Raw genomic sequence first — 57,102 nt, forward strand, 5'->3', positions numbered from 1 at the left:
GACAGGTCGTAGCGGGCGATCTCCGCGCCACCGGCCTGGTTGAGGATGCGGATGTAGGCGTTGCGGACCTGGCCGAAGTTCTGCGAGCGGTTCTCGGCGTCGTAGATCGAGACCGGGAAGACGATCTTCTCGACATCGGCCGGGAGCGCCGCCAGGTTGACGTTGATCTGCTCGTCGTCGCCCTCGCCCTCGCCCGTGAGGTTGTCGCCCGTGTGGACGATCGTGCTGTCCGGGGTCTGCTTGTTGTTGAAGAAGACGAAGTGGGCGTCCGAGTAGACCTTGCCCTGCGGGTTGACCGCGATGGCGGAGGCGTCCAGGTCGAAGTCGGTGCCGGTGGTGGTGCGGACGTCCCAGCCCAGGCCCACGGTGACAGCGGTCAGGCCCGGAGCCTCCTTGGTCAGCGAGACGTTGCCACCCTTGGACAGGCTTACAGCCATGGTCGGGAGTTCCTTCCCTCGATACGTGCGCTATGCCTCTGAGGCTTCGTACGGAACGAAGCTACAGCTACCCCTATGAACGCGGAGAGGGGTGTCACAGGTTCCCCCGCCACCCGGGTGGCTTTACTTTCTTTACCTTCGGCCCCCGCCGACCCCCGCCGACCCCGACTTCGATATTCGGGTGACGCGGACACTCCCGGCCCGCGACCATGGCTGTCATGTCCGGTCCCCACCTCATCCGTGGCTCCGTCTCGCTCCCCGAGGCCGAGCTGCTGTGGCGTTTCTCCAGGTCCTCCGGGCCGGGCGGCCAGCATGTCAACACCACCGACTCGCAGGTCGAACTCCGGTTCGACCTCGCCGCCACCGAGGCCCTCCCCGAGGTCTGGAAGCGCCGCGCCCTGGAACGCCTCGCGCCCCGCCTGGTCGACGGAGTGATCTCCGTACGGGCCTCCGAGCACCGCTCGCAGTGGCGCAACCGCGAGGCCGCCGCCGTCCGGCTCGCCGCGCTGCTCGCCGAGGCCACCGGGCCCCCGCCCAAGCCGCGCCGCCCCACCCGCATCCCGCGCGGGATCAACGAACGCCGCCTCCAGCAGAAGAAGCAGCGCTCCCAGACCAAGCGCGGACGCAGCGGCCGGGACTGGGGCTAGGGAGCCCGCCGCCCGCGGTACGGATGATCAACCGGGCGCCTCGCCCCACACCGACACCGACACCGACACCGGCGCCGACGCCCCACCCACTCCCCCCGCCCTGTCACACTCCACCGCTCCCGTCCGTCAACGCTGTGACAGCCGGGACCGACCCGGGACCGACCCAGGACGGGGGCAGCGGCAGCCGATGAGTGACGTGGGCGATGACATGGACCTGGACCCTCTCGCCGAGCGCGCCGAGCGCGCCGAGCGCGCCGAGCGCGCCGAGCGCTTCGAGGCGCACCGCCCCCAGTTGCGGGCCGTGGCCCACCGCATGCTGGGCTCGGCCGCCGAGGCCGATGACGCGGTGCAGGAGGCATGGCTGCGCTACAGCCGCGCCGACACGACCGGTGTCGTCAATCTCGGCGGCTGGCTGACCACCGTCGTCGGACGGGTCTGCCTGGATCTGCTGCGCTCGCGCCGCTCCCGCGCCGAGGACTCCCTCGACGCCTCCCTGGCCGACGGCCTGCCCGTGCCCGCCACCCCCGCCGCCCCCGCCGACCCGGAGCAGGACGTGCTGCTCGCCGACTCGGTCGGCGCCGCCCTGCTCGTCGTCCTGGAGACCCTGACCCCCGCCGAGCGGCTGGCGTTCGTGCTGCACGACATGTTCGCCGTGCCCTATGACGAGGTCGCCACGATCGTGGACCGTACGCCGGTCGCGGTGCGGCAGCTCGCCAGCCGGGCCCGGCGCCGGGTGCGGGGGGCGCCCGAGCCGGACGCGGACCGGGTGCGGCAGCGGGCGGTGGTGGACGCGTTCCTGGCCGCCGCGCGCGGGGGCGACTTCGAGGGGCTGCTCGCCGTACTGGACCCGGATGTGGTGGCCCGTGCCGAGGACCGGGTGACGGCCGGTGCCCGGCAGGTCGCCCGGGGCGCGTCCCTCGCGGCCCCGGGCGCCGGGACGGTCCGCCACGCGCTGGTGGACGGCGCCCCCGCGATCGTCGTGCTGTCCGGCGCGGGCCGACCGGTCCGCGCCCTCACCTTCACCTTCGTACGGGACCGGATCGCCGTCATCGAGATCGTCACGTCCCGCACGCGTCTGGACCGGCTGACGGTGGAGCCGGTGGATGAGGCTCCCTGAACCGGCCCCCACCCCGCCCCCGCCCCGCCCTGCCCCGCTCGCGTTCGCGGAAGCGACCGCTCCACTCGAACCCCGAGGGCTCAGCCCAGCTGCCGGTACCGGCCCCGGAAGTACGCCAGCGGGCTGCCCTCGGCGCTCGGCACGTGGGCGGTGAGCACCCGGCCGATGACCAGGGTGTGGTCCCCGGCCGGGACGCGCTGCTGCGTGCGGCACTCCAGCGTGGCCAGGGCGCCGCCGACCAGCGGGGCGTCGGTGCGCGGGCCGCGGGTGTAGGGGATGTCCTCGAAGAGCAGCCGGTCGCTGATCCGGCCCTTCATGGCGAACCGGCCGGCGATGTGGCGCTGGCTCTCGGTGAGCACCGACACCGCCCACAGGGGCTGTTCGGCGAGCAGATCGTCCATGCGGGAGCCCTCGCGCAGGCTCACCAGGACCAGCGGCGGGTCCAGGGAGACGGACATGAAGGCGGTCGCGGTCATGCCCACGTCCTCGCCGTTCGGTGCCGTCGGGTCGTCCGGGTCCAGCGAGGGCTCCTGCGCGGTCACCAGGACCACACCGGCGGCGAGTCGGGACAGGGCGGCGCGGAACTCGTCGTTGCTCACCCCCTCAGCATGCCCGGCGGCACCCGCGGCGGGGGGCGGGGTCGGGGCGATCCGGCTGGCGGGGACCGGGACGGCGGTGGGAGGGGCGGAGTTCTGCACGCCCCAGACGCTAGTCTCCGCCCTGGGGCCCGCGCATCGGACCTCCGTCCGAGACCGGACCGGGAGGAGGTCCTAGGACCGGTTCCGGATCCGCGCCCGCGCACTCCGGCAGGGGCGCACAAGTTACAAAGTTTGCGTTCAGTAAAAGCACAGGGAAACGAGGGAAACCTCACGCAATTGATCAGGTTTCGCTGTGACTTGAGTCACAAGACCGACTAATTGTTGACCCTGTGTACCGAGTGGGCAGCGCGCTGTGATTCAGTGGCGGGGAGGCTGAAGGAGTACACCGGAGGCTGACGGGACACACCGGATACGCCGAGTGCGCCGGGTGGTACAGCGGAGCGGGAGTACGCAGGAGCACGGCAGGAGTACACGGAGAGCGCGGGGTGGCCCGGGGACAACCCTTGATTCGCTGGTTACGTCTGACGCGCTGCGGGATCTCGGGGGGAGGCGAGCATGGAGACCGAGTCGGAGCCCTACGTCCGTCTTGCATCCCTGCGGCAACTGCACCAGGTCATGGCCGACATGAATACGGCCCGGAGCCTGGCGGACACCCTTCAGACCGTCTCGGACGGGGTCGTCAGCGCCCTCGGGTACGAGCTGGCGTGTGTGAACCTGGTCCGGCCGGACGGCGATCTGGTCGTCGCCGCCCTCTCCGGGAACCCCGCCGCCGAGGCCCTGATCACCGGCCGGGTCGGCTCCCGCGCCTCCTGGGAACGCCGCCTGGGCATGGGCGAGACCTGGGGCGACCTGATCTTCATATCGCACACCGAGGGCTGGGTCCTCGACGACGACGACGTCCCCCAGTGGCACACCGAGGGCCCCGCCCCCCGCTTCCAGGACGAGTGGCACCCCTCCGACCGGCTCTTCGCCCCGATGTACGCCCCCACCGCCCAGCAGGGCGCCGCCTCCGGCGAACTGATCGGCGTCCTGTCCGTGGACCGGCCGCGCAACGGCCGCCACCCCGGCGCCTGGGGCCGCGAGGCGCTCCAGATGTACACCTTCCAGGCGGCCATCGCCATCAGCAACGCCCGTCTACGCGCGAATATGCAGCGGGCACTGGTCAGACTGGAGCGCGACCAGCAGGCGCTGCGCGCCAGCGAGGAGAGCTTCCGTCAGGCGTTCGAATACGCCCCGTCCGGGATGGCCATCGCCGAAATGGGCGGTGACCAGCACGGACGCATACTGCGCAGCAATGACGCGCTCTGTCGGCTGCTCGGCCGCCCGGCCTCCTCGATGCGCCGCTACTCCTTCTCCGATCTGGTCCACCCCGAGGACATCGGCACCCTGCTGCGCACCTCCGCCGAGGGCGGCCGGGCCGAACTGCGCCTGATCCGCCGCGACGGCACCTATGTCTGGGTCTCGCTGCGCAACTCGGTGGTGGCCGACGCCGCCGACGGCCCCCGGTTCCTGCTGACCCATGTCGAGGACATAGAGGAACGCAAGCGGCGCGAACTCCAGCTCGCCCACCGCGCCTCCCACGACTCCCTCACCGGTCTGCCGAACTCCGCCGAGCTGCGCTCCCGGCTCGCCTCCCGGCTCTGCGCCCGCCCCCAGGCCGCCCACCCCGGCGCCGTCGACGCCATGGACGCCGCCTACGGCCACCCCGCCTTCGACGCCAACGGCCACGGCTTCGACTACCGCCCGGACACCCCCGGCGAGGTCCCCGAGAGCTTCGACGGCTACGACCACCATGTGCACACCGCCGCCCCCGAGGGCGAGCACGACGACGGCACCAAGGGCCTCGCGGTCCTCTTCTGCGACCTCGACGGCTTCAAGTCCATCAACGACCGCTTCGGGCACAACGCGGGTGACGCGGTGCTCATCGAGGTCGCCCGCCGTCTGTCCCGCCAGGTCCGCGACGGCGACACCGTCGCCCGGCTCGGCGGCGACGAGTTCGTGATCCTCGCCGACGGGCTCGGCAGGGCCGACGCACAGGATCTGGCCGTACGGTTGCGCAATGAGATCATCCAGCCCATCCGGGCCGAGGGCCGGGCCGTACGGGTCGGCGCCAGCTTCGGTATCGGCTGGGCCCACTGCGGGATGACGGCCGACGAAGTCCTGAAGTCCGCCGACGAGCGGATGTACGTCGAGAAACGATCTCGTCCCAAACAGCATCGGCGCGCGGGATGATCCCCAGCTCAGTGGTGTGATGCGGTACGAGTCACCCGTTTGGGCCACCTGATCGGGGTAGGCTCGCCATTCTTACCTTGTACACCACTGTCTTTCGTTCCTTCCGCATCTGTTGAGGAGTACCAAGGGATGACGCCCGGCAACAACGGCGCGAGCACGCCCGAGGACGACGACCCGTTCGGCTACCTCTACGCCGACGGGCAGGCCAACGGCGCCCAGCCCCCGTCCGGCGGCTACGGCTACCCGAATTCGGTCAACAGAGTGCGCACGGTCGGCGAACGCCAGTACGGCCAGCAGGCCCCCGCCGGACCGCCGTCGTACGGCGCCGGGGTGCCGCAGCAGCAGGCGGCGTACGGACAGCCCAGCGCCCACTACGCGGCGCCCGAGACCTTTCCCGGCGCCGGTGCGCCGACCGCGCCGCAGCAGGCCGCGCGCGGCGGGGGCGGCGGCGGCCGGGGCCGCGGGCCCAACACCAGGGGCCTGCTGATCGGTGCCCTCGCGGTGGTCGCCGCGGTCGTCATCGGCATCGGCGTGGCCATGATGGGCGGGGACGACGAGGAGCCGGGCGGCGACACCGCCGCCGACTCCACGCCCACCCAGCAGCAGGAGTCCGACGGGCCGACCCCCTCCGCCGAGGACAGCGCGGCCACCGAGGAGGAACTCCCGCTGGCCGACGCCCAGACCCTCCAGTTCGCCGGGACGGCCGCGACCGCCACCGGCGTCGGCGGCGCCCAGGCGAAGGGCGGGGTGTACGTCGGCGGGCTCAACCAGGTCGGCTCCTCCGTCACCTGGACCGTCAACGGCATCCCGGAGAACGGCACCTACACGGTCTTCGCCCGCTACAGCGCGGTCGGTGACGACCAGTCGATGACCCTCACCGTCAACGGCAAGCCCTTCGGCAGCAAGCTGAACCTCTCCAACTTCACCGGCTCCGACGACCCCGCCAAGGCCTGGACCCAGACCTACGCCTGGCCCACCCTCAACAAGGGCACCAACACCCTCTCCGTGTCCTGCAACGACGGCGACAAGTGCGATGTCCTGCTGGACCAGCTCTGGCTGAAGAAGGGCCAGGTCAAGAACTGACGGCCCGGCCGGGCCCGTTGCTCAGGCCGCGCTGACCTCCCCGGTCACCGCCACCCGGCCCCGCAGCTCGTCATACGTCCGCCGGTCGAACTCGCCCGCCACCGGGGACCGTACGGTCGCCGCGGCCAGGGCCGCCGCCCGGACCAGGCGGTCGTGCCAGGGCAGCCGCTCCACCAGCCCCGACAGCAGTCCCGCCACCACCGAGTCGCCCGCGCCGGTCGGATTGCCCGGCAGCCGGACCGGTGTGACGGCCCGCCAGCGGCCCTCCGGGGTCACCGCCAGCAGCCCGTCCGGCCCGAGCGAGGCGACGACGGCACGGGCGCCCCGGCGCCGGGCGTCCTGGGTGGCGCGCAACGGCTCATGGGAACCGGTCAGCTCGGCCAGCTCATCCGCGTTCGGCTTGACGACGTCCGGGCGGGCGGCGACACCCCGGCGCAGCGGCTCCCCTCCGGTGTCCAGCAGCACGGGCACGCCCGCGGCCCGCGCGGTGCGGACCAGCGCGGCGTACGCGCCCACCGGGACGCCCGGGGGCAGGCTGCCGCACAGGGCCACCGCCGACGCCGTCGCGACCAGATCCTCGTACACCTCCTGGAAGGCGGTCCACTCCCGGGCGGTGACGGTCGGGCCGGGTTCGTTGAGCTGGGTGGTGTCGCCGGTGGTCCCGTCGACGACGGCAACGGTCCGGCGGGTGGCGCCGGACACCGGGACCAGGGCGTCGATGACCCCGGGGGTGGCGGTGAGCGCGTCCTGGAGCTGGCGGCCGGTCGCGCCGCCCACGAACCCGGTGACCGTCGCCTCATGCCCGAGGGCGGCCAGCACGCGGGCCACGTTCACCCCCTTGCCGCCCGGCCGTTCGATCACCTCCGACACCCGGTGCGAGGCGTGCGGGCGCAGTGCGCGGACCCGGTAGGTGAGATCGAGCGCGGTGTTGAGGGTGACCGTCAGAATCACCAGGTCCGACCTCCCCCGGGGGCATGTGCGAGCCGTATGGGCAGCTGACTCGATCATGCCAAAAACACGGCGAGCGGCCCAGCCCCGCGACGGCCGCCTCCGGCGGGAATTCCGGCCGAAATCCCGACGGAGTTCGACTTGGAACGGGGGTGGTGGGGTGGGTGGAGGTGCGTGGGGCTGGGTGGAGGTGGGTTGAGGTGGAGGTGGGTGGAGGTGGGTTGAGGTGGAGGTGGGTGGGGGTGGGTGGGGGTGGGTGGGGGTGGGGTGGCGGATCTGGGCGGCCGGGGGTGCCGGGGGTGCCGGGGCGGTTGGGTCGGTGGGTGTGGGTCGGGGGCGCGTGGGGTGGGTGGGTGTGGGTCGGGGGCGCGTGGGGTCGGTGGGCGTGGGTCGGGGTTGCGTGGGGCGACTGGGGCGACCGGGGCTGTCTGGGCCGCCGGGGCTGCCAGGTTGGCTGAAGCTGCCGGGAAGTGTCGGGGTGGTGGGGTTGCTCAAGCGGTCGGGTCGGGTTGGGCGACCATGGCTGCTGGGGCGACCGGGGCTGTCTGGGCCGCCGGGGCTGCCGGGTTGCCTGAGGCCGCCAGGATCTTTCGGCGTGGTCGGGTCGCCCAAGCTGTCGGTTCGACCCGGCCGCTGAAGGCGCCGGGAACGGTCGGGGGCCGGGTCGTTCAGGCGGCCGGGGCGGCCGGGGCTGCCGGGTTGGCTGAAGCCGCCGGGACGTTTCGGGGTGGTCGGGTCGCCCGTGTCGCCGGATCGACCGGGCGTCGAAGTCGTCGAGTCGGCTGAAGGCGCCGGGAACGGTGGGGGCGGTCCGGGTCGTTCAGGCTGCCGGGGCTGCCGGGTCGGCTGAAGCCGCCAGGACGTTTCGGGGTGGTCGGGCCGCCCATGTCGCCGGATCGACCGGGCGCCGAAGTCGTCGAGTCGGCTGAAGCCGCCGGGAACGGTCGGGGCGGTCCGGGCCGCTCAAGCCGCCGGGGCGACCGGGCTGCTGGGGCGACCGGGCTGCCGGATCGACCGGAGTCGCGAGGACCGCCGGAGTGCCCAGGGCAGCTGGGGCGGCTGGGGCGGCAGGCACCGCCGGAGCGTCCGGGGTTGCCGGGACCACCGGAGTACCCGGGACCGCCGGAGTCCCCGGAGCTGCCGGAGCCACCGAAGCGCCCGGGACCACCGGGGTACCCGGAGCTGCCGGAGCCACCGAAGCGCCCGGGACCACCGGGGTACCCGGAGCTGCCGCAGCCGCCGAAGCGCCCGGGACCGCCGAGACCGCCGAGGCCGCCCGAGCCGCCAGGGCCGCCACGACGGACCGGGGCCCGAAGCAACGGGGGCTCCCGCAGGGGCTGGAGCCCCCGAAGCGGTTGGCGCCCCTGCCGCGGCTCGCAGCACAGCGCGGCGCCTAGGGGCGCGGCGCGGCGCCGAGGAGCGCGGGCGCGGAGCCCAGCGGCGCGGGCGCGGCGCCGAGCAGCGTGGCGCGCCACCCAGCGGCGGCGCGGGCGCGGAGCCGAGCGGCGCGGGCGCGAAGCCCAGCGGCGTGGGCGCGGCGCCGAGCGGCGTGGCGCGGCACCCAGCGGCGGCGTGGGCGCGGAGCCCAGCGGCTAAGGCAACCGCGGCAGGGACGGGTCCACGACCCACTCGCCGTGTCGCATCACGCCCCGGACCTCGAACTCCTCGTCCAGCAGCACCAGGTCGGCGTACTTGCCCGGTTCCAGGGAGCCGATGCTGTCCGCCATGCCCAGGAGCCGGGCCGGGTTGGCGGAGAGGGCCTGGACGGCAGCGCCGACCGGGAGCCGGTCCACGGTGACCGACCGTTTGAAGGCCCGGTCCAGGGTGAGGGTGGACCCGGCGATCGAGCCGCCCTCCACCAGCCGGGCCACGCCCTCGCTGACCTCGACCTCCAGCGGGCCCAGCATGTAGCGGCCGTCGCCGAAACCGGCCGCGTCCATCGCGTCGGTGATGAAGGCGACCCGGTCGGCGCCCGCGTGACGGAACGCCAGTTCCAGTGCGGCCGGATGCAGATGGGTGCCGTCGTTGATCAGCTCGACCGTGACCCGGGGGTCTTCGAGCAGCGCCGCGATGGGGCCGGGGGAGCGGTGGCCGAGCACCGGCATGGCATTGAAGAGATGGGTGGCGACGGTCGCGCCCGCGTCGATCGCCTCGACGGTCTGCTCATAGGTCGCGTCGGTGTGCCCGACGGCCGCGATCACCCCGTGCTCGGCCAGCAGCCGTACGGAGTCCAGACCGCCCGGCAGTTCGGTGGCCAGGGTGACCATCTTCGCGTGGCCGCGGCCCGCGTCGATCAGCTTGCGCACATCCGCCGGGTCGGGGTCGCGCAGCAGGTCCTCCGCGTGGGCGCCCTTGCGGCACGGGGAGATGAACGGGCCCTCGAAGTGGATCCCGGCGATGTCGCCCTGTTCGGCCAGCTCCGACAGCAGCCCGGCCCGGTGGGCGAGGAAGTCCAGCTCGCCGGTGACGGTGGAGGCGACCAGGGTGGTGGTGCCGTGCAGCCGGTGGGTGTGGATGCCCTTCAGGACGTCCTCGACCGTGCCGGAGGTGAAGGAGGCGCCGCCGCCGCCGTGGTTGTGGAGATCGACGAAGCCGGGCACCAGCCAGTGGCCCCCGGCGTCGGAGCGGGGGGCTCCGGCGGGGGCGTGGGCGGCGATGCGGTCGCCCTCGACGGCCACCTCACCGCCGTCCACCACGCCGGACGGCAGGACCACCCGTGCGCCGGTGAGGACCTGGACGGGGTGCGGCGGCTGCGGGCCGGTGGGGGTGGTGCGCGCACTTCCCCGCGCCCCCGGGGCGATTGCCATCAGGCCGATTCCTCCTTGAGGTCAGATGCGGTGAGGAGATCCCAGGCCAGCAGCCCGGCGCCCAGGCAGCCGGCCGTGTCGCCCAGGGCCGCCGGAACGATCGACGGCAGTTTCTGGAAGGTGACCCGCTGCCGGACGGCGTCCCGCAGGGGCGTGAACAGCGTTTCCCCCGCCTCGGCCAGCCCGCCGCCGATGATCAGGGTGCGCGGGTCCAGCAGGGTGAGGGCGGTGACCAGGCCGTCGGCCAGCGCGTCCACCGCCTCCCGCCAGACGCCGAGGGCGCGCGGGTCGCCCGCCTCGACGGCCTTGGCGCAGTCGGCGGCGTCGGCCTCCGGGTCACCGGCCGCGCCGGCCCATGCCTCGCTGACGGCGGACGCGGACGCGTACCGCTCCAGACAGCCGCGCTGCCCGCAGGGACAGGGGGTCCCGCCGGGCCGTACGACGACATGGCCGATCTCGCCGGCGAAGCCGTGGGCGCCCGCCTCCACCCGGCCGTCGATGCCTATGGCGCCCGCTATGCCGGTGCCCAGCGGTATGAACAGAAAGCGGTCGGCGCCCCGCCCGGCACCGATCCGGCCCTCGGCGAGCCCGCCGGCGCGCACATCGTGCCCGAGGGCGACGGGCACCCCGAGCCGCTCGGTGAGCAGCCCCCGCAGCGGTACGTCACGCCAGCCGAGGTTGGCCGCGTAGGCGGCGACGCCCTCGGCCTCGTCGATGATCCCGGGCACGGCGACACCGGCGGCCACGGCGGGCTCGCCGAACCGTTCCTCCCCGTGCGCGCGCAACGCGGCGGCGAAATCGAGAATGGTCTCGACGACCGCGTCCGGTCCGCGCTCGCGGCCGGTCGCCCGGCGCGTGGTGTGCAGGAGCGTGCCGTCCGCCCCGACCAGGGCGGCTTTCATCCCGGTGCCGCCCACATCGAGGGCGATGACGTGTCTCACGTGGGACAGTGTGACCCGTTGACCCATAAGAGGTCTAGTCCATTCACGTGGTGTAGACCTTGATTTCGTCAACGGGACGACCAAAATCGTGACGACCACAATCCGTACGACCGGCGAACGGCACGAGCGGCGCACGGTACGGGCCACAGAACGTACGAGCCACAGACGTACGCGGCCACCGAACGTACGCGCCGCAGCACCTACCGGCCGGGAACGTATGGGCCACTAGACGACAGGGTGGAACCACGACAGTGCGGCAGCGCAGAACGGCAATGATCGCGATGGTGTCCGTGGCGGGCCTGACGGCGGTCCTGGGCGGGTGCGGGGTCGGGGGGCCCGACGATGTCACCCTGACCCTGGTCGCCGCCGACTACGGGGACAGCTCCGGCAACGGCTCCGAGGAGTACTGGGCCGGCCTGGTCGAGCGCTACGAGGCCGATCATCCGGGGGTCACCGTCGATGTCCGCGTCCGCCCCTGGACCGACGTCGACCGCGAGGTCAAGGAGATGGTCGACGCCGGGGACCCGCCGGACCTGGCGCAGATAGGCGCGTACGCCGACTACGCCGACCAGGATCTGCTCTACCAGGCCGGTGACCTGCTCTCCATACCCGTCCAGGCGGACTTCGCCGACCAGCTCGCCCTCGCCGGGCAGGTGCACGGGGTGCAGTACGGGATGCCGTTCGCCGCCTCCACGCGGCTGCTCTTCTACAACGAGTCCCTCTTCGAGGACGCCGGTCTCACCCCGCCCACCACCTGGGAGGAACTGGCCACCGCCGCCGGGGAACTGAAGGCGCGGGACGTGAAGTACCCGTTCGCGCTGCCGCTCGGCGCGGAGGAGGCCCAGGCCGAGACCATGCAGTGGCTGCTCAGCGGGGGCGCCGGCTATGTCGACACCAACGGCTCCTACGCCATCGACGCCCCCGAGAACGTCGAGACGCTCACCTGGCTGCGCGACGAACTCGTCGGCGAGGGCCTGACCGGTCCCGTCGCACCGGGGAAGCTGAACCGCGCGGACGCCTTCGAGGCGTTCGCCAATGGCGAGGTCGGCATGCTCAACGGCCATCCGTCCCTGATGAAGATGGCCGCCGCCAAGGACGTGGACTTCGGCATGGTCCCGATGCCCGGCGTCGAGGGCGCGAGCGAGGCCACCATGGGGGTCGCCGACTGGATGATGGCCTTCAAGGAACGCGGCCACCGGGACCAGGTCGGCGAGTTCCTCAACTTCGTCTACAGCGAGCGCAACGTCCTCGACTTCTCCCGCCGCTACGACCTGCTGCCGGTGACCGACTCCGCGTCCGAGATCATGACCGGCGCCAAGGAGGACGCCGACCTCAAGCCCTTCCTCGACGAACTCCCCCTCTCCGAGCTGTATCCGGTCAGCCGCACGTCCTGGGCGACGGTCAGCGCCGAGGTCAAGACGGAGATCGGCACGGCGGTGGCCCCCGGCGGCAACCCGGGGGCGGTCCTTGAGGAACTCCAGTCGACGGCCCTGAGGGCGGAGAGCCGGTAGCGAGCGGGTGCTGTCAGTGCCCGGGGCTACGGTGGGTTCATGGAGAGGGAAAGCGAAAGGGAGAGGGAAGGGGACGCGCCGGACGCGCCGCGGGCTTCGCAGGAGCCGCGGGAGCCGCGGGAGTCACTCGGTGGCCGCCGGGAACGGGCTCCGCTCGGGGACCGGGAACGGCGGGTGCTCGCGCTGGAGCGGCGCGGCTTTCCCGGTCCGGGGGCGAAGGAGCGGGCGATCCGCGAGGAGCTCGGCCTCGCCCCCGTCCGCTACTACCAGCTCCTCAACGCCCTCCTTGACGACCCCCGGGCCCTGGAGCACGACCCGGTGACGGTCAACCGGCTCAGACGGGTCCGGCAGTCGCGCCGCGCGGAGCGCTGACGGGCACCGGCCGGGTGCGCACGCTCTAGGCTCGGGTGCCATGGGCAGCCACGGAAGTGACGCGAACGGTTTTCCGACGCCGGTGACCGAGGCCGGGCGGCAGGGGGTGCGGGCGCTGCTGGCGGCGCCGGAGCGGGCGGTGATCGGCCTCGACTTCGACGGCACGCTCGCGCCGATCGTCCCGGACCCGGCGCGGGCGCGGGCCCACCCGGACGCCCTGGCCGCGCTGGTGGCGCTGGGTCCCAAGGTCGCCTCCATCGCCGTGATCACCGGCCGCCCGGCGGAGGTGGCGGTGCGGTACGGGGGCTTCGCGGGGGTGGCGGGCCTGGACCATCTGGTCGTCCTCGGCGCGTACGGGGCGGAGCGGTGGGACGCGGCGACCGGGAAGGTGACGGCGCCGGAGCCGCCGCCGGGGGTCGCGGCGGTACGGGAGGAACTGCCGGGGGTGGTGGGGCGGACGGGGGCGTGGATCGAGGACAAGGGCAGGGCGCTGGCGGTCCACACCCGCCGGGCGCCGGATCCGCAGGCGGCGTTCGACGCCCTGCGCGAGCCCCTGTTCGCGCTGGCCGCGCGGCACGGCCTGATGGTCGAACCGGGCCGCTTCGTCCTGGAACTGCGTCCCCCGGGCATGGACAAGGGCGTCGCGCTGACCGAGCACGCCCACGAGACGGGCGCGGGCTCGGTCCTCTACGCCGGCGACGACCTGGGGGACCTTCCCGCGTACGCGGCGGTGGACGCGCTGCGGGGGGAGGGGGTACCGGGGGTGCTGGTGTGCAGCGGCAGCGACGAGGTTCCGCGACTGCGGGAACGGGCGGACGTGGTGGTGCCGGGGCCGGAGGGGGTCGTACGCCTACTGACGTCTTTGGCGAGGACGCTGCGGTGACGATCCCGACGAGTCCGGCCCGGTGGTCGCTTTTCGCGCAGTTCCCCGCGCCCCTGAAGGGTCCGGTGGTCGGGTGCGGGCCCGTGGTCGCTCTTCGCGCAGTTCCCCGCGCCCCTGGAAAACAGCGCCGTTGTCGGGTGCGGGCCCGTGGTCGCTCTTCGCGCAGTTCCCCGCGCCCCTAGGGAGTGGCCCTCCCGCCGGTCGACAGGAGCGCCCCAAAGGGGCGCGGGGAACTGCGCGAACAACCCCCACACACCCGCACATGGCCACCATGCGTTTCAGGGGCGCGGGGAACTGCGCGAAAAGCGACCACCGACCCGCACCCGACAGCGAACCGCCTCACCCCCGCAACGCCCCCAGCTGGTCCAAGAACCACCGCGCCGGCGGCAACGCCGTCCCCGCGGCAGCCAACCTCTTCGTCCGCTCCCCCCGCTCCCCGCCCGGCATCGAAAGCGCGGAGTGCAACGCCCCCGCCGTCCCCACCACGTCGTACGGATTCACCCCCACCGCGTCCTCCCCCAGCTCCTCCCACGCCCCCGCCTCCCGCGACAGCACCAGCACACACCCCTCGTCGGAGACGACCGGCACCTCCTTGGCGACCAGGTTCATCCCGTCCCGGATGGGGTTGACCAGCGCCACATCCGCCAGCCGGTACGCCGCCAGCGAGCGCGCGAAGTCGTCCTCCAGATGCAGCAGCACCGGCGTCCACCCCGCCGTCCCGTACCCCGCGTTGATCTCCTCGGCCAGCCGCCGCACCTCGGCCATGTACTCCCGGTACACCGCCAGGTCCTGCCGCGAGGGATACGCGAAGGCGACATGCACCACCCGCTCCTGCCACTGCGGGTGGTCGTCCAGCAACTGCCGGTACGCCAGCAGCCCCCGCACGATGTTCTTGGACAGCTCCGTACGGTCCACCCGCACGATCGTGCGCCGGTCCGTCCCGCCGATCTGCTCGCGCAGGACCGCCATCCGCTCGGCGACATCCGGTTCGTGCGAGCGCCGCCGCAGGAAGTCCCCGTCGGCACCGAGCCCGTGCACCCCGATCGCCGTACCGCCCGTGCCGCCGACGAACGCCTCGCAGCACGCGGTGAACGCGTCCGCCCAGCGCCGGGTGAGAAAGCCCAGCCGGTCCGCGCCGAGCATCCCCCGCAGCAGCTGCCCGGCGATGTCGTCCGGCAGCATCCGGAAGTACTCGGGCGGCGCCCAGGGGGTGTGCGAGAAGTGGCCGATCCGCAGATCGGGCCGCAGGGCCCGCAGCATCCCCGGGACCAGGCTCAGGTGGTAGTCCTGGACGAGGACCGCCGCCCCGTCCGCCGCCTCCTGGGACAGGGCCTCGGCGAACGCCCGGTTGTACGTCTCGTACGACGCCCACTGGCGCCGGAACTCCGCGTCGAAGACCGGCTCCAGCGGGGTCTGGTACAGCATGTGGTGGACGAACCAGAGGACCGAGTTGGCGATGCCGTTGTACGCGTCGGCGTGGATGTCCGCCGGGATGTCCAGCATCCGCACGCCCGGCTCGCCCACCCCGCGCCGGACCGCCTCGCGGTCGCCGTCGCCGAGCGCGGAGCACACCCACAGGGCGTCCGCCTCGGGCCCGATCGCGGAGAGCCCGGAGACCAGCCCCCCGCCTCCGCGCCGGGCGGCGAGGGTCCCGTCGTCGCCCACGGCGTATGTCACGGGACCCCGGTTGGAAGCGACCAGTACGCGCGCGGCGCCGGAAGAGGTTGCGGCCATACGCCTCAACCTAGCCCGCGCTGTAAACGCTCAAACGTACGGTTCCGGCACATGCCCATCCGCCGTATACGGCCACCCCGTCACATCGTCGCTGCTCACGCCACCTTTCGGGCCGCGTACTCGGCGATCTCCGCCATCGGCGGGCGCTCCTCGGTGTCCACCGAGTACGTCCGCGCCTCGAAGCCGTCCTCACCCCGCTCGAACTGGGTGATCGCCGGCCGGACCAGATGGCCGCGGGCCAGTCTGAGCTGCGCGGTGCGGTAGATCGCGGCGGCCATCCGGCCGAGCGCCTGCCCGTCCTGGTGCCGGTGCTTGCGCACCCCCACATCGACCTGCGCGAGCGCGTCCAGGCCGACCAGGTGCAGCGAGTCCACCAGCATGCCCAGCTCGACCCCGTACCCGACCGGGAAGGGCAGCTGCTCCAGCAGCGAGCGGCGGGCCGCGTACTCGCCGCCCAGCGGCTGGACGAACCCGGCCAGCTGCGGCCAGTGCAGATTCAGCAGCGGGCGGGCCATCAGCTCGGTCACCCGGCCGCCCTGCCCGGCCGCCCCGGCCAGCGGACGGTCGTACATCCCCTTGACCAGATCGACGCCCGGCTCGGTGAGCAGCGGGCCGACGATGCCGGAGACGAAGTCGGACGAGAAGTCCCGCAGGTCGGCGTCGATGAAGCAGACGATGTCGCCGCCGGTGACCAGCAGCGACCGCCACAACACCTCGCCCTTGCCGGGGACGGCCGGGATACGGGGCAGGATCGAGTCACGGTGCACCACCCGGGCGCCGGCGGCGGCGGCCACCTCGGCGGTGCGGTCGGTGGAGCCGGAGTCCACGACGACGATCTCGTCGACGAGCGGGACCCGCTCCATCAGGTCGTGGCGGATGACCGTGACGATGTCGCCGACGGTCGCCTCCTCGTTCAGCGCGGGCAGCACCACGCTGACCGACTGGCCGGTGGCGCGCTTGGCGGCCATGATGCGATGGAGCGGGCGGTCGGACAGGGACCAGGTGCGGGTCATCAGCCAGCGCTCGACTTCTTCCACCACGGTCTGCGGCTCCTCACTGTTCGGACCACTAGGGGGCGTCTCGCGCCCGTATGTGATCCATCTCGCGGTTCGGACGACTATCTCAACTGTGCTGGCCTTCGGTTACAGTCTTGAACAACGCTGATGACCATCGCATGTCGGGGGTCCGCAGCATCCACAACCGCTCAGACAACCGCATGAACAACCACATATTGCTCATCCAGAGGGGCAGAGGGAAACGGCCCGATGAAGCCCCGGCAACCCTCCAGCCGGTCTCGTAGCGATCAGTCCACCGACGGTTTCGGTGTGACGTCACGATCGTCTCCGCGAGGCTCCCGGCTAGGGAAGGTGCCAAATCCGTCTCACGGCGAGATGCGTCGTGGGAAAGATGAGGAGAAAGGGCCTCGCCTCACATGGCTGTGCAGACTGTCGCCAATACCGCGCATTCCATCGTCGATCTCGGACCCGCCGCAGCGCTCTCCTGTCGTGAATGCGGCCATCGCGTCCCGCTCGGCCCGCTCTTCGCCTGCGAGGAGTGTTTCGGCCCGCTGGAGATCGCTTATGACTTCTCGGGCTACGACACCGAGGAACTCCGCGAGCGGATCACCGCGGGCCCCGCGAACATCTGGCGCTACGCCCCCCTGCTGCCGGTCCCGGCGGATGTGGCGGACAAGCCCAATCTGAACCCCGGCTGGACCAATCTCGTCCAGGCCGACAACCTCGCCCGCGAGCTGGGCATCACCGGCCCCCTCTACGTCAAGGACGACTCCGGGAACCCCACCCACTCCTTCAAGGACCGGGTCGTCGCCCAGGCCCTGGAGGCGGCCCGCGCCTTCGGCTTCACCACCCTGTCCTGCTCCTCCACCGGCAATCTGGCCGGCGCGGTGGGCGCCGCCGCCGCCCGCGCCGGATTCCGCTCCTGCGTCTTCATCCCGCACGACCTGGAGCAGGGCAAGATCGTCATGGCCGCGGTCTACGGCGGCCAGCTCGTCGGCATCGACGGCAACTACGACGACGTGAACCGTTTCTGCTCCGAGCTGATCGGCGACCCGGTCGGCGAGGGCTGGGGCTTCGTCAACGTCAATCTGCGGCCCTACTACGCCGAGGGCTCCAAGACCCTGGCGTACGAGATCTGTGAGCAGCTCGGGTGGCGGCTGCCCGACCAGCTCGTGGTGCCGATCGCCTCCGGCTCCCAGCTCACCAAGATCGACAAGGGGCTGAAGGAGCTGATCGCGCTCGGGCTGGTCGAGGACCGCCCCTACAAGATCTTCGGCGCCCAGGCCGAGGGCTGCTCGCCGGTGTCGGCCGCGTTCAAGGCCGGGCACGACGTGGTGCGCCCGCAGAAGCCGAACACCATCGCCAAGTCGCTGGCCATCGGGAACCCGGCGGACGGCCCGTATGTGCTGGACATCGCGCGGCGGACCGGGGGAGCGGTGGAGGACGTCAACGACGCGCAGGTGGTCGACGCGATCCGGCTGCTGGCCCGCACGGAGGGGATCTTCGCGGAGACGGCGGGCGGGGTGACCGTCGGGGTGACGAAGAAGCTGGTCGAGAACGGGGTGCTGGATCCCTCGCTGACGACGGTCGTGCTCAATACCGGGGATGGGCTGAAGACGTTGGACGCGGTGGCGGACACGGGGCTGACGGCGACGATTCGGCCCAGTCTGGAGTCGTTCCGCGACGCCGGGCTCGCATAGATCGTTGTTGTTCGTCTGCGGGCCGGTGGGGCTCGGTCGCGCAGTTCTCCCGCGCCCCCAGTAGGTATCCCATTCCGGAGGTTTCAACATGAGCGTCAGTGTCCGCATCCCCACCATTCTCCGCACGTACACCGGTGGAGCCGCCGAGGTGAGCGCCGAGGGAGCGACCCTCGGAGAGGTCATCGCCGATCTGGAGGCCAAGCACACCGGGATCGCCGCCCGGGTGCTGGATGATCAGGGCAAGTTGCGGCGGTTCGTCAATGTGTACGTCAATGATGATGATGTGCGCTTCGAGCAGGGGCTGGAGACGGCCACGCCCGACGGTGCCGGGGTCTCGATCATTCCCGCCGTGGCCGGCGGCTGCTGAGTTACGCACTGTTCTTTCAATTGCCCCCTCCGTGAGAGAAACGGAGGGGGCAATTCTGCATGGTTAGACGCGGTAGAGTTGGGGAACCGCTGCTGTTCGCGTTCTGAAGCAGCGATGAGAAGTAGCCAAAGTGTGAGGCTTCTTTGCGTCTTTAGTTCTCTTTGTCTGGCCCGACTTGCCCCGAACTCTGGGGAATTCTCCAGAAATTCCCGACCGGTCCTGCCCGGATTTCTCGTCCGATTGACCTGTTGCAGACGGCAGTTGGGCAGATACATTCAGCCGCGGTCGACGCGTTCCGGCGCACGCCCCCAACCCATCGGGGTGCGAGGTATGACCCGGATCCGCGAAGTGTGGATCTGTGCAAGGGCCAGTAATAGGGGAGTTAGGCATGGCTCAGGGCACCGTCAAGTGGTTCAACGCGGAGAAGGGGTACGGCTTCATCGCGGTCGACGGTGGTGCGGACGTCTTCGTCCATTACAGCGCCATTCAGATGGACGGATACCGCACCCTGGAAGAGGGCCAGCGGGTCGAGTTCGAGATCTCGCAGGGCCAGAAGGGCCCGCAGGCCGATATGGTTCGCGTCACCGCCTGAAACGTTTCTGGTACGGAAGGGCCCGCATCCACCTGGGTGCGGGCCCTTCCGGCTGTCCTGGAGGGCCCCGGGAGGACTGCGGAGGGGCTGCGGGGAGACTCCGAAGGGGCCCCGGGAGGGCTCCGGGAGGGCTCGGGGAGGGTTCCGGGAGGGCTGCGGGAGGTGCCCGTCCCCGCTCGGCGGATCATGGCAGGCGCTTGCACTCTCCTAGGGCGAGTGCTAATCATTGGCGTTAGCACTCTGAAGGTGAGAGTGACAACGAAGGACCGGGTCGGTGAGGCCGCAAGCCGGGTGGGGCAAGGAACCACGAGGCAGGCGCGCCGTCCGTCGCGGGCGCGGGCGCGGTCCGAAGAATCACCCCCAGTCCTGGAGGGACCACTTCACATGGCCAAGATCATCGCGTTCGACGAGGAGGCGCGGCGCGGCCTTGAGCGCGGGATGAACCAGCTCGCCGACGCCGTCAAGGTCACCCTCGGCCCCAAGGGCCGCAACGTCGTCCTTGAGAAGAAGTGGGGCGCCCCCACGATCACCAACGATGGTGTCTCCATCGCCAAGGAGATCGAGCTCGAAGACCCGTACGAGAAGATCGGCGCCGAGCTGGTCAAGGAAGTAGCCAAGAAGACGGACGACGTCGCCGGTGACGGCACGACGACGGCTACGGTCCTGGCCCAGGCGCTGGTCAAGGAGGGTCTGCGCAACGTCGCCGCGGGCGCCAACCCGATGGCCCTCAAGCGCGGTATCGAGAAGGCCGTCGAGGCCGTCTCCGGTGCGCTGCTCGACCAGGCCAAGGAGGTCGAGACCAAGGAGCAGATCGCCTCCACGGCCTCCATCTCCGCCGCCGACACCCAGATCGGCGAGCTGATCGCCGAGGCCATGGACAAGGTCGGCAAGGAAGGCGTCATCACCGTCGAGGAGTCCCAGACCTTCGGTCTGGAGCTCGAACTGACGGAGGGCATGCGCTTCGACAAGGGCTACATCTCCGCCTACTTCGCCACCGACATGGAGCGCATGGAGGCGTCGCTGGAGGACCCGTACATCCTCATCGCGAACTCCAAGATCTCCAACGTCAAGGACCTGCTCCCGCTCCTGGAGAAGGTCATGCAGTCGGGCAAGCCGCTGCTGATCATCGCCGAGGACGTCGAGGGCGAGGCCCTGTCGACCCTGGTCGTCAACAAGATCCGCGGCACCTTCAAGTCCGTCGCGGTCAAGGCGCCGGGCTTCGGTGACCGCCGCAAGGCGATGCTGAACGACATCGCGATCCTCACCGGCGGCGAGGTGATCTCCGAGGAGGTCGGTCTCAAGCTGGAGAACACGACCCTGGACCTGCTCGGGCGGGCCCGCAAGGTCGTCATCACCAAGGACGAGACCACGATCGTCGACGGCGCCGGGTCCTCGGACCAGGTCGCCGGCCGGGTCAACCAGATCCGCGCCGAGATCGAGAACTCCGACTCCGACTACGACCGCGAGAAGCTCCAGGAGCGCCTGGCGAAGCTCGCGGGCGGCGTGGCCGTCATCAAGGCCGGTGCCGCGACCGAGGTGGAGCTCAAGGAGCGCAAGCACCGTATCGAGGACGCCGTGCGCAACGCCAAGGCGGCCGTCGAGGAGGGCATCGTCGCCGGTGGTGGCGTGGCCCTGCTCCAGGCTTCCTCGGTCTTCGAGAAGCTGGAGCTGGAGGGTGACGAGGCGACCGGCGCGGCTGCGGTCAAGCTCGCGCTGGAGGCTCCGCTGAAGCAGATCTCCGTCAACGCCGGTCTTGAGGGCGGCGTCGTGGTGGAGAAGGTCCGCAACCTCACCCCGGGTCACGGTCTCAACGCCGCGACCGGTGAGTACGTGGACATGATCGCCGAGGGCATCATCGACCCGGCGAAGGTGACGCGCTCGGCGCTTCAGAACGCCGCGTCGATCGCCGCGCTGTTCCTCACCACGGAGGCGGTCATCGCCGACAAGCCGGAGAAGGCCGCGGCGCCTGCGGGTGGCGGTATGCCGGGTGGTGACATGGACTTCTGATCGGCTGCTGTCGATCACGTCCTTCGGTTCGAGGGCGGCACGTTCCGGGAGACCGGGGTGCCGCCCTTGGGCGTTTTCGGGGGGTGGGTGCGGGCCGGTGGGGCTTGTTCGCGCAGTTCCCCGCGCCCCTGAAAGCAGGGCGTGAGCGCCAGGGCCTTTAGGGGCGCGGGGAACTGCGCGATCAGCCCCCACCGGCCCGCACTCGAAAAACCCGCCCGGCAGACCCCGTCAATCCCCCCGCTCCCCACAACGGGGTACTTCTGTTCATACGCCCCACGCGGACGCGTCCACGTCGCTAGCGTGCCGCCATGCGGATCCTCCATCTGTCCGACACTCATATCGAGCGGATCGCCGGACCCAACCGGCACGGCGTCGACGCCACCGAATCGTTGCGGCTGATGCTCGGCGAGCTGCGACATCAGCGCGGGGTCGACGCGATGATCGTCACCGGGGACATCGCTGACGACGGCGCGGTGGAGTCGTACACCCTGGCGAGGGAGCTGATCGGGGGGTTCGCGGCGCGGCTCGGGGTGCCGTTGTTCTTCACCACCGGCAATCACGACGACCGCGCCGCCTTCGGGAAGGTCCTCGGCAGCGGGCATCTCGCGGTCGACGGCTCGGACGCGGCAAAAACGGTCCTCTCCTCCGCCGAGGGCGAGAAGGCCGCGGTCAGCGTGGTGCGCGGCTACCGGTTCATCACCCTGGACTCCCTGATCCCCGGCCAGGTCTACGGCGGTCTCAGCGACGCCCAGCTCGACTGGCTGAACGATCTGCTGCGCACCACCGCCGAGCGGGGCACGATCGTCGCCTTCCACCATCCGCCGATCGCCATGGACGTCGACACCCAGCGCGCCTTCGGGCTGCGCAATCCGCGTTCGCTGGCGGAGGTGCTGCGGGGCAGCGATGTCCGGGTGGTGCTGACCGGGCACTTCCATCTCCAGCTCCTCGGGCTGCTCGCCGCGATCCCGGTCTGGGTCGGCCCGGCGGTGGTGAACCGCATCGACCTCACCGCCCGCCCCGGCGCCGAGCGGGCCGTGCGGGGGGCGTCCGCGTCGGTGGTCGATGTCGGCGGGGCCGCGGGGCCGCTCTTCCACACCCTGCACGCCCGTGACCCGCGCGCCCACGAGACCGTCTACGAGCTGGACGAGGACCAGGTGCTGGATGTCATCGAGGCGCGGGGTTGGGTGCGGTAGCCCCTCCGGGGGGGGGAGAGAGAGAGGCTGCGAGCGGGGGCTTATGGGCCGGGGGCCTGCGGCGCGCTTTCCCTCGCCCCCGCCCTCGCTCTTGCCCCCGTCTCCGCCCCGATTCTGACCAGTGTTTCTTGAGTAACTCAAGCAAGTAAATTATCGTTGCCTCGGTCAATGATCTGGTGATGTTCCGACGGAGGCTCCGACATGTCCGACTCGCTCTCCCCCACCGCCGCGACCGGGGGCGCGGCACCGCCGCGGAGCATGGCCGTCGTCGTGGTCCTCGCCTTCAGCGGGATCGTCGTCGCGCTGATGCAGACGCTGGTCATCCCGATCGTCCCGGAGCTGCCGCGGCTGCTGGACGCGAACGCGTCCGACGCCGCCTGGGCCGTCACCGCCACCCTGCTCGCGGCGGCCGTGGCCACCCCGGTGATGGGGCGGCTCGGGGACATGTACGGCAAGCGGCGGATGCTGCTGGTGTCCGTGGCCCTGCTGGTCGCCGGGTCCGTCGTCGCCGCGCTCAGCGACTCGCTCGCCCCGATGCTCGTGGGCCGGGTGCTCCAGGGCCTGGCCTCCGGGGTGATCCCGCTCGGCATCAGCATCATGCGCGACGAACTGCCCGCCGAGCGGCTCGCCTCCGCCACCGCCATGATGAGCGCCTCGCTCGGCGTCGGCGGCGCCCTCGGACTGCCCGCCGCCGCCCTGATCGCCGACAACTTCGACTGGCACATCCTGTTCTGGGCCTCGGCGGTGCTCGGTGTGGTGGCCGGGGCGCTGGTGATCGCCCTCGTCCCGGAGTCGCCGGTGCGCACGGGCGGCCGGTTCGATGTGCCCGGTGCCGTCGGGGTGGCCGTGGGGCTGGTCTGTCTGCTGCTCGCGGTCTCCAAGGGCGCCGACTGGGGCTGGACGAGTGCCACCACGCTGGGGCTGTTCGCCGCCGCCGTGCTGGTGCTGCTGATGTGGGGGCGCTATGAGCTGCGCACCCGGGAGCCGCTGGTCGATCTGCGGTCCACCGTCCGCCGCCAGGTGCTGGTCACCAATCTCGCCTCGATCGCCGTCGGCCTCGCCATGTTCGCCATGTCCCTGGTGATGCCGCAGATCCTCCAGATGCCGGCCGCGACCGGCTACGGCCTCGGGCAGTCCATGCTGGCCGCCGGGCTGGTGATGGCCCCCTCCGGGCTGGTGATGATGGCCACCGCGCCCGTCTCCGCCCTGGTCACCAAGGCCAAGGGGCCCAAGGTGACCCTGATGGTCGGCGCGCTGATCGTGGCCGCCGGGTACGGGCTGAGCATCGCCCTGATGTCCGAGGTCTGGCACTTCGTGCTGGTGTCCTGTGTCATCGGCGCCGGGATCGGCTTCACCTACGGCTCGATGCCCGCGCTGATCATGGAGGCCGTGGAGCCGTCCGAGACCGCCGCCGCGAACAGCTTCAACACGCTCATGCGGTCCATCGGCACGTCCTTCGCCAGCGCGCTCGCCGGGGTGATCCTGGCCCAGATGACCACGTCGTTCGGGCCGGTCGCGCTGCCCTCGCGGGACGGCTTCCGTACGGTGCTCGCGGTCGGCGCGGGCGCGGCGCTGGTGGCCTTCGCGGTCGCCGCGTTCCTGCCCGCCCGGCGGGTGGTTCCCGTGGGGGCCACGACGCTGAAGGCGTCCTCGGCGGAGGAGGGCGGGGCCGAGGTGGAGGCCGTCCGAGAGGTGTGAGCCGCGGCGCCACCGGTTGCCGGGTGGCTCGGCCGGGAGGGGGACCGGCGGCTACCGGTTTTCGGAGGCTCGGTCGCGGGGGTGACCGGTGGCTACGGATTGCCCAGTGGCTCGGTCGGGAGGGGTGACCGGCGGCTACCGGTATCCCGGAGGCTCCGGTCGCGGGGGGTGACCGGCGCCACCGGTTGCCGGGTGGCTCGGTCGGGAGGGGTGACCGGCGGCTGCCGGTTTCCCGGTGGCTCGGTCGCGGGGGATGGCCGGTGGCTACGGATTCCCCGGTGGCTCGGTCGTGAGGGGGACCGGCGGCTGCCGGTTTCCCGGCGGCTCCGTCGTGGGGGATGACCGGCGGCTACCGGTTCTCCAGTGGCTCGGTCGGGAGGGGTGACCGGCGGCTACTGGTTGCCCGGTGGCTCGGTCGCGGGGGATGACCTGCGGCTACAGCTTGCCCGGCGGCTCGGTCGCGGGGGATGACCGGCGGTCACAGGTTGCCCAGTGGCTCGATGTCCGTGCGGATCGGGGTGCCCCAGACCCGTAGGACCTCGTAGTCGGTGAACTCGTGGACCAGGCGGTAGGCCGTCGCCGGGCGGGAGCCGCGGCGCTGGGCGGCGAGATACAGCTCCGCCTCGTGCCGGTCGCGGCGCGGGGTGCCGCACAGCTGCCACTCCTGCCCGTTCCACAGCTCCGGCAGCCAGCGCTGCTGGGGCTGCGGACGGTCGCCGCGCACCCCGTAGCGGGAGGGCGCGCCGGGGGCCGGGCCCGCCGGTCCCGCCGGGCCGTTGAACTCCGCGCGGCGGGCCGCCCGCCGTCGGGTCTCGCACAGCAGGCACAGATCCGGCGCGCTCTCGTCGACCGGGCCGCCCGGGTGCTCGGCGCACCGGGTCGTCGGCGCCGCCGCGGTGACGCCCTCCTCCAGCAGGTCCAGGGCGCGGCGCAGATCCCCGCGGATCTCGTGCAGCTTGGCGTCCGGGGTCGTCCCGGTCAGGGCGTCGCCGTGCTCACCGACGAGTCGGAGGGCACGGCCCAGGGAGGTGAGTTGGGCGTGGTTCATGGGTCCAGTGTCGTATGCCTCAGGCCGAAGGCGTACGTGGCGAGGAAACCGGCCGCGTAACCGGTGGCCAGGCCGCCCCCGTACACCGCCGCCGACGCCCCGAGGCCGTGGTTGCCGGCCAGCAGCGGGAAGAGGGCCCAGCCGGACGGGCCGATCGCGGTCGCGCCGACCTTCACCCCGAGCATCGCGAACACCCCGATGAACGCCCCGCCCGCCGCGCCGCCCACGCACGCCGTCAGGAAGGGGCGGCCGAGGGGGAGGGAGACGCCGTAGATCAGCGGCTCGCCGACGCCGAGCAGGCCCGCCGGGAGCGCGGATCTGATCGTCGTCCGCAAGGAGGTGTCGGCGCGCAGGCGGGCGTAGACGGCCGCCGCCGCGCCGACCTGGCCCGCGCCCGCCATGGCGAGGAGGGGGAGCAGGACGGTGTAGCCCTGCTGCTCGATCAGGGTGGCGTGGACGGGGATCAGGGCCTGGTGCAGGCCCAGCATCACCAGGGGCAGGAAGAGCCCGCCGAGGACCAGGCCCGCGAGGGCGCCGGTGGTGCTCAGCAGCCAGTCGGTAGCGGTGCCGAGGGCGGCGGCGACGGCCCCGGCCGCGTACATCAGGCCGTAGAGGGTGGCCAGGCCCGCGATCAGCACGGTGAGGGTGGGGGTGAGCAGGACATCGAGGGCGGCCGGGATCCGCCCCCGGCACGCCTTCTCCACGACGGTGCCGAGCAGCGCGGCGGCGAGGGCGCCGAGGACGCCGCCCTGGCCGGGGGCGAGGGTCACGCCGAAGGCGGTCACCTGGGCGACCCCGGGGTACACCACCACCGCGGCGACGGCGCCGCCGAGGATCGGGGTGCCGCCGAACTCCTTCGCGGTGAAGTAGCCGACGAAAACCGCGATCAGCGCCATGAAGGCGGCGGCGACGGCGGTCAGCGCCGGGGTCACCCCGGGCAGCCAGCCGGCGTTGCGCAGCAGCCCGGCCAGCCCGGCGAGGATGCCGCAGCCGATGAGGGCGGGGATCAGCGGCACGAAGATGTTCGCGATCCGGCGCAGGGCGGTTCTGGCGGGGGTGGCGTTGCGCTCCCGGCGGCCGACGCGGAGCCGCTCGCCACGGGCGGCGAGTTCCGCGGCGGTGGTGGCGGAGGCCGTTTGCAGGTGTGTCTCGAACTCGGCGGTTGTGCCGGGGGCGGTCTGGAGCCGGGTCTCGAAGTCGGCGGCCGTGCCGGACGCCGCCGCCCGTAGCCGCGTCTTGAATTCCGCCGTCACCCGGGTGACCACCCCCGGCCCCAGCACGATCTGGTACGTGTCGTCGGCGGTGACCGTGCCGAGGACGCCGGGCAGCGCCCGCAGCGCGCTCTCGTCGGCCAGTGCCGGATCGGCGAGGCCGAGGCGCAGCCGGGTCATGCAGTGGGCGACGGAGGTGATGTTCGCCGGGCCGCCGAGGAGGGGGAGGAGGGCCGCGGCGAGCGCGGAGGGTTCGGTCGCGGAGGGGTCGGTACGCACCTCCCGAGGGTGCGGGTCAGGGGGTGGCCGCGGCGAGCGCGGCGCGCAGATGGCCGCCGGACTCCTCCAGAAGGCGGGCGGCGGTGGGGCCGTCCACCCCGGCCAGGATGGTCAGGACGGCGTCCTTGACCTCGCCGTCGGTGGCGGCGAGCGCCCGCTCGATCTCGTCGTCCCGGGCGCCGGTGGCCAGCGCGACGATCCGGTGGGAGCGGGCGCGCAGCTTCTCGTTGGAGGCACGCACGTCCACCATCAGATTTCCGTAGGTCTTGCCCAGCCGGATCATCGTGATCGTCGAGATCATGTTGAGGACCAGCTTCTGGGCGGTGCCCGCCTTCAGCCGGGTGGAGCCGGTGAGGAGTTCGGGGCCGACGACCACCTCGATGCCGTGCTCGGCGGCGGCGGCCAGCGCGCTGCCCGGGTTGCAGGACAGGCCGACGGTCAGCGCGCCCAGGTCGCGGGCGTGCCCGACGGCCCCGAGGGCGTACGGGGTGCGGCCGGAGGCGGAGACGCCGACGACGGTGTCGGCGGGGGTCGGCTTCAGGGCGTCCAGGTCGGCGCGGGCCAGGCCGGGGGAGTCCTCGGCGCCCTCGACCGAGGTCACCATGGCGGACGGGCCGCCCGCGATCAGCCCGACGACCTGGCCGGGGTCGGTGTTGAAGGTGGGCGGGCACTCGGAGGCGTCCAGCACCCCGAGCCGCCCGGCGGTCCCGGCACCGGCGTAGATCAGCCGCCCGCCGTGGCCCATCCGGGCGGCGACGGCGTCGATGGCGGCGGCGATCCGGGGCAGCTGACGGGCGACGGCGGCGGCGACGGTGGCGTCCTCGCCGTTCATCAGGGTGGCGAGGGCGAGGGTGTCGAGGCGGTCGATCTCGGCGAGGTCCGGCCGGAACGCCTCGGTGGCCAGGGACTCCAACTCGGCACGGAGATCGCGGGGTTCGGAGGTGGAGGTCATGATGTCAGGGGGCTCTTTCGACGAGTGCCGGGTTGCTGTGCGGGTGTTCCGGGTCAGCGGCGGTGGCGGTGGGCCAGGGCCTCGTAGGACGCGGCCAGCGCGGGCCCCGCCGTCTCGTACGTCCGCTGGGCCACCCCGACGAACAGACAGTCCACGACCAGCAGCTGTCCGGTCCGGGAGGACATCGCGGCGGGCCGCAGCTCGCTCTCCCGGGCCGTGGAGGTGGTCAGGACGTGATCGGCGTACTGGGTGACCGCCCCGTCCGGCCGCCCGGTGATGGCCACGGTGGTGGCCCCCCGTTCGAAGGCGACCCGCAGCGGCTCGATGACGTCCCCGGTCGACCCGGAGTGGGTGATGGCGACGGCGACATCGCCCGCGCGCAGCTGGACGGCGTTGGTGACGGCGAGATGGGGGTCGGAGTGGGCGTGGGCTATGAGCCCTATCCGCAGCAGCTTCTGGGTGAGGTCCTGGGCGACCAGTCCGGACGCCCCGATGCCGTAGACATCGATCCGGCGGGCCGTCGCGGCGGCGGCGACGGCGGCGCCGAGCTGGGCGGTGTCCAGTCCGGCGGCGGTGTCGGCGAGGGTCTGCCGCTCGTCGTGGGCGAGTTTGGCGACGACCTCGGCGATGGGGTCGTCCACGGCGATGTCGGTGGTGATCGCGGGGGCGCGGCCGGACTGCTGCTGGGCGGCCAGCCCGGCGAGGGCGAGCCGCAGATCGCGGTAGCCGGGGTAGCCGAGCAGCCGGGCCGTGCGGACCACGGTGGCCTCGCTGGTGCCGGTGAGTTCGGCGAGACCGGTGACCGTGAGGGCGGCGCACCCGGCGGGGTCCCCGGCGACGGCCTCGGCGACGCGCTGCATGGAGCGGGTCATCGAGGGGCCGAGGGTGCGCACCTTGGCGGCGAGGGCGGCGGGCGCCGGGGAGGGGGAGGGGGTGGTGGGTGCCGGGGAGGGGGAGGGGGTGGTGGGTGCCGGGGTGGGGGAGGTGTTGAAAGTTTCCTTCACGTCCTGGGTCACTCCTGAAAGATATTTTCGGGCCGGGGGCGGGTCAAGGGCGCGCGAGGTACGCACAATGGGGGTTATGGCTCCGCACTCAGCATCCCCGCCCCCCTCCCGGCCCGTCAGCCCCCTGGAACAGGCCCTCCATACGGCCCGTGCACTGGTGCTGGCGGATCTGGCCGCCGGTGAGGTGGCGGAGGCGGATGTGGTGTCGCTGGTCGAGGACTCGGTGCGGGAGCGGCGCTGGTGGGTGGAGCAGTGGCCGGACGGGGCCGGTTTCGTCGCCGGGCTGGTCGCGCAGGACGTCCAGGACGCGCTGCTGGACCGCTACGGCCGCTGGCCGCTGTGCCCGGTGTGCGGCTCCGGCGACCCGCACGCCCTGGAGATCGAGCCCGAGCTGGGCCCCGACCCGCACTGGGTGTGCCACCAGGCGGGGGTGAGGGTCGCGGCGCTGGGCGGGCTGGGATCCGGTGAATCCGGTGGATCCGGTGAATCCGGTGGAGGCGCTGGATCCGCCGGAGGCGCTGGGGCGGAGCCCTCCTCGTGACGATCTACATCGACCCGCCCACCTGGCCGGGCCACGGCCGCCTCTGGTCGCATCTGATCAGCGACGCCTCCTACGCCGAACTCCATCTCTTCGCCGCCGCGCTGGGCGTCCCGCCCCGGGCCTTCGAGCGCGACCACTACGACCTGCCGTCCGAGCGCTACCGGGACGCGGTCCGGGCGGGCGCGACGGAGGTGAGCAGCCGGGAGGTGGTACGGCTGCTGACGGGCGCGGGGCTGCGCAGGCCGAAGGGGCGGCGGGTGTGAGCCGCCCCGGTCACCGTCCGCCGCGCAGCTCGTAGGCGAGCAAGGGGGCCTCGGTGTCGGCGGGGTCGTCGGCGCGGGTGAAGCCGGCGCGGGTGAGGACGGCCTGGGAGGGGAGGTTGTCCGGTTCCACCGTGGCGAACAGGGAGCGGACGCCGGGGCGGGCGAGGGCGTCGGCGGCCAGTGCGCGCAGCGCCTCGGTGGCGTACCCCTGGCCGCGGGCCGCCTCGACCAGGTCGTAGCCGATCTCCACCCGGCCGTCGTCGTCGGGGGCGCCGTGGAAGCCCATGGCGCCCAGCGCCCGGCCGTCGTCGTGGCGGACGAGGACGTACAGCCCGAACTCCGGCCGGTACACCCCCGCTTCGTCCGCCCTGACGAGCATTCCGGCGGCGACCCGGGTGCCCTCGAAGGGCGTGCCCCCGGCCCAGGTGAAGCCGCCGTCGCCGCCGGTGGCGAGGGCGCGGGCGGTGTCGGGGGAGACGGGGTGGAGGGTGAGGCGGGCGGCCGTCGCCGGCTCGGTCATGGGCGGGTTCCTTGCGAGGCGGCGGCGGCGAGGAGGTCGATCTCGGCGTTGATGTTGTAGCGGGCGGTGCGCTCCCAGTGCTCCGTGCCGTACGGGGTGCGGAAGAGGGCCGGGAGGGCGAGGAGCCCGCGCAGCACTTCCGCGCGTCCGTTGCGAAAGTCCTCCTGGGGTACGAAGGCGTACTCCTCGCGGACAGCGGCCGTATAGGCGGCGTACGCCGACGGGGGCGCGGCCAGGATCGCCAGATCGGCGTCGCACAGGGCCTGTCCGTCGGGGTCGTCGGCAGCCGGGTCGTGACCGGTGGTCAGCCGGACCAGCCGGGCCACCTCGGCGGCCCGCTCCGCCGGAACCCCGGCCTCGGCGAGCGCCCGCCCGGCGAGCCGCGCCGACCGCTCCTCGTTCCCGTCCCGCTCCGGCCGGTACACCGCGTCATGGAACCAGGCCGCGAGCAGTACGGCGTCCGGATCGGCGGCGTGCCCCGCCAGCGCCCCGTCGAGGTGGTCGAGGACCGCGGTGAGATGGGCGAGGGTGTGGTACCGGCGCCAGGGTTCGCCCCAGCGGGCGAGCAGATCATCGGCGTACGGCAGCGGATCGGGTCCGTCCGCCCCGCCGCGGGCCCCGGTGAGGGCGGCGGCGAAACGGGTGCGCAGGGCGTCGGGATCGGCCATGCGGTCATTCTCCCCCTGCCCGGGTGTCCCCTTCGGTGGCACCCTGTGCCTAGTTTGGGGGCATGACTGACAAAGGTGTGCAGGGTGTGCACGGTGGTGCGGGTGCGGCGGGCGTCGAGCGGGACCCGGAGGTGCCGGGGCGGCTGCTGGCGGTGGAGCGGGACGCGCTGGTGCCGCTGCTGCGGGGCCGGGCGGATTCGGACTTCGAGATCCTGACGGAGGCGTGTCCGGAGTGGACGGTCCGGGACGTACTGGCACATTGCGCTTCCGTGCTGTCCCGGGTGGTGGAGAGCCGGTACGAGAAGGGCGTGTTCTCGCCCTCCGCCAACCAGCGGGACATCGAGGCGCTGTCCCAGCTGTCCCCGCAGGGAATCGTGGACGAGCTGGAGCGCGGGATGTCCGAGGCCGGGCCGATCATCGCGAAGGCGGGCGGGATCCTCGACGGCATCGGCCTCGGGGAGTGGGTGCACGCGGGCGATGTGCGCGAGGCGCTCGGCGAGCCGGGGGCGTACGGGGGCGCCGGGCTGCCGGACGCGTTGACGCTGCTCGCGCAGATCAGCCGGGAGAAGGGCAAGGTCGCGCTGCACGCCGACCTCGACGACCGGGACGAGCCGGTACTGCTGGGCGAGCCGGACGGACAGCGCCCCCCGGCCCGTTTCCTCGGCGACGCGCCCACCCTCGTACGGCTGTACTCGGGGCGGTCGGTGCGGGGGGCGGAGTTCGAACTGGTGGGGGTGACGGCGGGGGAGCTGAACATCTACGCGTGAGGCGTGCCCGGCGGATGCCCGTGACGGCCGATGGCCGAATGGTGTGCCTCGCCGGGCCGGGTCGCGCCCCGGTGCCCCGCCGAGGGTGCGGCCGATCGTCCGTTACGCGGCAGAAATCCTTTCGCAGGGCAAAGATTTACGCGTGACAACTGCGACGGAACCGTTCTTGGCCGGGGCCCCTCCTCGCGGCCTGCGGGTTCCCGGCGTACCCTGATATTGGACTAGACCTGTAGTCGCCAGGGGAAACGGGAAGGGGTCCTGATGGTTTCGCGTGCAGTCCTGGAGGTGATCGCGCTCGATCCCGAGGACGCGGTCGCCGCCCAGGAGGGGGGAGCGGACCGGCTGGAGCTGGTCACCGACATGGCCGCCGACGGGCTCACGCCGTCCGCCGACACCTTCGCGGCGATCCGCGCCGCCGTCGACATTCCGCTGCGGGTGATGCTGCGGCTCGCGGGAGGGTTCACCGCGGGGGACACCGGACGGCTGGTGGACGCGGCGCGGCGGATGCGGGGGGCGGGGGCGGAGGAGTTCGTGCTCGGGTTCCTCGATCCGCACGGGGGGCTGGATCTGGGGACGGTCGAACAGCTCGTGGGGGAGCTGGACGGCTGCGCCTGGACCTTCCACCGCGCGATCGACCGCGCCGCCGACCGGGACGCCCTGCGCAAGCAGCTCGACGGCCTGCCCGGACTCGACACCTACCTCACCGCGGGCGCGGCGGCCGGTGTCGACGAGGGCCGCACCACGCTCCTCACGGAGGCGGGCCGACAGGGCGAGCCGGGGTACGAGCAGCGGCTGCTGGTCGGGGGCGGGCTGCGCCTGGACCACGTCCCCGCACTGCGGGCGGCGGGCATCGACGCCTTCCACATCGGCGGCGCGGCGCGCCCCGAGGGCTGGGCGGGGCCGGTGTCGTCGGCAGCGGTGGGGGAGTGGAGGGCGGTGTTGGACGGGGGTGTGTAGGGGGTAGGGGTCCGGTCACGGGCGAGGGGTGGGTGCGGGTGCGGGGGTGTTGTGCAGTGCGGTACGCCCTGGAGCCCCGCTCACTTGCCCGCTTCGGGGCCGTACCACTGGATGGCCTGCCCGGTGACGGCGGCGATGCAGTCGAAGTCCCGGTCGCGGTGCAGGAGCGTCAGCCCCTGCAACTCGGCGGTGGCGGCCACGACGAGGTCCACCGGCCCGGCACTGCGGTGCTGCCCGCGTCGCGTGAGAAGCTCCTGGACCTGCCAGGCGCGGTCGTAGGCGCGGTCGTCGACCGGTACCCAGCCGAAGAGCAACCGCAGGTACTCGATGCCCTGGGTGCGGTCGGCGGCCGAGCGGGCGCTGTAGAAGAACTCCAGCTCGGTGATGGGGCAGGTGGCGATGAGTCCGGCCGCCGCCGCCTGGTCCCAGCCGTACTGCTCGGCGTCGCCGTGGAGCAGGCGGGCGAGGGCGCTGCTGTCGATCAGATACTGCGCGGCGTTCACCGGCGGTAGTTTTCCTTGTCCTCGAACAAGCCCAGGTCGAAGCCGCCCTCGACGGCGGCGGCCCGCAGGCGGGTCAGCGCCAGAGCGCGCCGCCGGTTCTCCAGCACCTCGCGCAGCGCGGTGTTCACCGTCTCTTTCTTGGTGCTGGTGCCCAGGGCCTTGGCCACGTCCGCGACGAGCTGGTCGTCCAGGTCGATCACTGTGCGGGTCATCGATCGATGCCTCCTGAGATACGCATCCCGAGATCACATCCTCAGATCACATCCCGAGATATGCGGTCGAGATATGCGGTCGAGATATGCGTCGAGATATACAATGACCCATCCAGTATATCTACTGTCACCCCAAGGCCCCCGGCAACGCCTCCCTGTGCGTCACCACCAACCCCGAGACCGCCCGGGTCAACGCCACGTACAGCCGCCGCAGCCCCGTCCTCCCGTCCGGCTCGCCCGCCACCACCGCGCCCGGCTCGTCCAGGACGACGTAGTCGTACTCCAGCCCCTTCGCCAACGACGCCGGTACCAGCGTCAGCCGGGTCTGCCGGGTCGTCTCCTCCCCGGGGTCGAGATACCCGATCCCGGCCGCCCGCAGGGCATCCCCCAGCACCCCCACCCGCGCGTCCGCCGCGATCAGCCCGATCGACCCCTCCCGCCCCAGCGACTCCCGTACGGCGTCGATCACCCCGGAGTCGTCAAAGACCTCCCGCACCTCGAACACCCCGGGGTTCTCGCGGACCGACTCCACCGGCGTCAGCCCCGGCGCGATGTGCGGCAGCAGCCGTGACGCGTACGCGATGACATCCGTCGGCACCCGGAACCCGGCGGTCAGCTCCTCCACCACCGCGTCCCCCTTCCCCAGATGCCCCAGGGCCTCCGCCCAGCTCCGCGTGGCCCACGGGGTCGTCCCCTGCGCCAGATCCCCCAGCACCGTCGCCGACCCGGTCGTACAGCGGCGCCCGACCGCGCGGTACTGCATCGGCGACAGATCCTGCGCCTCGTCCAGCACCACATGCCCCAGGGAATGCGTGCGCTCGATGAGATCCGCGGCCTCGTCGACCAGCACCGCGTCCGCCGCCGACCACTTCGCCGACTTCACCGACCGCACGGGCCGCGCCCACAGCACCGCCTTCTGCTCCTGTGCCGTCAGCACCCCCTCGGCATGCTCCGCGAGGAACTCCGCGTCGCCGAGCAGCCGCAGCACCAGCTTCCCCGGTTCCACCACCGGCCAGAGGGCCTTCACGGCCGCCTTCACCGCGCTGTCGCGCGCCACCGCGTCCTGCACCCGGTCGTCCGGCGCCTCGCCGGAGCGTTCCATCTGCACCAGCACCGCGTGCGCGATCCGCTGCGGCAGCGCCTCCCGCGCGGCCCCGTAGCGGATGTCCCGGTCGAGCAGCTCCCGCACCAGCTCCTCCAGCTCGTACGCCGGTACCCGCCACCGCCGGGAGCCCCGCACCACGACCACCGGCTCGACGGGCATGCTCACGTGCGCGTACAGCGCCCGGCGCAGCACCTCCGCCATCCGGGCGTCGCCCTTGACGACCGCCGCCGCCGACCCGTCCGTACCGCGCACCTCCACCCGCGCGACCAGGTCGTCCACCGTGGCCTGCCGCACCGCCAGCTCCCCCAGCGCGGGGAGCACCTGCTCGATGTAGTGGAGGAAGGACCGGTTGGGGCCGATCACCAGCGTGCCGGTGCGGGCGAGCCGTTCGCGGTGGGCGTACAGCAGATAGGCCACCCGGTGCAGCCCCACCGCCGTCTTCCCCGTACCGGGCCCGCCCTGCACGCACACCGTCCCGCCGAGCCCGGCCCGGACGATCTCGTCCTGCTCGGGCTGGATCGTCGCGACGATGTCCCGCATGGGTCCGACGCGGGGCCGCTCGATCTCCCGCTGAAGCAGCCGACTGGTCCGGGCCGTCTCGGAGGGGGCCGAGGGGGTCGAGGGGGTCGAGGGGGTCGAGGGGGCCGAAGGGTCCGCCGCCGGGTCCGCCGGGTCCCCCTGATCCCCGGGGTCCGACAGCCGCTCGTCCTCGTACGCGGTCAGCTCACCGCCGGTGAAGCCGAAGCGGCGGCGCAGGGCGATGTCCAGGGGGTTCTTCTTGGACGCCCGGTAGAACGGCTGCGCGACCGGCGCCCGCCAGTCGATCACCATGGGGTCGCCCTCGCCGTCGTGCACATGCCGACGCCCGATGTAGAAGCGCTCGCCGTCGGCCCCTTCGGCGCGCTCGGCGCCGGGCGCGTGCAGATAGTCGAGGCGGCCGAAGAACAGCGGGGTACCGGCGAGGTCGGCGAGCGCCTTGACCCGCAGCTCGATCTGGTGGGCGAGCGCCTCGGCGCTGACCCAGTTCGCGGCGACATCGCTGATGTCGAGCGCCTCGGCCTCCTCCCGCATGGCCCGCAGGGCGGCCCGGGAGGAGGAGAGGTGGGCGCGTTCGTGGAGGAGGGGGTTTTGGGGGTCCTGTGGGTCCTGCTGGTCACGCGGGTCGCGCGGGTCGGCGGGGTTGGTGGCGCCGGTGGTGGTGGCGGGCGTGGACAAGGTGGTGCCTCCGGAGGGGTCTGCGCGGGTGCGGTACCGGTGCGCTACCAGTGCGCTACGGGTGCGGTATCTGCGGTACCGGTGCGATGCGGGATACCGGCCGGTTTCCGTCCGGTCGGCGGCACTCCGGGAGGGAGGCGGGCAAGAGCGGAGATCCTAGATGAACGGTGGGGGAGGGGGCCACTGAATATCCGCGGACCTGCGGACCTGCGGGCCTGCGGATCCGCGTATCCACGTATCCGGGCGGCGATCACCGGCGGCGATCACCGGCCCGAGGCTGGGCCGCTGCATCCCCTAGGGGATGGGCCGTCCTCCTGGAGGGGGCAACGGCGGGGGCGGGGTCCACCCGGGGGTGGACGGGAGGGGCAGGGGAATTAGCTCCCCAGACCGATGCCGTCTTCACCTCCGGAAACGCACTATGGATGTATGAGCGCAGCGACTATCACCCCAGTTCCCGGGCGCCCCGCAGGCGCCACCGCCGTCGCCGGCTCCCACCGGCATCGCATAGGCGAAGCTGTGCGTGCCGTACGGGTGTTCGCGGGCGCGGCGTTCGATGTCGTCATCCTCGGTGAGTACGCGGAGGAAGCGGGCGTGCGCCGCAGGTGACTGTTCGGGGCGCGGCGGACGGCGCGGATTCCGGCCCTGTGTCTGTATGGCCGCGGATGCCTGGTTCATGGCATGGGTTCGTCCAGCACCGCGTACTACCCGACGCTTGCGGGGAGTAGCGTTCTGACTACCACGTCGGACCCAGGGATTCAGCATGCCGTACCCCGCTCACAGGCCCACCGAGAGTGTGGGTTCACGCATCCGCGCGATGCGGCTCATCCGTGACTGCACGCTCTCCGAACTGGGGCGGCTCGCGCATGTGTCCAAGAGCCAGCTGTCCCGAGTCGAGAACGGCGAACAACCGGCAAGCCCTTCTGTGCTGGCGGCCGTTGCCCGTGCGCTGTCCGTGGACATCTCGGTCCTTCACGGTCAGCCGTACATCAAGATCCTTCAGCAGGAGCAACTCGACGCGATGGTGTCCCCGATCGGAAGTGCCCTGGAGGCATGGGACATCGAGCTTGACGACGATCCGGAGCCACGACCCATCGGCACCTTGGAAGCGGAGGTCGACCGGGTGGTCGGTCTGCGCATGGGCGCGGAGTTCTCGGAGACGGCGAAGGTCCTCCCCGGGCTGATCACGGAGGTGGCTTCCGCGGCCCGCAGACACGACACCCCGGGGCACCGACGGGAAACGCTGTACGCACTTCAGACCGAACTCGCACGGACCGCCGCCAGCGTCGCCTACCGCCTCGGCTACGCGGATCTGGCGAGGCTGGCCGTGGCGCGCATGGGTACGGCGGCACGGGAGTCGGGCGACCCGTGCCTTGTCGCCATCGAACGGTTCGAGCGGGCGGCGATCACCCACGGTTCCGCCGGCCGGGCGGACCGAAGCGTTGCCCTGATGCGTCAGGCCCTGCGAGACCTCGACGACGACGGCAGCCGGGCGGTGCGTGCGGTGCGCGGCATTCTCGTGCTGCGGGCGGCCACCTACGCCCGCCGGGCGCGGGACACCAGCGCGGCCGACAGCTGGATCGAGCAGGCCGAGGAGATCGCCTCGACCACCGGAGACGTGGATCTCTACGCGCTCTCCTTCGGGCCGCGCTGGGTTCGGATGAGCCGGGTCTCGGACCTGAACGACAGCGACGATCACGATGAAGCGCTGCGGCAGGCAACCGAGTTGCGGCTGCCGGACGACTACCCGCCGAACCGGAGAGCCCATTTCTGGATCAACCGCGCGCGGGCGGAAGCATGGACCGCGCGCCACGATGACGCCTTGCTGTCGCTGGCGAACGCCCGCGATGCCGCCCCGCAGATGACGCGATTCCATCCCGAAGTGCACGAGACGGTGGGGACTCTGCTGCGGGCGCGGACCCGAGCGTCCGAGAGCCTGCGCGAGTTCGCGGCGTGGAGCGGCGTTTAGCACAGTCCATACAGACAGGTCAACGCTCTGCTGTTCCCAACCAGGGGACAGCAGAGCGTTGTTTTCTCGGCACGCTGAGTCAGCAAAGGGGACCCCCGCGACCGTCCGACCGGTCCGGGGGCGTGGCCAACAGCCTCAGAGGAGCTGATGACAGTGAGCATTATCCACACTGTCGTACGACGGGTACTGGGTGTCTTCAGGCCCGGTACGGGCAGTCGGCGGGCAGCCGTCCGCCCGGTCCGTGCCGATTCCCACCGGCACGCCGCCGGTGCCGAGGGTGCGCGGTGAACGCGGGTGTCCCGCCTGATGAGGGCATGTCGCGCATGACGATCGAGACGTACCGAGTGGGTCCCGACGGCAAGCGGATCGGCCCCGTCCGGCGACGCACGTATCGGGGCGTTCCCGGCCCACTGATGCTCGCGTCGCACCGCTGGCCCCCCTGCCGCTGCCCCCGCTGCCGGACGGGCGACGGGCAGCCCGACGTCCCGTAACCGGACCCACACCCCCTGCCTGGGCCCGGCCCTCGTTCACGAATCCGCCGAGCCCGGCAGGGCATGCCCGCGTCTGGTCCCCCGACGGCTCCCTCGCCCACCTCCGCCCCGACGGCACCGTGACCGAGACGGGCCCCCGCCCGCTGTGGGCCACCCTCGAAGAGGCGCACCGCGTCCACCGGGAGCACGGCGAGCCCGGTCCCGGCCGCTACGGCATCACCGTCACCGAGACCCGGCAGCGCGTCTGGCTGGACGCGCCGGACGGGCCCGGCTGGGTGCTCGTGCCCTGACCACTTATGGTCACCGAGTGACGCGCCGATCGCTACTCCTGGTTACTGTCTCGCTCGCCGCCTTCCTCGGTCTCTGTGCCGTGCGCGGGCTCCCCATGGCCGATCTCCACGTCTACCGCGCCGAAGGCGCCGCCGTGCTCGCCGGGCGGGATCTGTACGGGTTCACCGTCACGGAGTGGCAGCTGCCCGCCACCTATCCGCCCTTCGCGGCGCTGCTGTTCGCCCCGCTGGTCTGGCTCCCGGTGCCGGTGGTCAAGGGCGTGTTTCTCGTCGGGAATCTCGTGCTGCTGGCCTGGCTGGTTCTGCTCTCCGCGCGTCTCGCGCACAGGAACCTCCCCCTCCCCCTGCTCTGCGCGGGGACCGCCCTCGCGCTGTGGCTGGAGCCCGTTTTCCAGACGCTTCTCTTCGGACAGATCAATCTCGCCCTGGTCTGTCTGGTGCTGTGGGATCTGACCCGCGCCCCCGGCGCCCGGGGCCGGGGTGTGGCCATCGGGATCGCCGCCGGGATCAAGCTCACCCCGGCCGTGTTCCTCGTCCAGCTCGCCCTGCGCGGCCGGTACCGGGAGGCGGCGGCGGGGCTGGCCGCGTTCGGGGGGACCGTTGTCGTCGGGGGGCTGGTGCTGCCCGGTGCCAGCGTCGGGTTCTGGACCCGGTATCTGTACGACACCGGCCGCGTCGGGAAGGCGTGGATCGTCGACAACCAGTCCTTGCAGGGGATGGTGGCCCGTCTGCTCGGTGATCCGGAGCCGGGGGTGGTCTGGGCTGTTCCGGCGCTGGTCGTCGCCGCGACCGGGCTGTGGCTGGTGCGGCGCGCGGCGGACGAGCGTACGGCCGTGCTGGTCACCGCGGGGACCGCGCTGCTGGTGGCGCCGATCAGCTGGAGCCACCACTGGGTGTGGTGCGTCCCGCTGCTGGTCGTCGTGGCCGCCGAGGGCCGCCGCCGTACCGCGGCCCTGCTGGCGGTGCTGTTCACGGCGCGGACGATGTGGCTCGTACCGCATCAGGGGGAGCTGGATCTGCGGCTGCCCTGGTGGCAGCAGGCCGCGGCCTCGCCGTACGCGCTGCTGGTGCTGGGGCTGCTGGCGTACGGCGTGGTGGCTCAGCTCTCGGCGAGGAGTTCGTCGGCGTCCATGATCCGGTATGCGTAGCCCTGCTCGGCGAGGAACCGCTGGCGGTGGGCGGCGAAGTCCTGGTCGATGGTGTCGCGGGCGACCACGGAGTAGAAGTGCGCCTGATGGCCGTCCGCCTTGGGGCGCAGCACCCGGCCGAGGCGCTGGGCCTCCTCCTGGCGGGAGCCGAAGGTGCCGGAGACCTGGACGGCGACCGTGGCCTCCGGGAGGTCGATGGAGAAGTTGGCGACCTTCGACACCACCAGGACGCTGATCTCGCCCTGGCGGAACGCCTCGAAGAGCTTCTCGCGCTGGGCGTTGGAGGTCTCGCCCTTGATGACGGGGGCGTTCAGATGCTCGCCGAGTTCGTCGAGCTGGTCGATGTACTGGCCGATGACGAGGATCTGCTGCCCGGCGAAGCGGCGCACGATCGCCTCGGTGACCTTGCGTTTCGTCTCCGTCGTCGCGCAGAAGCGGTACTTCTCCTCCGTCTCGGCCGTCGCGTACGCCAGCCGCTCGGAGTCGGTGAGATTGACCCGGACCTCGACGCAGTCGGCGGGCGCGATATAGCCCTGCGCCTCGATCTCCTTCCAGGGCGCGTCGAACCGCTTCGGGCCGATCAGGGAGAAGACGTCCGACTCGCGGCCGTCCTCGCGGACCAGGGTCGCGGTCAGGCCGAGGCGGCGCCGGGCCTGGAGGTCGGCGGTGAACTTGAAGACCGGAGCGGGGAGCAGGTGGACCTCGTCGTAGAGGATCAGGCCCCAGTCCCGGGAGTCGAACAGCTCCAGGTGGGGGTAGACGCCCTTCCGGCGGGTGGTGAGGACCTGGTAGGTGGCGATGGTGACCGGGCGGATCTCCTTGCGGGTACCGCTGTACTCGCCGATCTCCTCCTCGGTGAGAGACGTTCGCCTGACCAGTTCGTGCTTCCACTGGCGGGCGGAGACGGTGTTGGTGACGAGGATGAGGGTGGTGGACTGGGACTGCGCCATCGCGCCCGCGCCGACCAGGGTCTTCCCCGCGCCGCAGGGCAGGACGACGACCCCGCTGCCGCCGTGCCAGAAGTTCTCCACCGCCTGCTTCTGGTACGGGCGCAGCGCCCAGCCCTCCTCGTGCAGGGCGATCGCGTGGGCCTCGCCGTCGACATACCCGGCGAGGTCCTCCGCGGGCCAGCCCAGCTTCAGCAGGGTCTGCTTGATCTGCCCCCGCTCGGAGGGGTGCACGGCCACCGTGTCCGGGTCGATCCGGGCCCCGACCAGCGGCGCGATCCGCTTGGAGCGCAGCACCTCCTCCAGTACCGGGCGGTCGGTGGAGGTGAGCACCAGGCCGTGCGCCGGGTGCTTGGAGAGGGTCAGCCGTCCGTAGCGGTCCATCGTCTCGGCGATGTCGACCAGCAGGGCGTGCGGCACGGGGTAGCGGCTGTACTCGACCAGCGCGTCCACCACCTGCTCGGCGTCGTGCCCGGCCGCCCGCGCGTTCCACAGGCCCAGCGGGGTCACCCGGTAGGTGTGGATGTGCTCGGGCGCCCGCTCCAGCTCGGCGAACGGGGCGATGACCCGACGGCAGTCGTCGGCCCGCTCATGGTCCACTTCGAGGAGCAGGGTCTTGTCGGACTGGACGATCAACGGACCATTCACGCGCGGCACCCTTTCCCTGCGGCCGGACGGTTCGGCCAAACATCCAGTCTGCCTGATCGGCTCCGGAGGCGGTTCCGGAGGCGGTGCCGGACCGGCCGGGATGGCCTGTCGTCGGTGGCGCGTCTCGTGATCGAATCGTTACTTTCTGTGGTGGTGGTGGCTCGGGTCCGAGCCCTGCGGCGCGACCTCGGGCTGTGGCACCGTGGCCAGGGTCATCAGCTCGGGGTCCTGGGCCAGGATGCGCTGATGCAGCTCCTGGAGTGCCAGGCCCGGATCGGTGCCCAGCTCGGTGGCGACCTGGCGTTGGTAGTCGTGGTAGTAGGCGAGGGCGTCCGCGCCCCGGTCCGCGCGGAACAGGGCGAGCATCAGCAGCCAGCTGAAGCGCTCGCTCAGTGGATAGCGGTGCAGGACGAAGTAGAGGTACGGGACGGCGTTGCGGTGCCGGCCGAGGTCCAGCTCTACCTCGGCGCGCAGTTCCATATCGGCCCGGAACCGTTCGTCCCGGTAGATCCGCTCCCGCTCCAGGACCGGCGCGTCCAGACCCTCCGCGAGGGCTCCGGTGACCAGGATGCGGGCGCCGTCCAGGCACTGTGCGGCCCGGTGCAGACTGCCGGTGAGGGCCAGGGTGGTGCCGGCCGAGGCGAGCCGCTCGTACTCGTGCAGATCGACCACCGAGTCCCCGGTCTCCAGGCGGTACCCGCCCGCGTTCCACAGGATCTCCGGGGCGGTGCCCCGCACCTTCTTCGTGCTGGCGGCCAGCGCGGAGCGCAGCCCGGAGACATACTTCTGCACCAGGTTCTTGGCGTAGGCCGGGTGCTCGATGCCCCACAGCGCGGAGATCAGCTGTTCGGTGCTGGTGGAGAGTCCGGGGCGCAGCAGCAGGGTCGCCAGCAGCGCCTGTTGCTTCGGCGGACCCAGGGTGACCGCTTCACCGTCCACCAGCATCTGTAACCGGCCGAACAGATTGAAACGGACGCCGGCTTGGTTTTCGTCCCCTCCCGGGCTGGTATGCCGTAACAGAACCGTAGACATTGGCCTCTCCCCCGTTCGGCCTTGTGCTGTCGGTGCCGAGCCGCCCACGGGTGACACCGCGTGCGTGATCGAACAGTTCGACACTAACGGGTTACCCATGGGTCCATGGATATGACTTTCTCAAATCTGCTGCACGGCTCTTGACGCGGCCCTGATGGTGCCGACTGCCGTCGGTCCGGAGACGGACCGGAGTCAAGTGGACCCCATGAGTGAAGTCTTCGGCAAGTTTCCTTCACGGAAGCTTCCAGCTTCCTTCCCTGCCCTTTCCCTGACCCTTCCCCACTCCTCCGGCGGCCCTTCCAGCGCCTCCGGGCAAGGTGTGTGCACACGCACCGATCCAAGTTGGGGGAACTTCTGTGACCGGTACCGCAGCACCACAAGACGCCCAGTCGGCGGCCGGGTTGGCCGCCGTGTCCGCCCAGTCGCCCGTTCCTTTGCGTTATGACGCCACCGTCCCGCGTTCCATGGTCCACCGCGCCGCCGTCGCCGAGGTGTTCCTGACCGACTCGCGTCCCAGCCCCACCCAGGAGTCCACCTTCGAGGTGGCCGCCCAGCTGCCGCGGGCGCACATCATGGGGGAGAACACCGAGGAGCACGACTTCCTGCTCCTGGTCGAAGTCCTGCGCCAGGCAGGGGTGTTCATCGCCCACACCTATGAATCCGTACCCCTGGACGACGCGTTCATCTTCCGCGGCCTGAACACCCGGCTGACCGATCTGTCCGCGATACGCACCGGCGACCGGCCCGCCGAGGCCGTCGCCACCATGACCTGCGTCCCGCAGCGCAAGCGCAACGGCCGGGTGCAGGCACTGGACTTCCACGGCGACGTCACCATCGACGGGAACCGCGCCTTCCGCTTCGACGGCGGCCTCGCGTTCTTCGGCCGGTCCGTGTACCAGGCCCTGCGCACCCGCCAGCGCGACGGCCTGGCCAAGGCCATCGGCCTCACCCTCGCGCCCACGGCCGCCAGCCCGGACACGGTCGGCCGCCGCAACCCCTACAACGTGGTCGTCACCCAGCCGCGGCCCGCCGGGGACAGCGCCGTCTCCGCCCTGGTCATCGCCGACCAGACGCATCCGCACCTCTTCGACCACCGGCTCGACCACATCCCCGGCAATCTCCTCTTCGAGGCGGCCCGCCAGCTCTCCACCGCGGCCGTCTCCACCCTGCACGGCCCCGCCGCCGACAGCCTCCAGGTCGTCTCCCTCGACTGCGACTTCCGTGAGTTCGCCGAACTCGACCTGCCCGCCCGCGCGGTGGCCACCGCGCGGCCGTTCCGGCACGACGAGGAACTGGGCACCCTGGTGGTGCCGGTCACCGTGCAGGTCGAGCAGCGCGACCGCGCCGTGGCCGTGTTCCAGCTCGAACTCGCCCAGCGGGTGGAGGTCCAGCGGGACCGGACCCAGCGGGACCGGACCCAGCGGGACGGGGCCCAGTGAGCACCGTCACCGGCTCCTCGGGAGCGGGGCAGGGCGACGGCCGGTCCGCGCCCGCCCCGCTCATCAAGGCCGTCGTCGTGGACTACGGCGGCGTCCTCACCAACCCGCTGGACGAGACCTTCGCCGAGTTCGCCGCCGCCGTCGGCATCCCGGCGGCCCTGCTGCGGGACGCCTTCGCCCGCGCCACCGCCGAGGACGGCCGCTCCCCGATGGCCGATCTGGAGATCGGGGCCTGCACCGAGGAGGAGATGGTGCTGCGCGTACTGTCCCGCCTCCCCGGCTCCCCGGGACCGGAACTCCTGGGCGGACGCCCCTTCGGCGAGCTGTGGTTCCGCGCCCGCCGCCCCAACCGGGAACTGCTGGCCGCGCTGCGCACCCTGCGCGCGTCCGGCTACACCCTCGCCCTGCTCACCAACAACGTCGCCGAATGGGGGCCCCGCTGGCGGGCCCAGATCCCCGTCGACGAGCTGTTCCACACCGTCGTCGACTCCTCCGCCGAAGGCGTGCGCAAACCCGACCCGGAGATCTACCGGCGGCTGCTCGACCGGCTGCCGCACACCCCCGCCGAGTGCCTGTTCGTGGACGACCTGGCGGAGAACTGCGAAGCCGCCGAGGCGCTCGGCATGACCGCCGTCCGCTTCACGACCACCGCGCCGACCCTGACCGCCGTCACCGCCCTGCTCGACAGCCGGGGCGCCCACCGCCCGGAAAGGAGCGCCACCCGATGAGCACCTCAGCCCCCCTCGACGGGGAGATCCTGGTGGTCGGCGCCGGCCCCACCGGCCTGGCCCTGGCCTGCACCCTGCTCCAGCACGGCGTGGAGTGCCGCATCGTGGACCGCAGACGCGGCCCCGCCTCCGAACCCAAGGCACTGATCCTGTGGAGCGGCGCCCTGGAGGTGCTGCGCCGGATCGGCGTGGACGGACCGCTGCGCGACCGCAGTCTCCCGCTGGCCGGAGCCTCCTACTGGTCGCGCGGACGCCCCGTCGGCGGGGTCCGGTTCGGCGCGCTCGAAGGCACCGCCTTCCCCCGCCCGCTCTGTGTACCGCAGTCGGTCACCGAGAACGTCCTGTACGAGCGGCTGCTCCGGCTCGGCGGACAGGTCGAGTGGAACACCGAGGCGATCGACGCCCGTGTCGTCCGGGCCGGACACGGCTCGGTCGCCGAGGTCACCCTCGCCCGGCAGGGCGCCTACGAGCGGCAGGACGCCACCCCCCGCTGGCTGATCGGCGCCGACGGCGCGCACAGCAGCATCCGCACCTCCACCGGGATCGCCTTCGAGGGCGGCTCCTACGCCCGGGACTTCCTGCTCGGCGACGGCGAGTACGACGGTGACCTGCCCGCGGAGGAGGTGCAGTACCACCTCACCCCGCAGGGCGTGCTGGTGGTGGTGCCGCTGCCCGGCGGCGGCCACCGCATCTTCTTCGACCGGGCCCCCGGCCCGTCCACCGCCGCACCCGACGAGGCGGACTTGCAGCGGCTGATCGACGAGCGCGGCCCGGCCGGCTGGCGGCTGCGGCGCACCTGGTGGCGTTCCACCTTCCGGGTCCACACCAAGGTCGCCTCCACCTTCCGCAAGGGCAATGTCTTCCTCGCCGGCGACGCCGCGCACTGCCACAGCCCGGCGGGCGGCCAGGGTCTCAACACCGGGGTGCAGGACGGCTACGACCTCGCCTGGAAACTCGCCGCGGTCAGCCGCGGCGCGGATGTCCGGCTGCTCGACAGCTACGAGGCCGAACGCCGCCCGGCGGCGCTGCGGGCGCTCGCCAACTCCGACCGCCAGACCAAGCTGTGGATGCTGCGCGCCGGTCCCCGCCGGGTCGTGCGCGACCTGATCCTCCAGGCCGCCACCCGCTCCGGCGCCCTCGACCGCAAGCTCGTCCCGGAACTGGCGCAGATCGACCCGCGGCTCGACGGCAGCCCGGCCGTGCCGGGCGCGCTCACCGGCGGCGGGGCGGCGATCGGCCCGCGGGCCGGGCGACGCCTGCCGGACACCGACTGGCAGCCGGTCTCCGGCACCAAGGCCCGTACCCTGCACGGCTATCTGGCGGCCGGACGCCATGTCCTGCTCGTCCTGACCCCCGGCGCACCCCAGGGCGCCGCCGCCGAACTCGCCCGCAGCGCGGCGCGACAGGCCCGCCGCTCCCCGGCCCACGCCCAGACCGAGGTACTGCTCCTCGGCGGACGGACGCCGGACGGCACCCCGCACACGGGCGACGCACCCGACCCGGCAGGCGGCACGGGCAGTGCGCCCCAGGACACCCGGTCCACGCCCGCCCCGCCCGCACCCGGCGAGGACGCGGACCGCCCCGCCACCCCGGCCACCGATGCCCCCCGGGACCCGGCCGACCCGCTGTCCTACGCCGTCGCCGTCGAGCGGGACGGCGCCGGACTCACCGCCTGGGCGCGCACCGCGCCCCTGGTGGTGTACGTCCGCCCCGACGGTGTCACCGCCGCCTGGGCGGGCCCGGACGGGCTCCCCGAACTGATCCGGCGGGGACTCTCCGGCGCGGGCACCTTTGCCGACGCCGAGACCACCGACGGGACCGGCGCCCAGCCGGCGCCCGGGGAACGGAGCGCGGCATGAGCCCGACCCCGCCCCCGGGCCCCGGGGGCCCCGGCCCCGAATTCCCCCTCACCACCGCCGTGGTCACCGGCCCCACCGGACTGCTCGGCACCGCCGTCGTCGCCGCGCTCCTGGCGCGCGGCACCGAGGTCAGGGCCGTGGTCCGCGACGAGCAGCGGGCCCGGCGGATCCTGCCGGACCACCCCGCCCTGCGGTTCGTGCCCGGCGACGTCACCGATGTGCCCGGCTTCGGCAAGCACCTGCGCGGCGCCGACGCCGTGTTCCATCTGGCGGCGTACTTCCGCGAGTACTACCAGCCGGGCGCCGACCCCGCGCTGCTGATGCGGACCAACGTCCAGGCCGTACGCGAACTGCTGGGCGCCGCCGCCGAGTCCGGGGTGCCCACGGTCGTGCACACCAGCTCCACCGGTGCGCTCGCCCCCGTACCCGGCCGCCTCGCGGACGAGTCCACCCCCCTCGGCGATCCCGACCAGCCGCACGCCTACCGGGCCAGCAAGGTCCGCGCCGAGCGGGTGGTCGCCGAGTTCACCGCCCGCCACGACGAGCACGGCGTACGGGTCCCGATGGTGCTGCCCGGCTGGATGTGGGGGCCGGGAGACCAGGCCCCCACCTCGGCCGGTCGGCTCTTCCTGGCCGTCGCCAACGGACGCATCCGCGCGCTGCCGAAGGTCGGCAACCATCTGGTGGACGCCCGTGACGTGGCGGCGGCCCTGATCGCGGCGGCCCTGCGCGGCGACCCCGACGGCCGGTACATCGCGGCCGGGCACTGGCACACCCTCGCCGAGATCAGCGGCGGCATCGTCGCCGCGACCGGCACCGGAACCGTGCCCCGCCCCATCCCCTCGGGCACCGCCCTCGGGATCGCCGCCCTCGCCGAGACCGCCGCCCGGCTCACCGGGAAGTCCCCGGTCGCCACCCGTACCGGCATCCGCACCCTGACCGAGGGCCACCACGCCCGCTTCTCCTCCGCCCGCGCCGAGCGGGAACTCGGGGTCGCCTTCCGCCCGCTGGCCGAGACCCTCACCGACCAGGCCGCGTTCCACCGCGACCGGGGCGAACTGCCGGACCCCCGGCGGCTCGCGGGGAGGCGATGACCTTGCTGCGCCGCCTCGCCGACGCCGCGCTCACCCGCCCCCGCGCGATCCTGTTCGCCGCCCTCGCCTTCGTGATCCTCTCGGTCGTGCTCGGCGGGGGCGCGGCGGACCGGCTGCGCGCCGGGCAGGGCACCGAGAACCCGTCCGCGCCGTCCGCCCTCGCGGCCGATGTACTGGAGGAGAACTTCCCCGCCAGCCGCCCCAACTTCGTGCTCCTCGCCGAGCACGAACGGGGCGTCAACGACCGGGCGGCGGCCCGCACCGGACTCGACCTCGCCGACCGGCTCGCCTACGAGGACGGCGTCAGCGGGGTGGTCTCGTACTGGCAGACCGGCCAGGACGCCCTGCGCTCCACCGACGGTGACCAGGCCCTGATCGCCGCCCATCTGGACGGCGACGAGGCCGCCGTCGGGGAATCCGCCCGCAGGCTGGCCGAGAAGTACCGCGGCGACCACGACGGGCTGACCGTACGGGCGGGCGGCACCGGCGAGGTCCTCAACACCGTCGAACGCACCATCGCCGAGGACCTGGTCACCTCCGAGCTGATCGCCCTGCCGATCACCCTGCTCATCCTGGTGATCGTCTTCCGCAGCGCGGTCTCCGCCCTGCTGCCGCTGGCCGTCGGCGCGGTCGCCATCACCGGCACCAATCTCGTCCTGTGGGTGATCGCCGGATACACCGACGTCTCCGTCTTCGCCCAGTCCCTCACCACCGCCCTCGGCCTCGGCCTCGCCATCGACTACGCGCTGCTGATGCTGCGCCGCTACCGCGACGAGCGGGCCGCCGGGGCGGACACCCGCGCCGCCGTCACCGTGATGCTCGCCACCGCCGGCCGGACCGTCGCCTTCTCCGCCCTCACCGTCTCCGTCGCCCTGGCCGCGCTGCTGCTGTTCCCGCTGTTCTTCCTGCGCTCCTTCGCCTACGCGGGCGTCTCGGTGGTGGTGCTGGCCGCCGCCGCCGCGCTGATCGTGCTGCCCGCGCTGCTGGTGGTGCTCGGCGACCGGGTGGACGCCCTCGACCTCACCCGCCGCTGGCGCCGCCGCGGCGCGAAGAGCGGCGGCGCCCGTCGCCCGGACGGCTGGCAGCGCCTCACCGACCTGGTCGTCTCACGGCGTGCCCCGGTCTTCGCCCTCGGCTCGCTCGCCCTGCTGATCGCCCTCGGCCTGCCCTTCCTGCGCGTCGAGTTCGGCATGGCCGACGACCGCCAGCTCCCGGCCGCCGCCGAACCCCGGGTCGTCCAGCAGGCGCTGCGCGACGACTTCGACGGCAGCGAGACCGCCGCCATCGACATCCTGGTCGACGGCGACGCCTCACCGGACGCCCTCACCGCGTACGCCACCCGGGTGTCCGAGCTGACCGACATCGCCGAGGTGCGCACCCCGGCCGGGGTCTTCGCCCAGGGCCGGCTCACCGAGCCCCGCACCCCCGTGGACGCCCTGCGCGAGTCCGGCCCGCTGGCCTGGCTCCAGGTGGTCCCGGTGGACGGCGTGGAGACCGTCTCCCCGCGCAGTCAGCAGATCGTCCGGGACATCCGGGCGCTGCCGGACACCCGGGAGGAACTGGGCGCGGCGGCGGGCATCGACGCGCAGGCGGCGGGCCAGGCGGCCGAACTGGTCGACACCCAGGACGCCATCGCCGACCGGCTCGTCCCGGCCCTGCTGCTCATCGTGGTCACCACCCTCGTCCTGGTGTTCCTGCTCACCGGCAGTCTGCTGATCCCGCTCCAGGCCGTCGTCCTGAACGCGCTCAGTCTCACCGCGATGTTCGGCGCGGTCGTCTGGGTCTTCCAGGACGGCAATCTGGCCGGGCCCCTCGGCTTCACCCCGACCGGCTTCGTCGACACGGCCCTGCCGGTCCTGATGTTCTGCCTCGCCTTCGGACTCTCCATGGACTACGGGGTGTTCCTGCTCGCCCGGATGAAGGAGGAGTACGACCGCAGCGGCGACCACCGCGCCGCGATCGCCCTCGGCGTGCGCCGCACCGGAGCGGTGGTGACGGCCGCCGCGCTGATCCTGTCCGTGGTGCTGATCGCCATCGGCTGGTCCCGGATCACCAACACCATGGTGCTGGGCCTCGGCACGGCGCTCGCCGTCCTGGTCGACGCGACCGTCGTGCGCTGTCTGCTCGTGCCGTCGGTGATGACGCTCACCGGCCGGGCCGTCTGGTGGGCCCCGGCCCCGCTGCGCCGCTTCCAGGAACGCTTCGGCTTCCACGAGCACGGTCCCGCCGGGGACGCCGCCGACCGGGACACCGGCCCGGCCGCCCCGGCGCCCGCCGCGAAGGAACGGATCGGTTCCCGATGACTGGACGCACCGCCCCGGGGACGGGACCCCACGGCGACGACCACCGCCCGCAGCCAGGGGAGCACCCCGAACCCCACCCCGAATCCCACCCCGAGAAGGCAGGCGGCACCATGCGGCGGATCGCCCGGTACGTCGTGGCGCTCGCCGCCCTGTCGATCCTGCCCGTGCTCGGTCTGGTCGCCCCCGGCAGCGGCACCGCCGCCCGCGCCGACGGCCCCGAGCACGACCCGAAGGCAGCCGCCGCCCGCACCGCCGAGCGGATGGAGCGGGCGGGCATCGTGGACATCCCGGTCTCCTTCGAGGTCGTCAACCGCAACCGGTCGGGCCTCGCCTGCAACACGGACGGCAAGACCTACACGGTCCGCGGTCACCTCACCCTGCCCGCCGACCTGGCGACGGCCTCCGCCGACCTCCCCCCGGTCACCGTCTACCAGCACGGCCTCCAGTCGGGGGAGTGGTACTGGCGGGTCGACGTCCCCGGCTACCACCACGCCGAGGAGATGGCCCGCCGCGGCCATGTCTCCCTCACCGTCGACCGCCTCGGCCACGGCGCCTCCGACCGGCCGGACGGCAGACAGCTCTGCCTGGGCGGCGAGGCCGACATCACCCGGCAGATCGCCGGACAGCTCCGCGACGGCGGCTACACCACCGAGGGCGGCGCCACCGTCCGGCGCTTCGGCGAGGTGGTGCTCGCCGGGCACGACCGGGGCGCGCAGATCGCCCAGATCGCCGCCTACTCCTTCCCCGGCGACTTCGACGGGCTGATCCTCTCCGGCTGGGCCGACTCCGGACTCACCGACGAGGACGACGCCCGCTTCTTCGCCGCCCTGACCTCCTGCATGCAGGGCGGGGTGCCCTCCGTGAACCCCGCCGACGCCCCCGGCTACGTCCATCTCGACGTGGGCGAACGGGACTTCGTCCGCGGCAACTTCCAGCGGGCCGGGACCGACCCGAGGGTGCTCGCCGCGGCCGTCGGCCTCCAGAACCGGCTGCCCTGCGGGGTGCTGGTCTCCCAGCTGGAGGGCGTGCTGGTGGACACCCGCAGGGTCGCGGAGATCGAGGTGCCCGTCGCTCTGGTCGAGGGCGAGCGGGACGGCCGGGTGCGCGGCGCCGCCGAGCACCGGAAGCGGTTCACCTCGGCCGCGGACACCGCGCTGCACACCGTGCCCGGCGCGGGTCACTTCCTCGGCCTGGAGCCCGGCGCCCGGGGGACCCAGGACTTCCTCGCCGACTGGCTCGACGCGAAGGGACTCGCCCCGTGACCGCCAAGAAACTCCTCACCCGTACCGCCGTGGTGACCGCGGCCCTGCTCATGGTCACCTGTGAGCTGGTGACGATCATGGCGGCGGCCAACGGGAACGGCCCCCGGGCCACGGCACCCGGGAACACGGGATCCGCCCCGGCCGCCCCGGCCGCCGAAACGGCCCCGCTCCTCCCGGCGGCCGAAGTCATCGACCTCCCGGTCGAGTTCGAGGTCGTCAACCGCAACCGGACCGCCAGCCAGTGCACCAGCGACGGAAAGCCCTACACCCTGCGCGGCCACCTCACCGCCCCGCGCTCCCTCCTGGAGACGGCCGCCGAGGGCGGCGACGGCGCCCCGGCCGTCACGCTCTATGTGCACGGCACCAACACCGGCGAGTGGGTCTGGCGGCTCGACCCGCCCGGCCCCCGCGCGGGCCTCACCCATGAGCTGGCCCGCCGTGGCCACGCCTCCGTCTCCATCGACCGGCTCGGCTACGGAGCGAGCGACATCCCCGACGGCTTCGCCTCGTGCAGCGGGGCGCACGCGGACATGGCCCACCAGATCGTGCAGCAGTTGCGCAGCGGCGCCTACACGGCCGAGGACACCCCCGGGGCACCGGACGGACGCCCCCGCTTCGACCGGGTGTTCCTCGCCGGGCACTCCAGCGGTGCCCTGGTCGCCGAGACCGTGGCCGCCTCCTTCGACGGTGCCGTGGACGGCCTGCTGCTGACCGGCTGGGCCGCGGTCGGCGTCACCGGCGAGACCAACCGGCGCTTCCTCGCCGCCTACGCCGTCTGCCAGCAGGGCGGGGAACCGAAGGACAAGGCGGGCGACCCGAAGGGGTACGTCCACTTCGACCCGGTGCGCGAGGACTTCCTGGCCGGTGGATTCGGCCCCGGCACCGATCCGGAGGTACTGGCGGACGTCGCCCCGCTGTGGCCCCGCAACCCCTGCGGGGTGATGGCCTCCGAGCCCGCGGGCATCCTCACCGACCTCCAGCTCATCGGCCGGATCGATACTCCCGTGTTCCTCGCCTTCGGCGCCGAGGACATCCTGCGCCAGGGCGTCGAGGGCTACCCCGCGCTCTTCACCGCCAGCGACGACGTCAAGACCGTGACCCTCGCGGACTCGGGCCACTTCGTGACGCTCGACCAGGACGCCGCCCGCCTCCAGGACGAGATCGACCGCTGGCTGGACACCCATATGTCCTGACCGTCCGTCGCGGTCCGGTGACCCGCCCCACGGACCCGGCCCGCGACGCCCGACGCACGACCCAGACCCCCGTCCCCTCCCCCCTCTCCCGCTCCCCACAAGCCCACCCCCACCGAACGACCGCCCACGGACGAACCTCCACGGGCAGGCGTTCTACCGACGTAAGGAAGACAACTGTGGCCTCCACCTCCACCCCCTCCCGGAACACGGCGGCACCACCCGGTGGCGACACCGCCCTGCACCGGCTCGGTGCCGCCACCGCCCGCCGCCCGCGCCTGGTGGTCTGGCTGAGCGTGCTGCTCACCGTGATCGGGCTGGCCCTCGCGGCCGGGGCGATGGACCGGCTGGTGCTCAGCCGGTTCGAGAGCCCGGGTTCCGAGTCCCTGGACACCCGCGCCGCCCTGGAGCGGGAGTTCGGCACCGGGACCCCCAGCGTGCTCCTGCTGATCACCGCCAAGGACGGCGGCGATGTCGACTCGTCCGCCGTCGCGGACGCCGGCCGTGAGCTGGAGCGTGAGCTGGCCGCCCAGGAGGGCGTCGCCGAGACCGCCTCGTACTGGTCGCGCGGCGGTTCCCCGGTGATGCGCTCCGAGAACGGCGAACAGGCCCTGGTCATCGCCCGGATGGCGGGCACGGTCACCGAGGCCCGCACCAACCTCGCCGAGTTCTCCCCGGACTTCGACCGCGACGGCGACACCGTCCGGGTCCAGGTCGGCGGCGGTGACGAGGTGTTCCGGCAGGCCGCCGAGCAGGCCCGTACCGACTTCCTGCGCGCCGAACTGATCGTCTTCCCGCTGGTCCTGCTGCTGCTCGCGGTCATCTACCGCCGGTTCAACGCGGCCCTGCTCACCCTCGGCATGGGCCTGTTCTCGGTGATCATGACGCTGGCCCTGATGCGGCTGCTGACCAGCTTCACCGATGTCTCGACCTTCGCCGCCAACCTCACCCTGGTCATGGGCATCGGCCTCGGCGTCGACTACTCCCTGTTCATCATCAGCCGCTTCCGCGAGGAACTCACCGACGGGCGCGAGGTCCCCGAGGCCGTCCGGCAGGCGGTGGGACGGGCCGGCCGCACGGTCGCCTTCTCCGGCCTGACCGTCATCGTCTCCCTGGCCTGTCTGCTGCTCTTCCCCTTCCCGTTCCTGCGCTCCTTCGCCTACTCCGGCATCGCCGTCGTCCTCACCTCGGTGTTCGCCGCCGTGGTGATCCTGCCCGCCGCCCTCGCCCGGCTCGGCCACCGCATCCAGCGCAAGAAGCCCGCCCGCGCCGCCGGTGCCGGTGACGGCTGGTGGCACACCACCGCCCTGCGGATGATGCGCCGCCCGCTGATCTACGGCATCCCCGCGCTCGGCGTCCTGCTCGCCCTCGCCGCGCCCGCCCTGGGCGTCAACTTCGGCACCCCCGACGACCGGGTGCTGCCCGCCGAGGTCTCCAGCCGGGTCGTGCAGGACCAGATCCGGGCGAACTTCACCGCCGAGGAGATGGACGCCCTCCAGGTCCTCACCCCCGGCCTCACCGACCGCACCGGCATCGAGTCCAGGGCCCAGGAGCTGTCCCGCCTCGACGGGATCGCCCAGGTCGACGCGCTCACCGGCTCCTACGCCGACGGGCAGCGCATCCTCGAACCCGGCGAGTCCTCCGCGCGGTTCGAGGGCTCCGGCGCCACCTGGTTCTCCGTGGTCGCCGAACAGGACGCGCTCGCCGCCGACCCGGACGCGGTGATCGCCGATGTCCGCACCTCGTTCGGCGAGGGCGGCGGTGACGGCGCGACGGGCGTCGAGATCGGTGGCTACCCCGCCGAACTCGCCGACTTCCGCACCGTCCTGGTCGACCGGCTGCCGCTGGTCTTCGGCCTGATCCTGCTGGTCACCTTTGTGATCCTGTTCCTGATGACCGGAAGCCTGCTGCTGCCGGCCAAGGCGATGATCCTCAACACCCTCTCCATGGCCGTCATGTTCGGCGCGCTGGTCTGGGTCTTCCAGGACGGCAACCTCTCCTCCGCGCTCGGCTTCACCGCCACCGGCAGCCTGGAGCCGTCCATCCCGATCCTGATGTTCTGCACGGCCTTCGGACTGTCCATGGACTACGAGGTGTTCATGCTGTCCCGCATCAAGGAGGAGTACGACCGCACCGGCGACAACTCGGCCGCCGTCGCCACCGGGCTGGAGCGCAGCGGCCCGCTGATCACCGCCGCCGCCGTGATCCTGGCCGCGTCCTTCGCGACGTACGCCTCCTCCGGCATCGTCTACCTCAAGATGCTCGGCCTCGGCATGGTCGTGGTCATCCTCGTGGACGCCACCCTGATCCGCGCGGTGCTGGTCCCGGTCCTGATGCGTCTGGCCGGCCGCGCCAACTGGTGGGCCCCGGCCCCCCTGCGCCGCCTCCACGACCGCTTCGGCATCGCGGACTGACCCGACCGCCCCGCCGGGGCCGGCCCGACAGGGCGGCCCCGGCGGGCGCGGCCCGATGAGACCGAGCGACGACAACACGGAAAACGGAAAGCAGATCATCCATGCTGGGTATCGGCCTCTACGCGGCCATGGTCGCGGGCTCCGCCCTCTTCCACTTCTATCTGTGGGTACGGCTGGTCCGTGACACCACCCGGCCGGGCGGCCACGGCCGCCGCTGGGGCACGGTCGCGATCGTGCTCTCCGCGGTGGTCGCCCCCGCGACCCGCATCCTGATGCCCTATCTGGGGCCGGAGAACGGGCGCTGGCTGGCCTGGCCCGGCTACATCCTGATCGGGGTCATCCTCTACCTCCTGACCGGCCTCGCGCTGGCGGAGATCCCGCGCGCCATCGCCGTACGGCGGATACGCGCCGCCGAGCGGGCCGACCAGGGGGCCGTGAACGCCATGGTGCCGGTGGACACCATGGTGCCGGCGGGGACGGGTGGGGCCGTCCCCGCCGGAGCGGGCACCGAACCCCCCGAACCCCCCGGCGACACAGGGAGCACAGGGAGCACCCGGCGGGTCCGGATCACCCGGGGCCGCCCCACGATCCGGCCCGTCGGCACGATGGACCGCCGGCTGTTCCTCGGCCGGACCGTGGGCGCCGTGGTCGGCACCACGGCGCTCGCCACCACCGGGTACGGCATCCGCACCGCCCTCGGCGACCCGGTGATCCTGCGCGTCCCGGTCCAACTGCCCCGGCTCGACCCCCGGGTGTCCGGTCTGCGCATCGCCACCATCAGCGATCTCCATCTCGGTCCGATCCTGGGCCGTTCCCACACCGAGCGGGTCGTCCGGCTCATCAACCGGCTGGAGCCCGACCTCGTGGCGATCGTCGGCGACCTCGCGGACGGCACCAGCGCCCAGCTCGGCCACGCCATCAGCCCGTTCAGATCCCTGGAGTCCCGCTACGGCAACTTCTTCGTCACCGGAAACCACGAGTACTTCTACGACGATGTCCAGGGCTGGGTGGAGGAACTGCGCGATCTCGGCGTGCGCCCGCTGCTCAACGAACGGGTCGAGATCAGTCACAACGGCGGTCTTCTCGATCTGGCGGGGGTGGAGGACGTCACCGGCGAGGAGCACGACCGGGGCCCCGACTTCACCCGCACCCTGGAGGGCCGTGACGCCGACCGCGCCGTGGTCCTCCTCGCCCACCAGCCCGTCCTCGCCGAGCAGGCGTCCGACCACGGTGTGGACCTCCAGCTGTCCGGGCACACCCACGGCGGCCAGATGTTCCCGCTGAACGCCATCGCCGGCCTGTCCAATCCGGTGCTGGCCGGTCTCGGCAAGGTCGGTGACACCCAGCTCTATGTCACGAAGGGTGTCGGATCGTTCGGTCCTCCGGTCAGGGTCGGTGCCGCACCGGACATCAGCGTCATCGAACTACACGGAACGTGACGACAAACTCTCACATGGTCACCCTTAGTACGGGATGTCTATTCAGTCCTGAGGGTGGCCGGAGTTGAGCCGGACGGCGGTGGGGTCCGGAGAATCAGGCGGTGTGCAGCACTTTCGCCCCACAACCCCGCCCCCCGTCCCCTACGCCCCCACCTCGTCACCGCCGCCCCGGACCCTGGGACTGGCCCTGTTCGCCACCCGCTGGCTCCAGGCGCCGCTCTACTTCGGTCTGGTGGCGGTGCAGGGGGTGTACGTCTACAAGTTCTTCTACGAACTGTGGAAACTGATCCTCACCTGCGTGGGAGGACGGGCCACCGAGACCTATGTGATGCTCGCCGTCCTGAAATTAGTGGATGTGGTGATGATCGCCAATCTGCTGATCATGGTGATCGTCGGCGGCTACGAGACCTTCGTCTCCCGCATCGGCCTCCAGGGCCACCGGGACCAGCCGGAGTGGCTCTCGCACGTCAACCCGAACGTCCTCAAGGTCAAGCTGGCCACCGCGATCGTCGGGATCTCCTCGGTGCATCTGCTCCAGATGTTCGTGGATGTGCACGGCACCTCACGCCACTCGTTGCTGTGGGGGACGGTGATCCATATGGCGTTCATCCTGTCGGCGGCGATCCTCGCCTATATGTCGGGGCCGATGTCGGCGCGCGCGGACCAGATCCACAGCGAGATCCAGCACCAGCACCACCAGCAGCAGCACCGGGAGGCCGGGCCCCGGCCCGAGGACCACGACGGACCGTCCTTCGCCGACGCGCCGGGTCCCGGTCCGGGACCGGGCGGCCCGCTCGCCGCGATCCCGGCGCCCCGCACGGGCGAGCCGGGCGCCGAGTCCCGGATCGCCGAGGCCGGTTTCCCCACCCGGACCCCGCTGGAGCACTTCGACGCCGAACATCCCCGGATCTTCGACCGGGAGGCCGTGGCCCGGCTCGGCAAGCTGGACTTCCTGACCGCCCGGCACAACGTCGTCTTCACCGGCCCGCCCGGCACCGGCAAGACCCATCTCGCCGTCGGCCTGGGCATCCGGGCCTGCGAGGCGGGCCACCGGGTCCGGTTCGCGACCGCCGCCGAGTGGGCCGTACAGCTGTCCGCGGCGCGCTCGGCCGGGCGGCTGGACCAGGAACTGGCCGAACTCGACGGCTACGGGCTGCTGATCCTCGACGAGGTCGGCTACATGCCCTTCGACGCCGACACCACCGGGCTCTTCTTCCAGTTGGTCGCCCACCGCTACCGGCGGGGCTCGATCGCCGTCACCGGCGACCGCCCGCCGGGCCGCTGGGACGAGGTCTTCAGCGGCCCGGCCGCGGCGGCGATGGCGGACCGGCTGGCCCATCACGCCGAGATCGTCCGGCTCGACGGGGACAGCTACCGCACCCGCCGGCTCACAGCAGGGGTGTGAGCGAGGGCAGGGCGATGTTCTGGAGCAGCGGCCCCTCGATCGTCACCCCCTCCCCGATCAACTGCTCCGGCAGGGGCAGGACGGGAGGGTTCTGGGGGGCGGCGGCCGAGGCGGACCGCGCCGGGGACGCCCGGGGGGCCGCGCCGGCCTCCGTCGCGAGAGCGGCGAGCAGCGCGGTGGCGGAGATCAGCGCGGCGAGCGAGACGGCGATGGTGGAACGCTTGTCGGGCATGGACGTCGGGTCCTCTCCTCGGCCCCCCCCGGGAAGGGGGACGGGACGGAACGGGCACGGACGACGGACAACGGCACCGCACACCG

General features: G+C 72.4%; 49 protein-coding genes, 1 pseudogene and 1 riboswitch (1 of these 51 running past the window's edge). Of the genes and pseudogenes, 31 read left to right on the plus strand and 19 right to left on the minus strand.

Translation table 11 applies throughout. The features are described 5' to 3' along the window. A protein-coding gene (locus ABZX40_RS09925) for a TerD family protein (RefSeq protein ID WP_355734197.1) crosses the window boundary here: on the minus strand, positions 1 to 437 show its 5' portion. It extends 139 nt beyond the left edge of the window; only the first 437 of its 576 coding nucleotides appear in the window; it begins with the start codon at positions 435 to 437; the stop codon falls past the left edge of the window. A gap of 209 nt (positions 438 to 646) precedes the next feature. Between ABZX40_RS09925 and arfB the strand changes: the two genes are divergently transcribed. Together arfB and ABZX40_RS09935 are read left to right on the plus strand one after the other, a co-directional pair. After that, positions 647 to 1,084 (plus strand): alternative ribosome rescue aminoacyl-tRNA hydrolase ArfB, encoded by a 438-nt coding sequence (gene arfB / locus ABZX40_RS09930; RefSeq protein WP_355734199.1) that lies wholly within the window; start codon positions 647 to 649, stop codon positions 1,082 to 1,084. Between the two features lie 208 nt (positions 1,085 to 1,292). Continuing rightward, complete coding sequence (locus ABZX40_RS09935; protein ID WP_355734516.1) at positions 1,293 to 2,201, plus strand: sigma-70 family RNA polymerase sigma factor; 909 nt, start codon at positions 1,293 to 1,295, stop codon at positions 2,199 to 2,201. Between the two features lie 80 nt (positions 2,202 to 2,281). Here ABZX40_RS09935 and ABZX40_RS09940 read toward each other — a convergent pair whose 3' ends face one another. Then, entirely contained in the window at positions 2,282 to 2,851 is a 570-nt protein-coding gene (locus ABZX40_RS09940; RefSeq protein ID WP_355734519.1) for a flavin reductase family protein, read from the minus strand. Positions 2,852 to 3,355: 504 nt separating this feature from the next. Between ABZX40_RS09940 and cdgB the strand changes: the two genes are divergently transcribed. Together cdgB and ABZX40_RS09950 are read left to right on the plus strand one after the other, a co-directional pair. Then, on the plus strand, positions 3,356 to 5,032 hold the full coding sequence (gene cdgB, locus ABZX40_RS09945; RefSeq protein ID WP_355734202.1) for a diguanylate cyclase CdgB: 1,677 nt from the start codon (positions 3,356 to 3,358) through the stop codon (positions 5,030 to 5,032). A gap of 129 nt (positions 5,033 to 5,161) precedes the next feature. Further along, positions 5,162 to 6,115 (plus strand): carbohydrate-binding protein, encoded by a 954-nt coding sequence (locus ABZX40_RS09950; protein ID WP_355734204.1) that lies wholly within the window; start codon positions 5,162 to 5,164, stop codon positions 6,113 to 6,115. A gap of 21 nt (positions 6,116 to 6,136) precedes the next feature. Here ABZX40_RS09950 and ABZX40_RS09955 read toward each other — a convergent pair whose 3' ends face one another. From ABZX40_RS09955 to ABZX40_RS09965, 3 genes are all read right to left on the minus strand, one after another. After that, positions 6,137 to 7,066 carry a 1-phosphofructokinase family hexose kinase gene (locus ABZX40_RS09955; protein ID WP_355734207.1) on the minus strand — a complete coding sequence of 310 codons (930 nt, stop codon included), beginning with the start codon at positions 7,064 to 7,066 and terminating at the stop codon, positions 6,137 to 6,139. Between the two features lie 1,589 nt (positions 7,067 to 8,655). After that, positions 8,656 to 9,870 carry an N-acetylglucosamine-6-phosphate deacetylase gene (gene nagA, locus ABZX40_RS09960; RefSeq protein ID WP_355734209.1) on the minus strand — a complete coding sequence of 405 codons (1,215 nt, stop codon included), beginning with the start codon at positions 9,868 to 9,870 and terminating at the stop codon, positions 8,656 to 8,658. Then, positions 9,870 to 10,838, minus strand: coding sequence for an ROK family protein (locus ABZX40_RS09965; RefSeq protein ID WP_355734212.1), 969 nt, complete (start codon positions 10,836 to 10,838; stop codon positions 9,870 to 9,872). Before ABZX40_RS09965 ends, nagA begins: the two co-directional genes overlap by 1 nt. 254 nt (positions 10,839 to 11,092) lie before the next feature. Here ABZX40_RS09965 and ABZX40_RS09970 point away from each other — a divergent pair, with 254 nt between their 5' ends. The 3 genes from ABZX40_RS09970 to otsB all read left to right on the plus strand — a co-directional run bounded on the left by ABZX40_RS09970 (position 11,093) and on the right by otsB (position 13,577). Next, entirely contained in the window at positions 11,093 to 12,322 is a 1,230-nt protein-coding gene (locus ABZX40_RS09970) for an extracellular solute-binding protein (RefSeq protein WP_355734521.1), read from the plus strand. Positions 12,323 to 12,496: 174 nt separating this feature from the next. Next, complete coding sequence (locus ABZX40_RS09975; protein ID WP_355734524.1) at positions 12,497 to 12,694, plus strand: DUF3263 domain-containing protein; 198 nt, start codon at positions 12,497 to 12,499, stop codon at positions 12,692 to 12,694. A 40-nt stretch (positions 12,695 to 12,734) separates the two neighbouring features. Beyond that, entirely contained in the window at positions 12,735 to 13,577 is an 843-nt protein-coding gene (gene otsB, locus ABZX40_RS09980; RefSeq protein ID WP_355734215.1) for a trehalose-phosphatase, read from the plus strand. A gap of 339 nt (positions 13,578 to 13,916) precedes the next feature. Here the strand turns inward: otsB and ABZX40_RS09985 are convergent, their stop codons facing one another. Then, a complete protein-coding gene (locus tag ABZX40_RS09985) occupies positions 13,917 to 15,311 on the minus strand; it encodes a trehalose-6-phosphate synthase (protein ID WP_355734218.1) in 1,395 nt (464 codons plus the stop codon). Positions 15,312 to 15,406: 95 nt separating this feature from the next. Beyond that, the gene (locus ABZX40_RS09990) at positions 15,407 to 16,351 is read right to left on the minus strand and encodes a glucosyl-3-phosphoglycerate synthase (RefSeq protein WP_355734220.1); all 945 of its coding nucleotides are present in this window, start codon (positions 16,349 to 16,351) and stop codon (positions 15,407 to 15,409) included. Positions 16,352 to 16,543: 192 nt separating this feature from the next. After that, positions 16,544 to 16,725, plus strand: a riboswitch (SAM riboswitch). Between the two features lie 18 nt (positions 16,726 to 16,743). Here ABZX40_RS09990 and thrC point away from each other — a divergent pair. The 6 genes from thrC (at position 16,744) to ABZX40_RS10020 (ending at position 23,884) form a co-directional block, all read left to right on the plus strand. Further along, positions 16,744 to 18,027, plus strand: a complete 1,284-nt coding sequence (gene thrC / locus ABZX40_RS09995; RefSeq protein WP_355734223.1) for a threonine synthase — start codon at positions 16,744 to 16,746, stop codon at positions 18,025 to 18,027. 88 nt (positions 18,028 to 18,115) lie between these two features. Continuing rightward, entirely contained in the window at positions 18,116 to 18,394 is a 279-nt protein-coding gene (locus ABZX40_RS10000; protein WP_355734226.1) for a MoaD/ThiS family protein, read from the plus strand. A gap of 388 nt (positions 18,395 to 18,782) precedes the next feature. Beyond that, positions 18,783 to 18,986 (plus strand): cold-shock protein, encoded by a 204-nt coding sequence (locus ABZX40_RS10005; RefSeq protein ID WP_004986573.1) that lies wholly within the window; start codon positions 18,783 to 18,785, stop codon positions 18,984 to 18,986. A gap of 384 nt (positions 18,987 to 19,370) precedes the next feature. Next, a complete protein-coding gene (gene groL / locus ABZX40_RS10010) occupies positions 19,371 to 20,993 on the plus strand; it encodes a chaperonin GroEL (protein ID WP_355734230.1) in 1,623 nt (540 codons plus the stop codon). A gap of 308 nt (positions 20,994 to 21,301) precedes the next feature. After that, entirely contained in the window at positions 21,302 to 22,186 is an 885-nt protein-coding gene (locus ABZX40_RS10015) for a metallophosphoesterase (RefSeq protein WP_355734233.1), read from the plus strand. A 201-nt stretch (positions 22,187 to 22,387) separates the two neighbouring features. Further along, positions 22,388 to 23,884, plus strand: coding sequence for an MFS transporter (locus ABZX40_RS10020; RefSeq protein WP_355734235.1), 1,497 nt, complete (start codon positions 22,388 to 22,390; stop codon positions 23,882 to 23,884). 478 nt (positions 23,885 to 24,362) lie between these two features. Here ABZX40_RS10020 and ABZX40_RS10025 read toward each other — a convergent pair whose 3' ends face one another. From ABZX40_RS10025 to ABZX40_RS10040, 4 genes are read right to left on the minus strand one after another with little or no spacing between them, the layout of a single operon-like run. Continuing rightward, entirely contained in the window at positions 24,363 to 24,932 is a 570-nt protein-coding gene (locus ABZX40_RS10025; protein WP_355734237.1) for a hypothetical protein, read from the minus strand. Further along, positions 24,929 to 26,422 carry a PTS transporter subunit EIIC gene (locus tag ABZX40_RS10030; protein ID WP_355734239.1) on the minus strand — a complete coding sequence of 498 codons (1,494 nt, stop codon included), beginning with the start codon at positions 26,420 to 26,422 and terminating at the stop codon, positions 24,929 to 24,931. The genes ABZX40_RS10025 and ABZX40_RS10030 overlap by 4 nt, the downstream gene beginning before the upstream one ends. A 16-nt stretch (positions 26,423 to 26,438) precedes the next feature. Continuing rightward, complete coding sequence (gene murQ / locus ABZX40_RS10035) at positions 26,439 to 27,374, minus strand: N-acetylmuramic acid 6-phosphate etherase (RefSeq protein WP_355734241.1); 936 nt, start codon at positions 27,372 to 27,374, stop codon at positions 26,439 to 26,441. A 53-nt stretch (positions 27,375 to 27,427) separates the two neighbouring features. Next, the gene (locus tag ABZX40_RS10040) at positions 27,428 to 28,378 is read right to left on the minus strand and encodes a MurR/RpiR family transcriptional regulator (protein WP_355734244.1); all 951 of its coding nucleotides are present in this window, start codon (positions 28,376 to 28,378) and stop codon (positions 27,428 to 27,430) included. 76 nt (positions 28,379 to 28,454) lie between these two features. Between ABZX40_RS10040 and ABZX40_RS10045 the strand changes: the two genes are divergently transcribed. Together ABZX40_RS10045 and ABZX40_RS10050 are read left to right on the plus strand one after the other, a co-directional pair. Then, the gene (locus ABZX40_RS10045; protein ID WP_355734247.1) at positions 28,455 to 28,919 is read left to right on the plus strand and encodes a hypothetical protein; all 465 of its coding nucleotides are present in this window, start codon (positions 28,455 to 28,457) and stop codon (positions 28,917 to 28,919) included. Next, on the plus strand, positions 28,916 to 29,182 hold the full coding sequence (locus tag ABZX40_RS10050; RefSeq protein WP_355734250.1) for a DUF4031 domain-containing protein: 267 nt from the start codon (positions 28,916 to 28,918) through the stop codon (positions 29,180 to 29,182). Before ABZX40_RS10045 ends, ABZX40_RS10050 begins: the two co-directional genes overlap by 4 nt. A gap of 10 nt (positions 29,183 to 29,192) precedes the next feature. Here ABZX40_RS10050 and ABZX40_RS10055 read toward each other — a convergent pair. Beyond that, positions 29,193 to 29,684, minus strand: a pseudogene (locus tag ABZX40_RS10055) (GNAT family N-acetyltransferase); the annotation flags it as partial. Positions 29,685 to 29,698: 14 nt separating this feature from the next. Continuing rightward, positions 29,699 to 30,370: a hypothetical protein gene (locus ABZX40_RS10060; RefSeq protein WP_355734251.1), complete on the minus strand. Its 672-nt coding sequence runs from the start codon at positions 30,368 to 30,370 to the stop codon at positions 29,699 to 29,701. 62 nt (positions 30,371 to 30,432) lie between these two features. Here ABZX40_RS10060 and ABZX40_RS10065 point away from each other — a divergent pair, with 62 nt between their 5' ends. Together ABZX40_RS10065 and ABZX40_RS10070 are read left to right on the plus strand one after the other, a co-directional pair. Continuing rightward, complete coding sequence (locus tag ABZX40_RS10065) at positions 30,433 to 31,137, plus strand: maleylpyruvate isomerase family mycothiol-dependent enzyme (RefSeq protein ID WP_355734254.1); 705 nt, start codon at positions 30,433 to 30,435, stop codon at positions 31,135 to 31,137. 261 nt (positions 31,138 to 31,398) lie between these two features. Then, positions 31,399 to 32,094: a copper homeostasis protein CutC gene (locus ABZX40_RS10070; protein ID WP_355734257.1), complete on the plus strand. Its 696-nt coding sequence runs from the start codon at positions 31,399 to 31,401 to the stop codon at positions 32,092 to 32,094. 80 nt (positions 32,095 to 32,174) lie between these two features. Here ABZX40_RS10070 and ABZX40_RS10075 read toward each other — a convergent pair whose 3' ends face one another. From ABZX40_RS10075 to ABZX40_RS10085, 3 genes are all read right to left on the minus strand, one after another. Then, the gene (locus tag ABZX40_RS10075) at positions 32,175 to 32,597 is read right to left on the minus strand and encodes a PIN domain nuclease (RefSeq protein ID WP_355734260.1); all 423 of its coding nucleotides are present in this window, start codon (positions 32,595 to 32,597) and stop codon (positions 32,175 to 32,177) included. Further along, a complete protein-coding gene (locus ABZX40_RS10080) occupies positions 32,594 to 32,809 on the minus strand; it encodes a type II toxin-antitoxin system VapB family antitoxin (RefSeq protein ID WP_355734262.1) in 216 nt (71 codons plus the stop codon). The genes ABZX40_RS10075 and ABZX40_RS10080 overlap by 4 nt, the downstream gene beginning before the upstream one ends. Positions 32,810 to 32,936: 127 nt before the next feature. Then, entirely contained in the window at positions 32,937 to 35,129 is a 2,193-nt protein-coding gene (locus tag ABZX40_RS10085) for a UvrD-helicase domain-containing protein (protein ID WP_355734265.1), read from the minus strand. A 426-nt stretch (positions 35,130 to 35,555) separates the two neighbouring features. Between ABZX40_RS10085 and ABZX40_RS10090 the strand changes: the two genes are divergently transcribed. The 4 genes from ABZX40_RS10090 (at position 35,556) to ABZX40_RS10105 (ending at position 39,024) form a co-directional block, all read left to right on the plus strand. After that, positions 35,556 to 35,735, plus strand: a complete 180-nt coding sequence (locus ABZX40_RS10090) for a hypothetical protein (protein WP_355734267.1) — start codon at positions 35,556 to 35,558, stop codon at positions 35,733 to 35,735. A 154-nt stretch (positions 35,736 to 35,889) separates the two neighbouring features. Then, positions 35,890 to 37,095: a helix-turn-helix transcriptional regulator gene (locus tag ABZX40_RS10095; protein ID WP_355734269.1), complete on the plus strand. Its 1,206-nt coding sequence runs from the start codon at positions 35,890 to 35,892 to the stop codon at positions 37,093 to 37,095. Positions 37,096 to 37,705: 610 nt separating this feature from the next. Next, positions 37,706 to 37,876 carry a hypothetical protein gene (locus ABZX40_RS10100; RefSeq protein WP_355734271.1) on the plus strand — a complete coding sequence of 57 codons (171 nt, stop codon included), beginning with the start codon at positions 37,706 to 37,708 and terminating at the stop codon, positions 37,874 to 37,876. Positions 37,877 to 37,914: 38 nt separating this feature from the next. After that, on the plus strand, positions 37,915 to 39,024 hold the full coding sequence (locus tag ABZX40_RS10105) for a glycosyltransferase 87 family protein (RefSeq protein WP_355734526.1): 1,110 nt from the start codon (positions 37,915 to 37,917) through the stop codon (positions 39,022 to 39,024). Here ABZX40_RS10105 and ABZX40_RS10110 read toward each other — a convergent pair. Both ABZX40_RS10110 and ABZX40_RS10115 read right to left on the minus strand, forming a co-directional pair. Then, on the minus strand, positions 38,976 to 40,619 hold the full coding sequence (locus ABZX40_RS10110) for a DNA repair helicase XPB (protein WP_355734274.1): 1,644 nt from the start codon (positions 40,617 to 40,619) through the stop codon (positions 38,976 to 38,978). The genes ABZX40_RS10105 and ABZX40_RS10110 overlap by 49 nt on opposite strands. Positions 40,620 to 40,757: 138 nt before the next feature. After that, on the minus strand, positions 40,758 to 41,558 hold the full coding sequence (locus ABZX40_RS10115; protein ID WP_355734277.1) for a BTAD domain-containing putative transcriptional regulator: 801 nt from the start codon (positions 41,556 to 41,558) through the stop codon (positions 40,758 to 40,760). Between the two features lie 449 nt (positions 41,559 to 42,007). On the opposite strand from ABZX40_RS10115, the gene ABZX40_RS10120 reads away from it, so the two are divergent. The 10 genes from ABZX40_RS10120 to istB all read left to right on the plus strand — a co-directional run bounded on the left by ABZX40_RS10120 (position 42,008) and on the right by istB (position 56,784). Then, a complete protein-coding gene (locus ABZX40_RS10120) occupies positions 42,008 to 43,090 on the plus strand; it encodes a ScbA/BarX family gamma-butyrolactone biosynthesis protein (protein WP_355734280.1) in 1,083 nt (360 codons plus the stop codon). Next, positions 43,087 to 43,818, plus strand: a complete 732-nt coding sequence (locus ABZX40_RS10125; protein ID WP_355734282.1) for an HAD family phosphatase — start codon at positions 43,087 to 43,089, stop codon at positions 43,816 to 43,818. Before ABZX40_RS10120 ends, ABZX40_RS10125 begins: the two co-directional genes overlap by 4 nt. Then, the gene (locus tag ABZX40_RS10130; protein ID WP_355734285.1) at positions 43,815 to 45,677 is read left to right on the plus strand and encodes an FAD-dependent monooxygenase; all 1,863 of its coding nucleotides are present in this window, start codon (positions 43,815 to 43,817) and stop codon (positions 45,675 to 45,677) included. Before ABZX40_RS10125 ends, ABZX40_RS10130 begins: the two co-directional genes overlap by 4 nt. Next, positions 45,674 to 46,771: an NAD-dependent epimerase/dehydratase family protein gene (locus ABZX40_RS10135; protein WP_355734288.1), complete on the plus strand. Its 1,098-nt coding sequence runs from the start codon at positions 45,674 to 45,676 to the stop codon at positions 46,769 to 46,771. Before ABZX40_RS10130 ends, ABZX40_RS10135 begins: the two co-directional genes overlap by 4 nt. Further along, entirely contained in the window at positions 46,768 to 49,074 is a 2,307-nt protein-coding gene (locus ABZX40_RS10140) for an MMPL family transporter (protein ID WP_355734290.1), read from the plus strand. The genes ABZX40_RS10135 and ABZX40_RS10140 overlap by 4 nt, the downstream gene beginning before the upstream one ends. Further along, positions 49,071 to 50,336: an alpha/beta hydrolase gene (locus ABZX40_RS10145; RefSeq protein WP_355734293.1), complete on the plus strand. Its 1,266-nt coding sequence runs from the start codon at positions 49,071 to 49,073 to the stop codon at positions 50,334 to 50,336. The genes ABZX40_RS10140 and ABZX40_RS10145 overlap by 4 nt, the downstream gene beginning before the upstream one ends. After that, positions 50,333 to 51,529 (plus strand): alpha/beta hydrolase, encoded by a 1,197-nt coding sequence (locus tag ABZX40_RS10150; protein ID WP_355734296.1) that lies wholly within the window; start codon positions 50,333 to 50,335, stop codon positions 51,527 to 51,529. Before ABZX40_RS10145 ends, ABZX40_RS10150 begins: the two co-directional genes overlap by 4 nt. A gap of 176 nt (positions 51,530 to 51,705) precedes the next feature. After that, the gene (locus ABZX40_RS10155; protein ID WP_355734299.1) at positions 51,706 to 53,940 is read left to right on the plus strand and encodes an MMPL family transporter; all 2,235 of its coding nucleotides are present in this window, start codon (positions 51,706 to 51,708) and stop codon (positions 53,938 to 53,940) included. A 101-nt stretch (positions 53,941 to 54,041) separates the two neighbouring features. After that, complete coding sequence (locus ABZX40_RS10160) at positions 54,042 to 55,379, plus strand: metallophosphoesterase (RefSeq protein WP_355734302.1); 1,338 nt, start codon at positions 54,042 to 54,044, stop codon at positions 55,377 to 55,379. A gap of 103 nt (positions 55,380 to 55,482) precedes the next feature. After that, positions 55,483 to 56,784 carry an IS21-like element helper ATPase IstB gene (istB, locus tag ABZX40_RS10165; protein ID WP_355734305.1) on the plus strand — a complete coding sequence of 434 codons (1,302 nt, stop codon included), beginning with the start codon at positions 55,483 to 55,485 and terminating at the stop codon, positions 56,782 to 56,784. Here the strand turns inward: istB and ABZX40_RS10170 are convergent. Continuing rightward, the gene (locus tag ABZX40_RS10170; protein ID WP_355734308.1) at positions 56,768 to 57,016 is read right to left on the minus strand and encodes a hypothetical protein; all 249 of its coding nucleotides are present in this window, start codon (positions 57,014 to 57,016) and stop codon (positions 56,768 to 56,770) included. The genes istB and ABZX40_RS10170 overlap by 17 nt on opposite strands. Positions 57,017 to 57,102: the final 86 nt, after the last annotated feature.

Origin of the sequence: Streptomyces sp. NPDC004610 (assembly GCF_040609715.1) — a bacterium.
Classification (GTDB): Bacteria; Actinomycetota; Actinomycetes; order Streptomycetales; family Streptomycetaceae; genus Streptomyces.

Excerpts from the sequence above, each read along its gene's own strand:
- ABZX40_RS09965 (WP_355734212.1), bottom strand. The coding sequence starts at position 10,838 with ATGGGTCAACGGGTCACACTGTCCCACGTGAGACACGTCATCGCCCTC.
- ABZX40_RS10080 (WP_355734262.1), bottom strand. The coding sequence starts at position 32,809 with ATGACCCGCACAGTGATCGACCTGGACGACCAGCTCGTCGCGGACGTG.
- ABZX40_RS10065 (WP_355734254.1), top strand. The coding sequence starts at position 30,433 with ATGACTGACAAAGGTGTGCAGGGTGTGCACGGTGGTGCGGGTGCGGCG.
- ABZX40_RS10020 (WP_355734235.1), top strand. The coding sequence starts at position 22,388 with ATGTCCGACTCGCTCTCCCCCACCGCCGCGACCGGGGGCGCGGCACCG.
- ABZX40_RS10135 (WP_355734288.1), top strand. The coding sequence starts at position 45,674 with ATGAGCCCGACCCCGCCCCCGGGCCCCGGGGGCCCCGGCCCCGAATTC.
- ABZX40_RS09970 (WP_355734521.1), top strand. The coding sequence starts at position 11,093 with ATGGTGTCCGTGGCGGGCCTGACGGCGGTCCTGGGCGGGTGCGGGGTC.
- ABZX40_RS10095 (WP_355734269.1), top strand. The coding sequence starts at position 35,890 with ATGCCGTACCCCGCTCACAGGCCCACCGAGAGTGTGGGTTCACGCATC.
- murQ (WP_355734241.1), bottom strand. The coding sequence starts at position 27,374 with ATGACCTCCACCTCCGAACCCCGCGATCTCCGTGCCGAGTTGGAGTCC.
- ABZX40_RS09985 (WP_355734218.1), bottom strand. The coding sequence starts at position 15,311 with ATGGCCGCAACCTCTTCCGGCGCCGCGCGCGTACTGGTCGCTTCCAAC.
- thrC (WP_355734223.1), top strand. The coding sequence starts at position 16,744 with ATGGCTGTGCAGACTGTCGCCAATACCGCGCATTCCATCGTCGATCTC.
- ABZX40_RS10160 (WP_355734302.1), top strand. The coding sequence starts at position 54,042 with ATGCTGGGTATCGGCCTCTACGCGGCCATGGTCGCGGGCTCCGCCCTC.
- ABZX40_RS10130 (WP_355734285.1), top strand. The coding sequence starts at position 43,815 with ATGAGCACCTCAGCCCCCCTCGACGGGGAGATCCTGGTGGTCGGCGCC.
- ABZX40_RS10060 (WP_355734251.1), bottom strand. The coding sequence starts at position 30,370 with ATGGCCGATCCCGACGCCCTGCGCACCCGTTTCGCCGCCGCCCTCACC.
- ABZX40_RS10000 (WP_355734226.1), top strand. The coding sequence starts at position 18,116 with ATGAGCGTCAGTGTCCGCATCCCCACCATTCTCCGCACGTACACCGGT.
- nagA (WP_355734209.1), bottom strand. The coding sequence starts at position 9,870 with ATGGCAATCGCCCCGGGGGCGCGGGGAAGTGCGCGCACCACCCCCACC.
- ABZX40_RS10070 (WP_355734257.1), top strand. The coding sequence starts at position 31,399 with ATGGTTTCGCGTGCAGTCCTGGAGGTGATCGCGCTCGATCCCGAGGAC.
- ABZX40_RS10025 (WP_355734237.1), bottom strand. The coding sequence starts at position 24,932 with ATGAACCACGCCCAACTCACCTCCCTGGGCCGTGCCCTCCGACTCGTC.
- arfB (WP_355734199.1), top strand. The coding sequence starts at position 647 with ATGGCTGTCATGTCCGGTCCCCACCTCATCCGTGGCTCCGTCTCGCTC.
- ABZX40_RS10005 (WP_004986573.1), top strand. The coding sequence starts at position 18,783 with ATGGCTCAGGGCACCGTCAAGTGGTTCAACGCGGAGAAGGGGTACGGC.
- ABZX40_RS10090 (WP_355734267.1), top strand. The coding sequence starts at position 35,556 with ATGAGCGCAGCGACTATCACCCCAGTTCCCGGGCGCCCCGCAGGCGCC.
- ABZX40_RS10140 (WP_355734290.1), top strand. The coding sequence starts at position 46,768 with ATGACCTTGCTGCGCCGCCTCGCCGACGCCGCGCTCACCCGCCCCCGC.
- ABZX40_RS10045 (WP_355734247.1), top strand. The coding sequence starts at position 28,455 with ATGGCTCCGCACTCAGCATCCCCGCCCCCCTCCCGGCCCGTCAGCCCC.
- ABZX40_RS10145 (WP_355734293.1), top strand. The coding sequence starts at position 49,071 with ATGACTGGACGCACCGCCCCGGGGACGGGACCCCACGGCGACGACCAC.
- ABZX40_RS10170 (WP_355734308.1), bottom strand. The coding sequence starts at position 57,016 with ATGCCCGACAAGCGTTCCACCATCGCCGTCTCGCTCGCCGCGCTGATC.
- ABZX40_RS09950 (WP_355734204.1), top strand. The coding sequence starts at position 5,162 with ATGACGCCCGGCAACAACGGCGCGAGCACGCCCGAGGACGACGACCCG.
- otsB (WP_355734215.1), top strand. The coding sequence starts at position 12,735 with ATGGGCAGCCACGGAAGTGACGCGAACGGTTTTCCGACGCCGGTGACC.
- groL (WP_355734230.1), top strand. The coding sequence starts at position 19,371 with ATGGCCAAGATCATCGCGTTCGACGAGGAGGCGCGGCGCGGCCTTGAG.
- ABZX40_RS09935 (WP_355734516.1), top strand. The coding sequence starts at position 1,293 with ATGGACCTGGACCCTCTCGCCGAGCGCGCCGAGCGCGCCGAGCGCGCC.
- ABZX40_RS10015 (WP_355734233.1), top strand. The coding sequence starts at position 21,302 with ATGCGGATCCTCCATCTGTCCGACACTCATATCGAGCGGATCGCCGGA.
- cdgB (WP_355734202.1), top strand. The coding sequence starts at position 3,356 with ATGGAGACCGAGTCGGAGCCCTACGTCCGTCTTGCATCCCTGCGGCAA.